This is a genomic window from Cyclobacterium lianum, assembly GCF_900143075.1.
In the GTDB taxonomy this organism is placed as follows: domain Bacteria; phylum Bacteroidota; class Bacteroidia; order Cytophagales; family Cyclobacteriaceae; genus Cyclobacterium; species Cyclobacterium lianum.
Window position 1 is genome coordinate 1 of the sequence record NZ_FRCY01000004.1, and the last position, 57,671, is coordinate 57,671.

Annotated in this window: 37 protein-coding genes and 1 pseudogene (1 of these 38 running past the window's edge); 14 read left to right on the forward strand and 24 right to left on the reverse strand. The window is 44.8% G+C overall.

The window, feature by feature from the left end; translation table 11 throughout:
• Nucleotides 1-1,038, reverse strand: a 1,038-nt coding sequence (gene ltrA / locus BUB19_RS06930) for a group II intron reverse transcriptase/maturase (RefSeq protein WP_073093837.1), incomplete at its 3' end; no start/stop codon positions are given.
• Nucleotides 1,039-1,789: 751 nt separating this feature from the next.
• Between ltrA and BUB19_RS06935 the strand changes: the two genes are divergently transcribed.
• From BUB19_RS06935 to BUB19_RS06945, 3 genes and pseudogenes are all read left to right on the forward strand, one after another.
• Nucleotides 1,790-2,965 (forward strand): DUF4062 domain-containing protein, encoded by a 1,176-nt coding sequence (locus BUB19_RS06935; protein ID WP_073093838.1) that lies wholly within the window; start codon nucleotides 1,790-1,792, stop codon nucleotides 2,963-2,965.
• Nucleotides 2,966-3,572: 607 nt separating this feature from the next.
• A pseudogene (locus tag BUB19_RS06940) lies at nucleotides 3,573-3,797 on the forward strand (type II toxin-antitoxin system HigB family toxin); the annotation flags it as partial.
• Between the two features lie 10 nt (nucleotides 3,798-3,807).
• A complete protein-coding gene (locus BUB19_RS06945) occupies nucleotides 3,808-4,176 on the forward strand; it encodes a helix-turn-helix domain-containing protein (protein ID WP_073093839.1) in 369 nt (122 codons plus the stop codon).
• A 243-nt stretch (nucleotides 4,177-4,419) separates the two neighbouring features.
• Here BUB19_RS06945 and BUB19_RS06950 read toward each other — a convergent pair whose 3' ends face one another.
• The 4 genes from BUB19_RS06950 to mnmA all read right to left on the reverse strand — a co-directional run bounded on the left by BUB19_RS06950 (nucleotide 4,420) and on the right by mnmA (nucleotide 10,958).
• Nucleotides 4,420-6,531: an outer membrane protein assembly factor BamB family protein gene (locus tag BUB19_RS06950; RefSeq protein ID WP_073093840.1), complete on the reverse strand. Its 2,112-nt coding sequence runs from the start codon at nucleotides 6,529-6,531 to the stop codon at nucleotides 4,420-4,422.
• 845 nt (nucleotides 6,532-7,376) lie between these two features.
• Entirely contained in the window at nucleotides 7,377-8,861 is a 1,485-nt protein-coding gene (locus tag BUB19_RS06955) for a M28 family peptidase (protein ID WP_073093841.1), read from the reverse strand.
• Nucleotides 8,862-9,025: 164 nt separating this feature from the next.
• Nucleotides 9,026-9,742: a pseudouridine synthase gene (locus BUB19_RS06960; RefSeq protein ID WP_073093842.1), complete on the reverse strand. Its 717-nt coding sequence runs from the start codon at nucleotides 9,740-9,742 to the stop codon at nucleotides 9,026-9,028.
• A gap of 1 nt (nucleotide 9,743) precedes the next feature.
• Complete coding sequence (mnmA, locus tag BUB19_RS06965; protein ID WP_073093843.1) at nucleotides 9,744-10,958, reverse strand: tRNA 2-thiouridine(34) synthase MnmA; 1,215 nt, start codon at nucleotides 10,956-10,958, stop codon at nucleotides 9,744-9,746.
• 119 nt (nucleotides 10,959-11,077) lie between these two features.
• Between mnmA and gndA the strand changes: the two genes are divergently transcribed.
• Nucleotides 11,078-12,976 carry an NADP-dependent phosphogluconate dehydrogenase gene (gene gndA, locus BUB19_RS06970; RefSeq protein WP_073093844.1) on the forward strand — a complete coding sequence of 633 codons (1,899 nt, stop codon included), beginning with the start codon at nucleotides 11,078-11,080 and terminating at the stop codon, nucleotides 12,974-12,976.
• 167 nt (nucleotides 12,977-13,143) lie between these two features.
• The gene (gene arfB, locus BUB19_RS06975) at nucleotides 13,144-13,563 is read left to right on the forward strand and encodes an alternative ribosome rescue aminoacyl-tRNA hydrolase ArfB (protein ID WP_317041580.1); all 420 of its coding nucleotides are present in this window, start codon (nucleotides 13,144-13,146) and stop codon (nucleotides 13,561-13,563) included.
• Nucleotides 13,564-13,830: 267 nt separating this feature from the next.
• Here arfB and BUB19_RS06980 read toward each other — a convergent pair whose 3' ends face one another.
• Nucleotides 13,831-14,874, reverse strand: coding sequence for a branched-chain amino acid aminotransferase (locus tag BUB19_RS06980; RefSeq protein ID WP_073093845.1), 1,044 nt, complete (start codon nucleotides 14,872-14,874; stop codon nucleotides 13,831-13,833).
• Between the two features lie 15 nt (nucleotides 14,875-14,889).
• Nucleotides 14,890-15,213, reverse strand: a complete 324-nt coding sequence (locus BUB19_RS06985) for a DinB family protein (protein ID WP_073093846.1) — start codon at nucleotides 15,211-15,213, stop codon at nucleotides 14,890-14,892.
• Nucleotides 15,214-15,284: 71 nt separating this feature from the next.
• On the opposite strand from BUB19_RS06985, the gene BUB19_RS06990 reads away from it, so the two are divergent.
• Nucleotides 15,285-16,685 carry an aminotransferase-like domain-containing protein gene (locus BUB19_RS06990; protein ID WP_073093847.1) on the forward strand — a complete coding sequence of 467 codons (1,401 nt, stop codon included), beginning with the start codon at nucleotides 15,285-15,287 and terminating at the stop codon, nucleotides 16,683-16,685.
• 78 nt (nucleotides 16,686-16,763) lie between these two features.
• Here BUB19_RS06990 and BUB19_RS06995 read toward each other — a convergent pair whose 3' ends face one another.
• Both BUB19_RS06995 and BUB19_RS07000 read right to left on the reverse strand, forming a co-directional pair.
• Nucleotides 16,764-19,226: a TonB-dependent receptor gene (locus BUB19_RS06995; RefSeq protein WP_073093848.1), complete on the reverse strand. Its 2,463-nt coding sequence runs from the start codon at nucleotides 19,224-19,226 to the stop codon at nucleotides 16,764-16,766.
• 84 nt (nucleotides 19,227-19,310) lie between these two features.
• The gene (locus tag BUB19_RS07000; RefSeq protein ID WP_073093849.1) at nucleotides 19,311-20,126 is read right to left on the reverse strand and encodes a helix-turn-helix domain-containing protein; all 816 of its coding nucleotides are present in this window, start codon (nucleotides 20,124-20,126) and stop codon (nucleotides 19,311-19,313) included.
• 255 nt (nucleotides 20,127-20,381) lie between these two features.
• Here BUB19_RS07000 and BUB19_RS07005 point away from each other — a divergent pair, with 255 nt between their 5' ends.
• The 4 genes from BUB19_RS07005 to BUB19_RS07020 are packed head-to-tail and all read left to right on the forward strand — an operon-like array spanning nucleotide 20,382 to nucleotide 26,656.
• The gene (locus BUB19_RS07005) at nucleotides 20,382-20,942 is read left to right on the forward strand and encodes a TetR/AcrR family transcriptional regulator (RefSeq protein ID WP_073094202.1); all 561 of its coding nucleotides are present in this window, start codon (nucleotides 20,382-20,384) and stop codon (nucleotides 20,940-20,942) included.
• A 45-nt stretch (nucleotides 20,943-20,987) separates the two neighbouring features.
• Complete coding sequence (locus BUB19_RS07010) at nucleotides 20,988-22,106, forward strand: efflux RND transporter periplasmic adaptor subunit (RefSeq protein ID WP_073093850.1); 1,119 nt, start codon at nucleotides 20,988-20,990, stop codon at nucleotides 22,104-22,106.
• Between the two features lie 6 nt (nucleotides 22,107-22,112).
• Nucleotides 22,113-25,253 carry an efflux RND transporter permease subunit gene (locus BUB19_RS07015; RefSeq protein WP_073093851.1) on the forward strand — a complete coding sequence of 1,047 codons (3,141 nt, stop codon included), beginning with the start codon at nucleotides 22,113-22,115 and terminating at the stop codon, nucleotides 25,251-25,253.
• Nucleotides 25,254-25,258: 5 nt separating this feature from the next.
• Complete coding sequence (locus BUB19_RS07020) at nucleotides 25,259-26,656, forward strand: efflux transporter outer membrane subunit (protein WP_073093852.1); 1,398 nt, start codon at nucleotides 25,259-25,261, stop codon at nucleotides 26,654-26,656.
• A 239-nt stretch (nucleotides 26,657-26,895) separates the two neighbouring features.
• Here BUB19_RS07020 and BUB19_RS07030 read toward each other — a convergent pair whose 3' ends face one another.
• Entirely contained in the window at nucleotides 26,896-29,265 is a 2,370-nt protein-coding gene (locus tag BUB19_RS07030) for a TonB-dependent receptor (protein WP_073093854.1), read from the reverse strand.
• 310 nt (nucleotides 29,266-29,575) lie between these two features.
• Between BUB19_RS07030 and BUB19_RS07035 the strand changes: the two genes are divergently transcribed.
• Together BUB19_RS07035 and BUB19_RS07040 are read left to right on the forward strand one after the other, a co-directional pair.
• Nucleotides 29,576-30,610, forward strand: coding sequence for a sensor histidine kinase (locus BUB19_RS07035; protein ID WP_073094203.1), 1,035 nt, complete (start codon nucleotides 29,576-29,578; stop codon nucleotides 30,608-30,610).
• Nucleotides 30,607-31,296 (forward strand): LytR/AlgR family response regulator transcription factor, encoded by a 690-nt coding sequence (locus tag BUB19_RS07040; protein ID WP_073093855.1) that lies wholly within the window; start codon nucleotides 30,607-30,609, stop codon nucleotides 31,294-31,296. Before BUB19_RS07035 ends, BUB19_RS07040 begins: the two co-directional genes overlap by 4 nt.
• 158 nt (nucleotides 31,297-31,454) lie before the next feature.
• Here the strand turns inward: BUB19_RS07040 and BUB19_RS07045 are convergent, their stop codons facing one another.
• The 5 genes from BUB19_RS07045 to BUB19_RS24645 all read right to left on the reverse strand — a co-directional run bounded on the left by BUB19_RS07045 (nucleotide 31,455) and on the right by BUB19_RS24645 (nucleotide 38,332).
• Entirely contained in the window at nucleotides 31,455-33,533 is a 2,079-nt protein-coding gene (locus BUB19_RS07045) for a cation:proton antiporter (RefSeq protein WP_073093856.1), read from the reverse strand.
• A 163-nt stretch (nucleotides 33,534-33,696) separates the two neighbouring features.
• Complete coding sequence (locus BUB19_RS07050) at nucleotides 33,697-34,740, reverse strand: endonuclease/exonuclease/phosphatase family protein (protein ID WP_073093857.1); 1,044 nt, start codon at nucleotides 34,738-34,740, stop codon at nucleotides 33,697-33,699.
• 213 nt (nucleotides 34,741-34,953) lie between these two features.
• The gene (locus tag BUB19_RS07055; RefSeq protein ID WP_084097080.1) at nucleotides 34,954-35,787 is read right to left on the reverse strand and encodes a 3-keto-disaccharide hydrolase; all 834 of its coding nucleotides are present in this window, start codon (nucleotides 35,785-35,787) and stop codon (nucleotides 34,954-34,956) included.
• 278 nt (nucleotides 35,788-36,065) lie between these two features.
• The gene (locus BUB19_RS24640) at nucleotides 36,066-37,652 is read right to left on the reverse strand and encodes a SulP family inorganic anion transporter (RefSeq protein WP_262485829.1); all 1,587 of its coding nucleotides are present in this window, start codon (nucleotides 37,650-37,652) and stop codon (nucleotides 36,066-36,068) included.
• 29 nt (nucleotides 37,653-37,681) lie between these two features.
• Nucleotides 37,682-38,332 carry a SulP family inorganic anion transporter gene (locus BUB19_RS24645; protein WP_262485830.1) on the reverse strand — a complete coding sequence of 217 codons (651 nt, stop codon included), beginning with the start codon at nucleotides 38,330-38,332 and terminating at the stop codon, nucleotides 37,682-37,684.
• Nucleotides 38,333-38,587: 255 nt separating this feature from the next.
• On the opposite strand from BUB19_RS24645, the gene BUB19_RS07065 reads away from it, so the two are divergent.
• Complete coding sequence (locus BUB19_RS07065; protein WP_245802793.1) at nucleotides 38,588-39,862, forward strand: alpha/beta hydrolase family protein; 1,275 nt, start codon at nucleotides 38,588-38,590, stop codon at nucleotides 39,860-39,862.
• Between the two features lie 99 nt (nucleotides 39,863-39,961).
• Here the strand turns inward: BUB19_RS07065 and BUB19_RS07070 are convergent, their stop codons facing one another.
• From BUB19_RS07070 to BUB19_RS07105, 8 genes are all read right to left on the reverse strand, one after another.
• Nucleotides 39,962-43,441, reverse strand: a complete 3,480-nt coding sequence (locus tag BUB19_RS07070) for a PVC-type heme-binding CxxCH protein (protein WP_084097082.1) — start codon at nucleotides 43,439-43,441, stop codon at nucleotides 39,962-39,964.
• A gap of 140 nt (nucleotides 43,442-43,581) precedes the next feature.
• Entirely contained in the window at nucleotides 43,582-44,760 is a 1,179-nt protein-coding gene (locus BUB19_RS07075) for a GDSL-type esterase/lipase family protein (RefSeq protein WP_073093858.1), read from the reverse strand.
• Between the two features lie 206 nt (nucleotides 44,761-44,966).
• Entirely contained in the window at nucleotides 44,967-48,185 is a 3,219-nt protein-coding gene (locus BUB19_RS07080; protein ID WP_073093859.1) for a type I restriction endonuclease subunit R, read from the reverse strand.
• Between the two features lie 10 nt (nucleotides 48,186-48,195).
• Nucleotides 48,196-49,449 (reverse strand): McrC family protein, encoded by a 1,254-nt coding sequence (locus BUB19_RS07085; RefSeq protein WP_084097084.1) that lies wholly within the window; start codon nucleotides 49,447-49,449, stop codon nucleotides 48,196-48,198.
• A gap of 4 nt (nucleotides 49,450-49,453) precedes the next feature.
• Nucleotides 49,454-52,099 carry an McrB family protein gene (locus tag BUB19_RS07090; RefSeq protein ID WP_073093860.1) on the reverse strand — a complete coding sequence of 882 codons (2,646 nt, stop codon included), beginning with the start codon at nucleotides 52,097-52,099 and terminating at the stop codon, nucleotides 49,454-49,456.
• Between the two features lie 9 nt (nucleotides 52,100-52,108).
• Nucleotides 52,109-52,405 (reverse strand): hypothetical protein, encoded by a 297-nt coding sequence (locus BUB19_RS07095; protein WP_073093861.1) that lies wholly within the window; start codon nucleotides 52,403-52,405, stop codon nucleotides 52,109-52,111.
• Nucleotides 52,406-52,419: 14 nt separating this feature from the next.
• Nucleotides 52,420-53,709: a restriction endonuclease subunit S gene (locus tag BUB19_RS07100; protein WP_073093862.1), complete on the reverse strand. Its 1,290-nt coding sequence runs from the start codon at nucleotides 53,707-53,709 to the stop codon at nucleotides 52,420-52,422.
• Nucleotides 53,706-55,310, reverse strand: a complete 1,605-nt coding sequence (locus BUB19_RS07105; protein WP_073093863.1) for a type I restriction-modification system subunit M — start codon at nucleotides 55,308-55,310, stop codon at nucleotides 53,706-53,708. The genes BUB19_RS07100 and BUB19_RS07105 overlap by 4 nt, the downstream gene beginning before the upstream one ends.
• 628 nt (nucleotides 55,311-55,938) lie before the next feature.
• On the opposite strand from BUB19_RS07105, the gene BUB19_RS07115 reads away from it, so the two are divergent.
• Complete coding sequence (locus tag BUB19_RS07115; protein WP_073093865.1) at nucleotides 55,939-57,096, forward strand: hypothetical protein; 1,158 nt, start codon at nucleotides 55,939-55,941, stop codon at nucleotides 57,094-57,096.
• A gap of 198 nt (nucleotides 57,097-57,294) precedes the next feature.
• Here BUB19_RS07115 and BUB19_RS07120 read toward each other — a convergent pair whose 3' ends face one another.
• Nucleotides 57,295-57,671 carry the 3' end of a SulP family inorganic anion transporter gene (locus BUB19_RS07120; protein WP_073093866.1) on the reverse strand. It continues 1,168 nt past the right edge of the window, so only the last 377 of its 1,545 coding nucleotides appear in the window; its start codon lies beyond the right edge, outside the window — the gene reads right to left on this strand; it ends in the stop codon at nucleotides 57,295-57,297.

A 57,671-nucleotide genomic window follows, 5' to 3' on the forward strand; every position in this document is an offset into this window, starting at 1 on the left:
TCGGTTTCTCAACCACTCGTCAATCTGTTTGAGTTTGGCATGAATACTTGCCAACCGGTAGTTGTTCACCCATCCCATCCAGACTTCTCTGAGTTTGTGAAGCCGTTCCTCGAAACTGTACGGTCTGGTTTTCTTGGTAATCTGTTTGAGCTTTCGCTTGAGTGATTCCCAGCTGCTCTTCTTCACCACCAGCTGGTATTTTCCTTTGTCCCCCTTCTGATATGTCGGTACAAATGCATGTCCCAACAACTCAAAATTGGAAGGTCTTCGGATACCGCTTTTCTCCCTGTTGATGGGCAATCTGAGCTTATCTCTTAAAAAGAGATAAATCTCGTTGCCCACTTTTCTGGCTTCCTTCTTTGACTTGGTGTAGATACTGAAATCATCAGCGTAACGGACGTATTTCAGGTTTCGCCTGTCCAGTTCCTTGTCCAGCAAATCCAGCAGGATATTGCTCAATAGGGGGCTGATCGGAGAGCCCTGAGGAACGCCTTTTCTACGTTTGTGCAGTTTTCCGTCAATCTGGATCGGTGCACGGAGCCATTTCCGGATAAGCCGCAGAGTGGTCGGGCATTTTACCCGTTGGTAGATGAACTGTACCAGAGTGGAATGGTCAACTTCGTCAAAGAATCCTTTGAGGTCAATATCCACTATGTCCTGATAGCCATCGTTGATGTTTTTCAGGGCTTGTGTTACCGCCTTGTGGATGTTCTTTTCGGGGCGGAAGCCATAGCTGTGTTCCTCGAACGTAAGTTCGTATTTGGTCATCAGCACCTGGCTTACCGCCTGTTGTAGCCACCTTTCCACTACCGTGGGAACCCCCACTAACCTTGTTTTCCCGTTGCTCTTGGGGATTTCAACCCCCTTGATAGGTTTCGGTACATACGTATGGTTCAGGATGGACGTGGCAATGCTGTCCCTGTTGTTTTCCAGATAGGAAAACAGTTCGGAAACCTTCATGCCGTCCACCTGGATATTCCGCACTACCTGTCGGTAGGCTTTGTAGAGGTTCTTACGGTTGAGTACTTTTTCTATCATACTTTAAATCTGTTAAGCAACCCTGCAATCCGGCCCCTCGCTAAAATGATCCTAAGGGATCATTTCTTGACGCTCGGTCCTGCTTAAGATGAGGCTACACCGGAAAGGTGCTCCCCATCGAATTTGGACGTAATCCAATGTTCGGTCCCCGTCCGACTGGTCATCCGGGCGGGCTTCGTTACCCAGTGAGACCTCTGTAGCTCTTACAGCTCGTTACCGGTAACTACTATGACCTCGGCTGACTTCTCTTAGGTGTTCCCGACACCCAGAGACCTCCCTCGGTAAGGTGAATATCCTTGTGCCTATTCCTGCCATATCTACCATTTCGATGCTTCCTTCCTTTCGGAAGGTTAGGACTTCGGCGTGATGTGGCACCTCATCCGACCTCATGGCCTCAGTATATGGTTTCTGTTCGTCAGTACAGACACCGCAGTCTGGCTTACTTCACTGCATGCCTCACGGCAAACCAGCCCCGCTTTGGCGGGACAGGCTTTGCCACTTGCTTTGCTTCGGGTAACGACTCCCGCGCATAAGGGATGCCGAGAAATCGGCACAGGCATTTCACCCATTGGAACAGTCAACTTTTTGACCTATATTCACCATTCAAGGCACACACATTGTATAAGCGTAATGCGGGCTGAACGGGTAAAAACGAGCATTTTAGCTCTTAAGAAACTTTGTGGTGGGCAGACAGAAAACGTCTCCGAAATCCCGCACTACGCTTATACTTGACCGTTGCCAAAATTATAAAATGGCAAAATCAATAACGAAATACACAATATTTGTAAGCTCACCATCTGACTTAAATGAGGAAAGAGCTGCAATCGAAGAAGTTGTAAAAGAACTTAACCTTAATTATGGGAATGCAAATAATTGTGTAATTGAATTGCTCAAATGGGAGACTCATTCAGCCCCAGGAATCTCAAAATCTCATACACAAGATATTATCAATATTGACATTGGAGATGACTACGATATATTTTTGGGATTACTATGGAAGAGGTTTGGAACACCTACCAAGAATGCTGATTCAGGAACAGAGGAGGAGTTCAATATGGCTTTAACTCGATTTCAAGAAGGCAATCTACAACCTCAAATACTTTTTTACTTTAAAAACTCTGTTCCGAATTCATTAAGTGACATTGACCCTGAGCAATTCCTAAAGGTAAATCAATTTAAAAATTCAATTCCTAAAGATAAGATGCTCTATTGGGAGTTTGATACAGTTGAAAATCTTCAAAACTTTTTAAGACTGCATATTCCCAAAAGAATTGAATCAATTGCAAATAATTTAAACGTAAAAGTTATTCTTAATGAGCAAGATGAAATAACAGATTTGGAAGAATTAGGTCTTTTTGATTACAGCGATCAATTCGAAGCATTGATAGCTGATTCATCAAATTCATTGGTCAGAATTTCTGAATCAACAGAATGGATAGGAGCATCAATAACTACTAAAGCGGAGGAATTAACCCGAATTTCAAAAATTCCGAATCCAAATAAAAATATTGTAACTAACGTTTTAAAAAGTACTGCGAAATTGATGAATGATTATTCGGATAGACTTAAAGTGGAAACACCTATTTTTTATTCATCTTTTGAGGATGGAATTAAAGCAGGAATAAATTTAATAAATCTATCAGAAGACTTTTCCAATGATGATACAATCCAAGAATTAGAAGACTCAAAGGAATCAATAATTATATTACGAAAAGCAATACCAAATGCTTTGCAAGGACTTAAATCATTTAGAGAAAGCATATCAAAACTGCCAAGGATTCAAAAGGATATAAATTTGGCTAAACGGATATTATTAAGTCAATTAGACGAATTGATTGAAAAACTAAATAAATCACTTGATTTAGTTATAGAATTTTCGAATGAAATAGGAAGTAAAATAGATAAATTAAAACTACGAAATGAATAATAACTTTTGCTAATCGAGTAGTCCGACCTGAGCCAAATGGCTCAGGTTGAGGCTCTCACACCACCGTAGTGCGACAAGAAGTCGCTTTGATAACTGTTTAACGTTCGATGAACGATTAAACCTTGTGTTCCATCACAAGTAGCCTATGGATACGTGTATTTCTGGTAACGGAATTGTGCGATGCTATCCTGATAATATAGCCCATAAAGAGACTTGCTAGTGCTCCGGGACGTTACCCCCGGGCACATCAGATACCGAAAGATCGGCACAGGCTTTTCACCCTTTGAAATAATTTGGTATCTTCGATACCAGATGCCCATCCTGGGCACACACATCACCTTGGATCCAGCGGACGGTTCAATTTGAATAGAAAAAATTTAGTATCTTTAAGAAGTTAGGAGTAGGTGGGAAGAAAACGTTTCCAAAAGCCCGGCGCCCACAAGCCCCGGACGTTACCAACCATATAAAAATCAAAGCAACTCTAAAGGTTCCCAATTTGAGAATTTTCAAATATCTTTGCTTTAGTTAGGAAGTAATGGAAAGAATTTTCGCTAAAGGCACCTTACGGAAGTTTTGAGAAAAGCACCCGGAATCAGAGCAGTATTTAAAAACCTGGTATGATACTGCGATTGGTTCAAAGTGGCTTAGGCCCAATGATGTAAAACAATCCTATGCAAATGCCAGCATCCTAAAAGACAGTAGGATTGTTTTTAACAGAAAAGGAAATTCGTTCAGGCTGGTAACAAAATTCAATTTTGAGAAACAGTGGGTTTTTATCCGGTTTATTGGGACTCATAATGAATATGATAAAATTGATGCAGATACGATTTAATTGAAAAGCCATGGAACTAAGACCAATAAAATCAGAATCAGATTACCATAAAGCACTTGAAAGGCTAGGGGAAATTTTTGATGCTCCTATAGGTACCTTGGAAAGCGATGAAGCCGATATCCTTGGATTGATGGTGGATGATTATGAAAAGAAAAATTATCCGATCGATGCTCCTGATCCTATTGAAGCCATAAAAATAAGGATGGAGGAGTTGCAATTAAAACAAAAAGACCTGGTAAATGAAATTGGGGGAAAAAGCAGAGTCTCTGAAATACTCAACAGGAAAAGGAAATTAACAGTAGAAATGATCAGAAATTTAACCATCAAACTAAATCTTTCACCTGAACTATTGATCACAGATTATAGATTATCCAGGTAATCGTTTTCATAAGGGAGCCTTTTTTATTCCTATATATCATCGCCAATCTATAAAAATGTCATCAGAAAAAATTCAATTGGTTTGATTTTGTTTATTATATCAGCGCATCGTATGGGGGTTAAACTTGCGACCATTCGGGAAGCGAAGCATAGTTAGATTTCGGTTTACGGTGGCACTGAATAATCAGAATTGGACCATGGTAAAAACACCGATATTCACGAAAGAGATTTAATCAAAACTGCATCAATCCGGAAGGCTAAATACAAACACCGCCCCCTCAGGGTGGGGTTTCAGTTTCGAGCCTCCTACAGAGATGGCAAGGTACTGCTTGCCATTCACCGCATATACACTCGGGGTGGCGTGTCCCTCAGCAGGCAACTGGTATTCCCATAGTACTTTTCCATTGTCTTTGTCAAAAGCCCGGATTTTGGCATCAGCAGTGGCTGCAATAAACAGCAGACCACCGGCGGTTACGACCGGCCCCCCGTAATTTTCCGTTCCGGTAACCGGAACGCCGCGTTTGGTCAGCTCCTCGTATTCTCCCAGCGGCACTTTCCATTTGATGGTGCCGGTATTGAGATCGACCGCATTGAGGGTTCCCCAGGGTGGCTTAATGGCGGGATATCCTTCTTCATCGTTCCAGCGTTGGAAACCACGAAAGACGTAGGATGGTGCTTGATTTTTACGCTCGGTTTCATCGCTGACAGCCGGTTCTTCATTGAAGAGAAATCGTACGATGGCATCCAGACGCCCCTGCGCAACCTGATCAAAAGCCGGCATACGTCCGCCTCCTTTCTTCATTAACTGCATTACCGTTTCCTTGCTCCATCGCCCGGAGATGCCTTCAAGAGAAGGAAAGCCACCGTCAGGGTTACCTTTACGATCCGTACCGTGACAGGAGGCGCAATGGATCAGGTATTGTTTTTCTCCGTTGGGCAGGGGGCTGCCATCGGCCTTTTTGGTGGGTACGAGCTGGTAAAACCAGGGGATCTCATTTACATTTACATACAGTATTCCATCGGGATCAGCGGCAGCACCACCCCATTCCATACCCCCATCGTATCCCGGAAACATAATCGTTTGCCCGGTACTCGGGGGAGGGTAAGCGCCATAGTTTCCCGACTGACTGAATACTTCTTTGCTCATTTGCTGTGCCCTGGGAGAAATGGTCGAAAAGTCATCCGCCGTATATTCCTGCCTCATCAATGGCGGCGGGGCTGTTGGAAAAGGTTGGGTGGGCCAGGTTTGGATTTCATCGATTTTAGTGGCTGCCTGTGACCGTTCTTCAATCGGCCAGAGCGGTTCTCCCGTCACCCTGTCATATACGAATAAAAGACCCATTTTTGTGCCTACAGCAACAATATCCAACTCTTTGCCCTCATGTTCTACAGTCAGTAAAGTCGGTGCCTGGGGGATGTCCATATCCCAAAGGTCATGATGCACGAGTTGGTGGTGCCAAAGCCGCTGTCCGGTATTTGCATCGAGCGCAATGAGTGAATTGGCAAATAAATTTTCTCCATACCGATCTCCTCCGTAAAAATCGGGACCGGCAGTCTCGGTGGACACATAGACAATGCCGCGGGCTTCATCTAAAGCCAGACCGGACCAGTCAGATGCGCCTCCTGTTTTTTCCAGATAGTTTGCCGGCCAGGTATCCGATCCAAATTCACCGGGCCTGGGCAAGCTGTGAAAAATCCACTTTCGCTTTCCCGTACGGATGTCAAATGCACGTATTGCACCGGGAACATCTTCCCCTACATTGGCTCCGATGATAAATAGGTCCTTGTATATCTGCCCCGGAGTATTGAGCGTTACATTTGGCCTTCCCGGGATGTCCATTGCCTCACCCAGGTGTATGGAGCCATTTTCGCCGAAAGAAACAATGGGTTCACCGGTTTTGGCATTCAATGCAAAAAGACGGTTTCCTTTCATGGTGAGAATGTGCCCAATATCCCCATCATGCCAGTACATCAGGCCCCGTTGATCCCCATCAGCGAGGGATTCATAAACCGCAGACGGGTCAAATGTCCAGTATTCCTTCCCTGTCGCCCCATCCAATGCAACCACCCGGCTGTGCGGAGTAGCCGTGTACAGCCAACCGTCCACAATCAGGTTATTCGTTTGGTAATTGGCTGAATCACCGGTCTTATAGGTCCAGGTCAGTTCCAGTTGAGACACATTGTCTTTGTTTATCTGGTCCAAAGTGGAGTACTGATTGCTGGTCGGGTGACCCAGGTAGGTTGCCCAATCAGCCCCGGCACCTTCTGGTGTGGTCTGCGTACAGGCAGATCCATATAATGCCAGGAAACAAAGGGTAATAATGCGGTATGTTGAAAAATGGGGGTGGTTTTCCATGGGTTAACGGGTTAGTATTAGGTGCATGAGGTGGTATTAACAATGCAAAATATAAAAAATAATGGTCATACTTGATATAATGCGAATTCGCTTAAAATATTATGGTAGTAGTTTTTAAGGACTGCGTGAATAGCTTTTGTTTGGGGCTTCTGTTAGGCGCCTCAAAAAAAATAATCCACAAGGCGAAATAATTCTATTGAATTAGGCACTTTTCCAGTTATAAAAACCAGACTATAGTGTCAGGGAAGACCTATTTAATGGAAAAAGAATATAAGCCTCTCTCCCTAATTGAATTTCAAATAAGGTCTCGAGATAAACACTCAAGTTATCCGGAGTTGGCAACTATGAATATTTATTCAATTGCCTACTGCTTTAGCTGTAGGCAATATGGGCTCTGTCAGCCTAATTGGCTTTAGCCAAATATTGATGGTTCAAATCCAGATTTAACAATTATCTCCGCGTTCTTCCTGGAATATTTTTCCCCTATTTTGCCCTTCTTGATTTTTCAGGGCAAATCAAATCCAATATATCATTTAAAATTTCGCTTTCCGAATCTATACAAAAGTCTTATACCCTTACATTTAGTCAAATTTGGCTAAAGCCGGTGTACTTGGAATGCTATTTTTGGAATGGGCTAAAGCCGCATTCCTATTGAAGGCGTTTTGATATTGATTTATGGGCTATAATATAGTCAGAAACTTACGCTTTTCGGATCAGGATGCACATAAAGCGGATTATGGGCATCAGGAATTCACCGGGGTGGATCAATATTCCAGACCCAGCCTGGGTTCAAAGGATCTGCACTCAAAAATCAACCGGAGAAAGACGCCATTTTTTTGGTCAAATCAATCCCCATATAAAGTTTTGGAAACAGATTCGTATTTATCCCCCTTTATCCAAAGCGGTTGATTGGGATCATTGGCGATTTTTTCCGCTGAAAGAATAAAGGATTTCCAATACTTGAGGGCATAGTCCAGGTCAAAATTATCTACCTGATCGGTAACCTGATGGTAATGGGCGGCCACATCCTGATCGAAAGCTGTAAAACCCAGGCTGAAGGTAGGAGCGGGGATCCCTTTTTTGGCAAAATTCACATTGTCTGAGCGATCGTAAAGTCCTTGTTCGGGAGCCGGGTCGGAAAGGGCTTTCAGACCAAATGCTTCTGCAGCTTCCGAAATATGATGATCCGCAGAAGATCTTCCCAATCCGATTACTGTTACCAGGCTGGTATCATTGTAGCCTGCATTGTCAATATTGAGATTAAAAATGATAGTTGACAAATCCAAAGGTGGATTGTCGGCAAAATATCCCGATCCCAGCAAACCTTTTTCTTCTGCTGTCCAGGCACAGAGGAGGACAGATCTTTTGGGTGGATGCTCGCCAAAAAAGTGAGCCGCCTGGATCAAAGCAGCCGTTCCCACTGCATTGTCTCTGGCCCCATTATAAATGGAATCTCCTGCTGCATTGGGTGTTCCAATCCCCAAATGGTCATAATGGGCAGATAACATGATAAAGTCCTCCTTTAAGTTTTCGTCTGTTCCCGGGATATAGGCCACCACATTTTTTCCGGTGATCTTTTTGTTGATTTTACCGGCGACCTGAATTTTCATGGTATTGGCGCCTGAATTCATGGCATTGATGATTTCGCTACTCAGGTCCTTCATCCACAAATAGGGAAAAGCCGTGTCCGCCTCCGGGTTGATGTCCAGACCCATTTGTGGTTTATTCAGGTAATTCACCAAAAGACTCCAGGGAGTAGTGGGTACGTTGTACATTTCTATTAGTCCGGCAGCACCTTTGGCCTCGGCCAGTGCCGTTTTTTCTCTGCCAGCCGCAAATAGTTCGGCCGGAGACAGCCTGTCGGGCGCACCCACGCGGACTACTACCCATTTACCGGCCACATCCTTGCCTTCATAATCCTCTTCGAACCCATAGCCGGCCACGACCAGTTCAAATTCACCGGAAATGTCCTGGCCTCCCAGCACCAGGAGTTCATCTCCATGGTTTAAGGTGTCCTGATTCCAATTGATTTCTCCAATTTCCGGTGGGCTGGAGTACATGAATGGAACATGCTGATAATAGGCGTTTAAACCTTCCATAGGCCGGGCGCCGTATTTCTCAAATTGATTGGCAATATAAAGGGCCGCAATATCTATTTCGGACCTGGCAGGATCCCGTCCCATCAATTCATCAGCGGCCAAAAACTTAAAATGAGCCAGGGCCTCATCTTGCTGAATGGTTTCTTCAATCAGCTCTTTCTGGGCCATGGATGGCCGGGCGATCATCCCCATGAGGAATATCAGCCCTATCAATACATGCTTGCTGTTCATTTGTTAACCTATTATGTCTAATGGCAAAGCCTTCACCGGCATGGAGACCTTTCTTTCATTCCAGCCTTTCAGGAAATTTTGTCTCTCAAATCTGGCACCCAGCCTTCGTGTACATTGGGTTTTACCCCATTATTTGTTCCAAATATATTATTAATACAAACGATTCAGTAATTAAAGTTTGTTAATTTCCAGCCCAATTTGGAAGCCATTTCTTCAAAATGTTCTGGTGGTCTGGCAGTTATCTTAATATCTTTTAGCAGGAATGGATGGGAGAATTCCATCTTCCAGGCGTGGAGTAGCATCAGGTGCATGTTAAAATGCCGCTCGAAAAACCGATTTTGTTTGTTGTCGCCATGCGTGCGGTCTCCTATCACATAGTGGCGGATGTGGGCAAAATGCCTCCTGATCTGGTGCATCCTTCCGGTATGGGGATATACTTTTACCAGAGCGTACCTGCTGGTAGCGTATCGGTTTGACGAGGCATAGGGGATTTCTGTTTCTGACAGGCGCCAGTATTCCGTTACTGCCGGCTGCAATTCGTGCACCAGATCTTTTGCCAGGGGATGATCAATCAAGCCATGGGCTTCCGGCAAATATCCCCGCACGATACTCAGGTAATACTTTTTGATACCCGTACCGGCAAACTGCGGTTGGAGCGCGGAAGCGGCCAGTTGGTTTTTAGCGAAAAGCAGGATACCCGAAGTAGGCCGGTCTATCCGGTGAAGGGGGTAGACCTTGTAGCCAACTTGTTTCCTTAGGATTTGTACCGCAAATTTTGCCGCCGGATCTCTTTCCAAGGGCGTCTTGTGGACCAGAACGCCTACCGGCTTGTGTACCGCCAGGTAATGATCATCTTCGTAAAGTACCGGGAGCTCATCCATATCAGGAGATGGTTCCTGATCCTATGGCCTCATCGCCGGCATACCAGGCTACAAACTGGCCGGCTGCAATTCCCCTTTGTGGCTTGTCAAAGATTACGTACAGCCCTTCTTCCCGTTGAATGAGGCTGGCATCTGTAAGCGGCTGGCGATACCTTATTCTGGCCTGATACCGGGCAGTTTCTCCTACCTTGAGCTTTTTATCGGGCCTTATCCAGTGGATCTCATCTGTTTTGACGAAAAGTCCATATCGGATCAATCCCGGATGATCCTCCCCCAGTCCGGTGTATATGATGTTTTTGCGGGTATCTGTGGCGATCACAAACAAAGGTTTACCCGTGCCGCCCACATTCAGCCCTTTGCGCTGTCCTACTGTAAAGTAATGGGCGCCATTGTGTTCACCGACCATTTCACCATCCTCTTCGGCATAAGTGATCGGCAGACAGGATTCTATTAATGTTTCCTGATCAAATTCTTCTACGGAAATACCTGCAGGAATACCTTTGTTTTCGTATTTGGGAGAGGACACCGGTATGGCAATTATTTTTCCTTTGGCAGGCTTCAATTGCTGCTGTAAAAATTCAGGCAACCGTACTTTGCCGATAAAACAGAGTCCCTGGCTATCTTTTTTATCGGCGGTCACCAGATCCAGCTCCCTTGCAATTTCCCTCACTTCGGCTTTTTGAAGGTGACCGATCGGGAAAAGGGCCCTGGACAATTGGTCCTGGTTCAATTGACACAAAAAGTAGCTTTGATCTTTATTGCAGTCGGCACCTGCCACCAAGCGGTAGATAGACTTGCCCCTGGTTTCCAAAATTTCTTTCTGACAGTAATGTCCTGTGGCAACAAAATCTGCTTTAAGTTTCATCGCCGCTTTCAGGAAAATATCAAACTTTATTTCCCTGTTGCAAAGGATATCCGGATTGGGAGTTCTGCCTTGCTTGTATTCCGCAAACATGTAGTCCACGATCCTCACCCTGTACTCCTCGCTAAGGTCTATGGCCTGGAAGGGGATACCAAGCTTCTGGGCCACCAGCATGGCGTCGGTGCTGTCCTCTACCCAGGGGCATTCGTTGGATATGGTTACCGTCTCATCGTGCCAGTTTTTCATAAAAAGGCCGATAACCTCATATCCCTTTTCTTTTAGCAGATAGGCTGCTACGGAACTGTCCACGCCACCGGAAAGCCCCACCACTACTCTCTTTTTTGCCTGAAGCATAAATTAAATTGTCCCTGATCAAATCAAGTTGTATAACAGTTTACCTGACAGATAAGGTTCAGTTTTTCAAATTTAGTATTAATCCGCATTGATCCGGTTGATTTTTACTAATTTCGTACATGATTGTTATCGTTTACGGGGTTACTGGTTGCGGAAAATCTACAGTTGGCGCATTGCTGGGCAGGAGCCTCGGCCTGCCATTTTATGATGGTGACCATTTTCATCCTCAGACCAATAAGGACAAAATGAATGCAGGGATACCGTTGACCGATGAGGACCGCATTCCCTGGCTTGTAAACCTATCCCGGCATATTGCAGACTGGGACAAGTCAGGCGGGGCGGTGCTGGCATGCTCTGCGCTGAACGAGAAATACAGAAAACTCCTGATGGTCAGTCCCAATATCCATTGGGTGTTGCTTGAGGGGAGTAAATCGTTGATCCAATCCAGGCTGCGCAAAAGGGTGGGCCATTTTATGAATCCTGCCTTGCTGGACTCTCAACTGGCAACCTTACAGAAACCAGATTATGGCTGGAAGATTGCTATAGCTAAGGACCCGGAAAAAATCGTTACTGAAATTGTTAAAAAGATAAGAACCTTGGAAAATTTGTCTGCATTTGGAATAATGGGAATGGGAGTAATGGGCAAAAGCCTGGCACTTAATCTTGCTGATACCCAAACTAAAATCTCCATATTTAACCGCCACGTTGAAGGCACGGAGGAAAAAATTGCTGAAAAAATACTGGTAGACAACCCCGGCTACACCGATATTAAGGCTTATGATGATTTGCAATCCTTTGTATCCTCATTGGCCACACCCCGAAAAATCATGCTGATGATCCCGGCCGGGCCTGCCGTAGACGAACAAATCGAATTACTTGTACCCCTTCTGGACGCTGGGGATGTGATAGTAGACGGAGGCAATTCATTTTTTAAAGATACCAATAGAAGAGCCAGGCTACTCGAAGAAAAGGGCATATTGTTTTTGGGAGCGGGGGTTTCGGGGGGAGAGGAAGGCGCCAGAAGAGGCCCTTCTATAATGCCGGGAGGAAGTAGGGAAGGGTATGAACTGGTGGCTCCCTATCTGGAAAAAATGGCTGCAAAGGATTATCGTGGAAAACCCTGTCTTAGCTATATTGGCCCTGAAGGGGCCGGACATTTCGTGAAGATGGTACACAACAGCATCGAATATGCAGAAATGCAGGCCATCGCTGAGGTTTATTTTCTGATGCGTTATTATCTGGAATTGCCAGCCGATAGGATTGCGGCTATTTTCGAAAACTGGATGGGTGCGAATCTGTCGAATTATCTGCTGGAAATCACGATCGACATACTGAAAAAGAAAGAGGACGGATCATTGCTGCTGGACAAAATACTTGACCAGGCTGCACAGAAGGGTACGGGCGGCTGGTCAGTCAATATCGCATTGGAATATGGCGTGCCTTACAGTGGATTGGCAGAGGCGGTAATGGCTAGAAATATTTCTTCGAAAAAAGCAGTGCGAATGATAGCTTCCGGCATGTATGGGTCCGCCCAATTGACCGGAATAGAAGAGGCAGAACCCTTTTTAGATAAGTTGCAGGCAGCCTATCAGGCCACCAGAATTATCAACCACGATGCCGGATTTTCCCTGATGCTGGAAGTCTCTGAAAAAAACAATTGGAACCTGAATTTTTCAGAAATCGCCAGAATATGGACCAACGGTTGTATCATCAGGTCAGTGCTGATGGAGGAACTGGTGGATATCTTTAAGGAAAGCAACCGCCTGATATTGCACCACGAAGCCGTAGATGCGCTAAAAGGATATCAAAATGACCTCTCCTATGTGGTGGGGCAGGCACTTCAACATGGTTTTCCGGTGCCGGTTTTGTCCAGCTCAATCAATTATTTTCTGGGATGCATCACCGGTCATTCTGCTGCAAACCTGATCCAAGCCCAGCGGGATTACTTTGGAGCCCACAGGTACCAGCGGTCAGACAAAGATCCGGGAGTTTCATTTCATACCAGATGGAAGGAGTAGCCCTGTTAGCGGGGTATAACTGTTTTTTTCCAGGTGGATAGTGGTGAATTCATGGTTTTTGCCGGATACCAAATGTGGATTTTTTCAGTTCTGGGTTGACTATGGGAACTACCGCCGGCTTAAATCAATTTACCATGCGATAGGCAATGAACTCAGATCCCTGATTAATGATGTCAATATTTCAAAAAATTAAGGAGGAATTTTTAAACCAGGAATTGTCTTTTCAGGCCAGCAAAAGCAGTGGGCCGGGCGGCCAACATGTCAACAAGGTGAATTCTAAAATTCAGCTCAAATTCAACGTAGTCCGGTCCAGCATACTGGAGGAAGACGAAAAGGCCGTTTTATTAAAAAAATGGGCCAATAGGCTGGATAGCGAGGGAAATATCACCATCCAGGCGCAGGAAAAAAGATCTCAACTTCAAAACAAATCCATTGCTATTCAGAAATTTTATGAGTCGCTGTCCGCTGCCTTCCGGAAAAGGAAAATGCGCAAAACCACGCAACCCAAAAAGAGTGCCGTTGAAAAAAGGCTTAAAGCAAAACGAATAAATGCTGAAAAAAAGCAATCGCGCAGCAAGAACTGGTGAATGAGTCAAAGAAATTAAACCAGGTCTGAATAATCTGAACAAAGGTCAATTCCGATCTTTTCTACATCCCTGATTGAGTAGGCAATTTCCCCGCTATCTTCGAAGCAAACCTTATCTGGTATAGAGTGAAGTGTACGACCAATCCAGTAAAAACCGTAGCCCCAAAGTCATTCCGACACTATCGGATCTACCGGATAGCCCCCTGGTGCATACCTTGCGAAGAGCTGGAATAGCATCACAGGCTAAGACTTTCTTCCAGTGCCCAGACTAGCCGTCCAGCAATTGATTCCAACCATAATTGTCTGCCTTGAGTCCTTTTCTGACATCAGTCAGCATATCCTTCAGCCGATACATTTCTGCGTCGGACTTCAGGTAAGTAGCAAATGATTTACCACGATAATTTATGCTCTCTATAGGGGATATTACGGCAGCGGTACCGGCCCCAAAAGCTTCAACCCTTTCTCCTTGTTCGATTCGTGCTGTGATCTCTTCAATGGCTACCGGTCTTTCTTCTACTAAGAAACCTGCTTCGCCCGCTAGTTTCAGTAAGGAGTCCCGGGTGATGCCGTCCAATATACTATCACTAAGGGCAGGCGTAACCAATCTTTTTCCCTCCAGGATAAAAAGGATATTCATGGTACCCGATTCCTCAATATATTTTTTCTCCCGGGCATCCAGCCAGATGATCTGGTCGAAACCTTCTTTTTTTGCATTGATCTGGGGAAGAAGCGAGGCACCGTAATTTCCTCCGTTTTTGGCTGCACCGGCACCACCAGGGGCAGAACGGATGTATTCCGTTTCTACTTTCACATGTAGCGGTTTATTGTAATAGGCACGCATGGGAGAGAGCACGACCATAAAAAGATATTCTTTAGACGCATCAACGCCCAGCTTTTTTTCCGTGGCAATGACAAATGGACGAATATACAGGGAGTAGTCCGGATCATCGATGACCCAGTCTGCTTCCATTTTTATCAGCTCTGCAATTCCGTCCATAAAGAGACTGCGGGAGAGCGGAGGCATCGCCATCCGTTCGAGCGAGCGGTTCATTCGCTTCCAATGACTTTCCATCCGGAAAATATTGATGTTGCCATCTTTCATCCGAAAAGCCTTAAGGCCCTCAAATACGGTCTGTCCGTAGTGGAAGCACATGGCCAGAGGGGACAAGGAAATGGATTGCACCGGAGCAATTTTGTAATCCGACCATTCACCCTGCTGGTAAGAAGCCAGCAGCATTCGATCAGTAGATTGAATCCCAAATGTGAAATTATCAAAATCAAAATCGGGTTTTCGGGTTTCGGTGTGATTCATGGTATTTAAAATATATTAAAGATTGTTTTTTGCCTGATTGATATGAGCCAAATGGTGCCTTTCGTGCCATTCGTACATTAGCGCACTGGCCTTTAGTCCAATGCTTTTTTGCTGTTCCGGATAAAAGAAGCTTCGATCCCATTGGGAATCGGTCATCTGCCGCATTAGAAAAACCCACCTCTCCTGGACGGCTGATACTATTTGAACGGACATATCGATATCAGGTTTGTAATCTGCCAGATCCGCCCATAAATTTTCCTTATAAGGTTTGATACCCGGGTTTTCCTCTGTGAGTGCCAATTTGAAGCGTATTATTGATGTTTTTCTAAGGAACAACAAATAAACAAAAGAATAATGGTTGGTTACAGATACAATTTATTTAATTTTGAAGGGTACAGTTGAAGTAAAAAATGACCTTATACCAAGAGCTTGCGGCGAACTTTGAAAGGCTGATCCAAAACGGAAGCCTGAGGGTAGGGGACAGGATGCCCTCAATCCGTACGGTAAGCAAGGAGTACGGAGTAAGCAAGAATACTGTAATACAGGCCTATTTGGTTTTAGAAAGCCGGTCTTGCATTGTGCCCCGGCCACAAGCAGGCTTTTTTGTTTGTGGCAAGGCAAACCAGCGTTTACCGGTGCCGGATGCGAGTATGCCTCAAAACCATCCGCCCGATCCGGCGGATGACGGGTTGATCGGAAAGGTGTTCAGGAATTTTGTCAATAAAGAAATTACCCAGCTTTCTCTCAGTGTGCCAGACGAAAGCTTTTTTCCTGTAGCAAGACTCAACAAGTGCCTGCACAAAGCGGCACAAACACTTAGCTTTGGGGGAACCGGCTATGACGATATACAGGGCAACGTCCGTTTGCGAAAAAATATAGCCAAATGGTCCTTTACCTGGTCGGGAAACTTAGCCACCAGAGACCTGGTCACTACTTCCGGTGCCATGCATGCCATATCTCTTGCCTTTATGGCGCTGACAAAACCAGGTACGAGGATTGGTGTAGAAAGCCCTGTCTATTTTGGTATCCTCCAACTGGCCAAAAATATGGGACTGCAGGTGGTGGAGCTTCCAACCCACCCGGTATTCGGGGTCAGCCCGGACGACATAAAAGCTGCCATTGGGAAAATTGACATTTGCCTGCTGGTAAGTAATTTCAACAATCCCCTGGGAAGCTGTATGCCTGAAGAAAATAAGCGTGAGGTGGTGCGGCTACTTGCCCGTAATGGTATCCCCCTGATTGAGGACGATTTATATGGGGATGTATACTTTGGTGCCAACCGTCCCAGGCCTTGTAAGGCGTTTGATGAGGAAGGGATGGTGCTGTGGTGTGGATCTGTCTCGAAAACCCTCGCTCCCGGCTACAGGGTGGGATGGATGGCACCTGGAAAATACATGAAGGATATTCTGAAATTAAAGCTCTTTCATTCGGTTTCCGGAACCGCGCTTACCCAGGAGGCCATTGGACTGTTTCTGGAGAATGACCGGTACGAGCGGCATTTGCGTTCCCTGAGGAAAAACCTTCACGAAAATTCCCTCCATTTTATACGTACCATTGCAGACCACTTTCCGGAACAGACCAAGGTGAGCCGCCCACAGGGTGGATTTGTGCTTTGGGTGGAGCTGGCCAAAAATGTGGATACGGGAAAACTTTTCGATCCGGTATTGTCTCGCGGAATCAGCTTTGCTCCAGGCAGGATGTTTACGCTTCAAAACCAATTCCACCATTGCCTCCGCCTCAATTACGGACTGCCCTGGACGGAAAGGCTCGAAAAACGACTGATCGAATTGGGACAACTTTTAAAGAATTGAATGGCTATGTGCGCTTCATTTGCTTTTCTTTAAATCTATACAAACAAATCTATACAAACATTTGAAGCTTTCAGGCACCTAGAATTCCTGCTCCCCAAATTCACTTTTGATAAAGCGGGATTTATTGCGGGTAGGATTGAGGGTGTAACTGAGGTTCAGGAGCACCATGTCTACTTCGAGCACATAATTCGTAGTGGTGTAAAATTCATCCTCCCGCCAGGTACTGATCCGTTGTTCATTGGTATCCAGCAGGCCCATGTCCATATTCAGCCACTGCAGGCTGGCACTAAGCCTGTCGTCCATAAACGTCTTTTTCAATACCAGGTTGGGAGATAAGAAATCCGAATCTTCTCCTTGTGCAGTAATGCGCCTGGAAAGGTAGTTGACCGACCATTGGGCACTAAAGGTAGGGGAGAAATCAAAACTTGTATTGGCATTGATGGAATACACCCAGGCCGCATTGTTGATGGGTCTGTTATCAAAACTGCCCTGAATCCTGTACCTGTATAGGTTTCCACCGGCAAATACCTTCCATTTGCTGCTGGGATTAAGCTCCAATCCCAATTCCATACCAATGGATCTTCCATTGCCCACATTGGAATAAATGCGGTTCAAAATGGTGTCATTGTAAACCGTATTGACCCTGTTGACAAGGTTTTTCACATGGCGGTAATACGCAGTGGCATAGAGGCTGTTTTCTCCAAAGTCCCGCACCAAACCGGTCTCTACCAGGTCAATAAATTCCGGAAGCAAGGTAGGGTCTCCCTGTTCCAGAGTTTCGGAATGCTCCCTTTCAGGAAATGGGTTCATTTTAAAGGTAGTGGTACGTTCTACCCGTCGGCTGTAGGCTCCCTTCACCCTTGTTTCCTCGTCAAGTGAATACTGAAAACTTGCTGTGGGGTAGGGTAGGAAAAAATCATACCTGTAGGTGGTATCTACTGTATTGGCCTCATCCTGTAACAATAATTCCCTGTCCATGTATTCCATCCGCAAACCTATGGAATAATCCCAATTGTCTTTTTGTCCGGACAATTGACCATAACCAGAATGAATAATCCGGGTCAGTTCGACATTGGAAGAAAATTCCGGAACCAGTTCAAATACTCCGGTTTCGTTGTTTTTTCTTTCGTAAACAAAATCTCCCTGATGATCCAGGTTACGGAACTGATATCCGGCTTCCAGTATTCCCCACTTAGTAGGCTTTGATAGGTAGTCTACTTGCCATCGGATGCCGTGTAAGGGATTGTCGTTGGTGTTGTATTCGTCCTGATAAACAAAATCTGTATTGGGAAATCCCAGGTTTCTGTTGGTGGTAGGGCCGCCGAGCATGGTATATTCGTAGAGGAAGGAACTGGATATGCGGGATTTGTCAGCAAAGGTATGGGCATAATCGAAGCTTCCCAATGCAAAGTCACTGGTTCTGATGCGCAGGTTCTCATTGTAATACTGCATGGTGTACAGTCGCTCGCCGCCTATACTCGCATGATTGTCGTAGTAGACTATATCTGCTGTTCTATCCTTGCTTCTGATGCCCCCGTAAAATCCGACACTGAATTCGTTGCTGGCATCTGGCGTATAAGCTAGCGTAAACCGTCCGGAATAAGCTTCTTCATCGAATCCCCGTTCTCCATCAGAAGGAAACCGGGTGGTAGTATCTCCCCGGATGGTGTACACGTCGCCTTCCCTTCTGCCGTTGATATCATTGCTTAGGTAACTGGCGCCGATGGAAAGGTCCCAATCGCCTTTCCGGTGATTTAGGGTAAAATCAGCTCCATATCGTTGTGGTTTTTCCTTGTTATCGTAATCCTGTATGCTGGGTGCCCCGATTCTGGTATTAAACTGTATAAAAGTACCATCAGTGGCTCCTTTTTCCGTTGTGATGTTGATGATGCCGGCTTTTCCTTCAGGATCGTATTTTGCAGAGGGGGCAGTTACCACTTCTATATTCTTGATGGCATTGGCGGGCAATTGGCCCAGGATTACCGAAGGGTCTGATTGCAAAGGTTTTCCATTGATCATGATCACAAAGCCCGTGGATCCCCTGACCGACAACTCTCCCTCTGCATTGATGCTTACCGAGGGAAGGTTCCTGATGAGGTCGATGGCATTTCCACCCTGGCCAGACATGAATTCTCCGGATTCGAATACCTGCCGGTCTATCTGATGCATGGTGGTAAACCTTGATCCCGAAACTTCGACCATTTCCAGCAGTTGCTCGTTGGGTGTCAATTCAACCATTCCCAGATCCAGCGACTGCCCTCTGGTAAATGTCAGGTCCTCTTTGGTAAAGGAGTTATACCCCATAAACTGAATAACCAGGTAGTACCGACCAGGTTTGATATCACTTAGTTCAAATCTTCCATCAGGTTCACTTACAGCTCCAGATACCAGGCTGGAATCTGACGAGGAGTAAAGGCCCACACTTCCATATTCAATTGTGGTGTTTTCATTTGCATCCACAAGTGTTCCATGAATAGAATTTTGTGCAAAAATGGGGTAACAGAGGATAAGTTGGAAAAAGCAGATTAATAGAATTTTCATCAAGACTGTATTTGGTTTGCAAAGTAAGTCTTGAATCCTTGTATTTTGATGGTATATTTTTGACAATAATGGTAAATTCTTACTTTAAAGTTTTGCTCTGTATTCTGTTGGGGTCAGCGTGGTTTGAGATTTAAAAAATTTGATAAAATTGGAGGCATCGGAAAAATTCAACTGGTAGGCCACCTCAGCTACCGGAATTCCCGTATGGCTGAGCAAATTTTTGGATTCGATGAGTAGTCTTTCACGGATTAAATCTATGGCATTGCCGCCCGTTGCGGTACGGCAGATCTGGTTTAATTTACGGATACTGACATGCATGGCTTCTGCGTAATTTTCCGCGGTTTTCATGTGCAGGTAATTTTCCTGTACCAATTTCTTAAACCGGACAAATTCATCCAATACATTGGGATGAATAGAATGCTCTGGTAGTGGAATATGCAGGGTTTTTAAAATGAGGGTGTTCAAATGCGCTGCCAATAGGTCTGAAGCGACTTCATTTTTGTAATCGGTATAAAAAATCTCTAACAAATGGAATAGGGATGAATTTTCCTCGGGTAGTTGGAAAGTCTCTTTTAAAATGTAAAGGCTGGACAATGCCTTGGGATATGCAGTCAGGACTTCTTCTTTGAAAAGGACAACATATCCCTCCGGGATTCTTGAAAAATCCCAGCAATGTACCTGGCCCAGACTCAGGTAGTACCCCATCGGCGGTTGTACTTCATGAACCAGGTCTCCAACAGTATGCTGTCCGGAACCTTTGGAGAGGTAGATCAGTTCGTGGTATCCTTCGTGCCGGTGTGGTTTGGTGGGTTTGATCACCGGTTTCATTTTGGAAACCTTAAGGATCAGACCCTGTTCTATTTTATTTTTGGTGTGGATACTGTCAGGTGCTGCAGTCATTTATCAAAAGCATCAAGAGGTAATGGTTGTCTAAAAACAAACCAGAGGTGCAAGTTAGCAGCTTGTTGGTAAATTTTCAGGCACAATTGTATAAATGGTAAATTAAGACAGCAAGGCGCCATTTAAACGGTTAGCTGCGCTGTAAATATTATATATTTTTTTAACCACAGGCATTTATTAAAAACTTGGTTTACTAATAACAATTTCCTACTTTTGCACCCGAATGAACGTTCGATCGATTATATGCAGGAACCTATGGGATTAACAGATAAAAAAAGGGCCATATTCGAAGCCATGCTGGATCTGGTCGCTTCCTATGGTTTTCACGGTGCTTCCATGAGCTCGTTATCCAGAGAAGCAGGTGTGGCAGCCGGGACCATCTACCATTATTTTGCCAGCAAAGACCTGCTGATGAATGAGCTCTATACGTATTGTAAAGGGCAGGTAGAAGATTGGGTCCAGGCTGAATTGGATGAAGGTCAGCCCTATAAAGAAAGGTTTTATAAAAGATGGCTTAGCTTGTATGCTTTTTATACAGCTCATCCCAAGGTATTGGTGTTTTTTGAACAATACATCAATTCACCCTACAACCAGGAAAGAAGTCCTCACCATTTTAGAGGAGGTTTTTTTCATTTTCTTAAAGAGGGGATGGACGATGGCCATTTGAAAAAAGCAAAGCCGGAACTTTATGTGTCCTTGTATATGGGCAGCGTGATCCTGGCAGCTAAAATCAGGATTTTTGGATCCATTGAAATTGACGTTGAAGACAGGAACCTGCTCATTTCCAAACTTTGGACTGCACTTACCCGGGCCTGACCCATTACCCGCCCCAATTTAAAATTTAGTAAACATCCTATCATCATGAAAAATCCTATGATTGTATACCTTTTTGCGGTATTGGTGCTTTACCAGTCCTGTTCCGAGGGAAAGAGTGAAAATTCCGGTAAAACACCGCTTCCGTCCTTCCCGGTCTTTGAAGTACCCGTAAAATCGGTCACAGGTTACGAAAGCTACCCGGTCAGCATAGAGGGCATGGTGAGTAGTGCGGTAAGGGCTAAAGTATCAGGATACATCACCGAAGTATTGGTGGACGAGGGACAGGCGGTGAAGAAGGGTCAGCCGCTTTTTAAACTGGAAACTCAGTCCCTGGATGAGGATGCCGACGCTGCGAAGGCCAATGTGCAGGCGGCAAAAGTAGAAGTGGAAAAACTCAAACCTCTGGTAGAAAAAGGCATCATTGGGGGAGTTCAGCTTGAAACAGCCAGGGCCCGGCTGGCTCAGGCTGAGGCTGCCTATAAGAGCATTGCGGCCAGTATCAATTATGCCACGATAAAGAGTCCGGTGGAAGGATATGTAGGTGGCGTACCGTTTCGTCAGGGTGCATTGGTAAGCCCCTCGGATCCCCAACCGCTGACCACAGTTTCGCAGGTAGAAAATATGTTTGCTTTCTTTTCTATGAATGAAAAGGATTACCTGAATATGCTTCAGCGTACTCAGGGCCAATCGCTGGATGAAAAGCTAAACCATATGCCGCAGGTGGAACTTGAGTTGGTAAACGGGCAGATATATGCGCATAAAGGCGAAATCAAAACAGTAACCGGACAGGTAAACCCGTCTACGGGTACCGTTAATTTTCGGGCTACATTTCCCAATCCAGACAGACTGCTGGCCCATGGCAACAGTGGGATGATCCGGATACCGAAAGTGTATGAAGGATATCCGTTAATCACGGAAATATCAGCCACTGAGCAGCAGGGAAAAGCCTATGTGTACCGTGTTGGAGCGGATTCGCTCGTAAGCAGGGTGCCGGTAAAAGTGCAGGCAAGGGTAGATCAGTTGGTGGTAGTAGAAGAAGGTGTGCGTGAAGGGGACCAGATTGTGTATGAAGGCGCCGGAAAACTTCGTGATCAATCGAAAATCAGGCCTCAGATGGTGGATTTTGATAGTATTGCGCAAAAACTGAAAATCGCATTCAAGTAGATCGTTATGGTAAAGCAGTTTATTGATAAACCAGTCCTATCTACCGTGGTATCCATTTTGATCGTGATATTGGGTGTGCTGGGGCTATTTGCACTGCCGGTGAGTCAATATCCGGATATCGCCCCGCCTACGGTGAGTATCCGGACAAACTTTCCGGGAGCCAATGCAGAAACAGTGCTGGAAAGTGTCATCATCCCTATAGAGGAGCAGGTCAACGGCGTTGAGGATATGGATTATATCACCTCTACCGCCAGCAACGATGGTACTGCCAATATCCAGGTGTTTTTTAATCAGGGAGTGGATCCCGATATTGCAGCCGTGAATGTGCAAAACCGGGTAGCCAGAGCCAATCCCTTATTGCCCAGGGAGGTAGTTCAGGCCGGTGTCATCACCCAAAAGCAACAAACCAGTTCCCTGATGTTTTTTACCCTGGTCTCGGACAACCCGGAGTATGATGCCACTTTTATTCAGAATTACCTGAATATCAATGTTATTCCTGCACTCAAAAGAATTGAGGGAGTAGGCGATGTGACCGTTTTTGGGGCGAAGAATTATGCCATGCGTATCTGGCTGCAGCCGGAGAAACTGGCGGCCTATGACCTGATTCCGGCAGATGTAACTGCCGCCATCAATGAGCAAAGCCTCGAGGCTGCGGCGGGGTCGCTGGGACAAAACAATGCGGAATCCTTTGAATATGTCATCAAATACAGTGGACGATACAAAAACGAAACGCAATATGAAGACATCGTCATCAAGGCATTGGGAAACGGTCAGTTTCTTCGTTTGAGGGATGTGGCAAAAATTGAAATGGATGCAGAAGCCTATTCTGTCATGTCCTTTACCAATGGAAAACCGGGGGTAAGCATGGCAGTGTACCAGACTCCGGGCTCCAATGCCAGAGAAATCATCAACAACGTGAAGGCGTCTCTTAGCGAAATGGAAACCCGTTTTCCTTCCGGCCTATCCCTGTTTATCAATTTTGATACCAATGACTTTCTAAATGCCTCAATCGCCAAAGTGGTGGTCACCTTGATTGAGGCATTTTTGCTGGTTTTTCTGGTGGTATTTATTTTCCTCCAGGATTTTCGGTCCACCCTCATCCCAGCTATTTCTGTACCGGTATCTATTATAGGTACCTTCTTTTTTCTTAATCTATTTGGGTATTCTATCAATCTGCTAACCCTGTTTGCCCTGGTATTGGCGATAGGGATTGTTGTTGATGATGCGATTGTAGTCGTAGAGGCAGTGCATGCCAAAATGGAGGAAGGTGCCAGAAATGCCCGGCAGGCAACCCATAAGGCCATGGACGAGATCACGGGAGCAATAATCTCCATTACCCTGGTGATGGGTGCGGTTTTTATTCCGGTTACCTTTATCAGCGGACCTACCGGCGTATTTTACGAACAGTTTGGAGTGACGCTGATCGTGGCCATAGGAATCTCGGCCATTAATGCACTTACGCTGAGTCCCGCACTTTGTGCGATTTTCCTCAAGCCTCATCACCAGAATGAAGATAAGAAGGCGGGTTTTCTCAAACGGTTTTTCAACGGCTTTAACCTGGCATTTGAGCGTACTACCGCCAGGTATGTCCTTTCACTAAAATTCCTTTTCAGACACAAGTGGATTACCGGACTGATTGTCGTCGGTGCGATTGGAGCTACTGTGTGGGCGGCGCAAAATACACCCACAGGCTTTGTTCCGGATGAGGACCGGGGAATGATCTTTGCCAACATAGAGCTGCCGGAAGGTGCCTCTCTGGACCGGACCGTAGCGACTACGGATGAACTTATGAGTGGACTGGATCAGATATCAGGGGTAATGGGTGGTTCTATGGTCAATGGCTTTAGCCTGATCTCAGGAGCGGGAAGTAATTTTGGCCTGGGAATAATCAAGCTTGATCCCTGGGAGGAAAGGGAGGCAGACTCCCTGTCTTCGCAAGCCATTATAGCAAAAATGTTTGGTGTAGCCGCAAACATTCCAGGGGCAGAGATCCTGTTTTTTTCTCCGCCAAGTATTCCTGGTTTTGGCGTTTCTTCAGGGTTTGAGCTCAAATTTCTGGACCAGACCGGAGGAAGCTTTGAGGATTTGGACGAGCAGGCCCGGGCTTATATGAGCAGCTTAATGGAAAGGCCGGAAATCCAGTTTGCCCAAAGTGCATTCAGCACGAGCTACCCACAATACGAACTGACATTGAATATTCCAAAGATTAAAGAAGCAGGGATCAATGTCAGTCAGGTTATGGGCACATTGCAGGGGTATATTGGAAGCCAATACGCCGCTGATTTTTCCAGATTTGGCAAACAATACCGGGTATACATACAGGCCTTGCCGGAGGATAGGGCAGAGGAAAATGACCTGAACGCGCTGTTTGTGCGCAATGCCGAAGGGGAAATGGCGCCCATTACGGAGTTTATCGAGCTAAACAGAACCTACGGACCTCAGGCAGTTACCCGGTTTAACCTCTTTAACTCTGTTTCGATCAATGGTTCGGCAGCTCCCGGATACTCCTCCGGCGATGCCATCAAGGCCGTACGGGAGGTAAATGCAAGGGCTTTGCCAAACAATTATCTGGTGGATTATTCCGGACTGACCCGGGAAGAAATCGATGCCGGAAACCAGACCCTTTTGATCATAATGCTTAGTGTTCTTTTTGTTTACTTTATCCTGGCCGCGCAATACGAAAGTTATCTGATCCCATTTTCAGTTTTGTTTTCACTACCCATAGGGGTGATGGGTGCCTACCTTACCACCTATTTTGCTGGTCTGGAGGCCAATATCTATTTCCAGATTGCACTTGTAATGCTCCTGGGACTATTGGCAAAAAACGCCATTCTAATCGTGGAGTTTGCGATGCAGCGCAGAGCGGCAGGATATACCATCAAAGAGGCTGCCTTTGAAGGTGCAAGGGTAAGGTTGAGACCTATTCTGATGACTTCTTTTGCCTTTATCATCGGGCTTTTGCCTCTGGTTTTTGCCGGTGGCATTGGTGCTGCGGGAAACCGCTCTATAGGAACCGGAGCCGTTGGCGGCCTTCTCATCGGAACACTCATCGGCGTTTTTGTAATTCCCCTGCTTTATATTTTATTTCAATGGCTTCAGGAAAAAGTCTCCTCCAAAAAGGGCATTGAAGATACGGTAAATGCTTGATATTTATGTACAACAAAAATATTTACTATCTTCCTTTTCTATTGCTGATGTTGCCTTCTTGTTTCGTGGCAAAAGATTACCAACAGCCTGAGGAAATCGTCGATGAAGCCTATTTCAGGACAGATCAATTGGCAGCGGACAGCCTGAGTATGGCTGAGTATTCCTGGCGGGATATTTTTACCGATCCCCAATTGGTCAGCCATATTGAGACCGGCCTGGAAAATAATATTGATGTGAGAATCGCCCTGCAGCAGATTCTGGCTGCTCAGGCCTATTTTAAGCAGGGCAAACTGGGGCAGCTACCTTCGGTCACCGGGAATGCTCAGGTAACCCATCAGGAATTGTCCCGTAATTCGCAGTTCGGTTCCTTCTTTAATGGTGGCATCACCCAGTACGAGGTTTCTGCCGGTCTTTCCTGGGAGGCAGATATCTGGGGGAAAATTCGCAGCCAGAAACGGGCCTTTGAAGCCAGATACCTGCAATCTGTAGCTGCACATCAGGCGGTCAAAACCCGTTTGATCAACGATATTGCGGTTTTGTATTTTAGGCTTCAGGCACTTGATGAACAGCTTCAGGTGACCAATTCTACCATATCTAACCGCGAACAGGCCCTGGAAACGACAAAAGCGCTAAAGGTATCAGGCGCTGTGACCGAAGTGGGTGTGAAGCAGACCGAAGCTCAACTCCACACAGCCCGGGCTTTGAGCGTAGATATTACCAGAGACATTAAGCTTAGCGAAAATACACTTTCCTTGCTTTTAGGTCTTGATCCGGGGGATATTGACCGAAGCAAATGGACAGAACAGGGCTTCCAGGGGGAACGCATTTCTACCGGCTATCCGATACAATTATTACGCAACAGGCCTGATGTCCTGGCAGCAGAATGGAACCTGGTAAATGCGTTCGAATTGAGCAATGTGGCCAGAAGTAATCTTTACCCTTCTTTCAGCCTCTCAGCCACAGGAGGCCTGCAAAGTCTGGAATTGGACCAATTGTTTAGCTTGAATTCGGTGTTTGCGAATATAATTGCAGGTTTGAGCCAACCCATTTTTAACGGGCGTGCCTTGAAAACCCAATATGAGGTCGCCCTCAGCCAGGAAGAGCAGGCCTATCTGAATTTCCGACAAACCTTGTTAAATGCCGAAAAGGAGGTTTCGGATGCCATGTATTCCTATGAGGCATCCCGGAAAAAACAGGAGATCATCCAACAGGAGCTGGATGCCTATGTCCTGGCGATTGAATTTTCGGAGGAGCTCCTGGACAATGGTATCGGGAATTACCTGGAAGTGATCACTGCCCGAGAAAACGCATTAAATTCCGAAATTGGATTGATCAATGCCAAAAATGCACGTATGGAAGCCCTGGCAAATTTGTACAGGGCTTTGGGCGGAGGTTGGTTGTAAGCAAGGACCGGTGGCAGGATAATTTTTCCCCGCGCTCATTTGGAAAAGATTTCATCAGAAATCCGGAGAAAAGATTTTTTGCGATGTCGCTCCGCGACCCTTCATTGATACCTGATCCCTTTTTGAGCGTTTGTATAAAAGAAGGCATTGCGCGGCAAAAAATAATAAAAATCCGCTCCAGTGTGAAACGGATTTTTATCATTCCCCGGATGTAGAAGACGCAAGCCTATATTTTCCCTTTAGAATCTCTTCTGGCCGCTAAATTCCATTGCTTCCCCTTTGCCAAACCCGTAGCTGAGGCCCAGGGTGATGAAGCGGCCCCGCAACCTGTAATCATACTGAGAGAAATTATTTTGCACGGTTTCATTTTCAAAAATGCGGGAGGCAAATGCGTCCCGGACACTCAGATTCAAAATGGTCTTTCCCTTCATGATCTTCTTTCTTATGCCAATATCTGCAAGCGCATACCCGCTGATATTCCTTTGAAAGGTCTGGTAGGCAGATTGGTAATTGCCAATCAGTTCCAAAGTAAAATCAGCCGGCAGATTAAATTTGGAAGTAAGCCGTGCAGACCATTGGTCTGCAGTAAAATCAAATGGGCTGGCTTCGAAGGTACCTTCACGATTGAAATAGTTGTAATTGAAATCGGCGCTTAAAGACAGCCAGTCATTGGGCGTAATTTTACCGTTTAGCTCCAGTCCTGTGGCTTTATTGGTGCCAATATTCATGGGTTTTGTAATTCCTACATTGTCTTCAAAAATGGTGACATTTTCTACCGTCTGCGTGATGTAGCGGTGGTAGACCGAACTGCTCAATGAAATCAACTCCAGATCCAGAATTCCGGTAATTTCATAACTGTCGGTCAGCTCAGGAAGAAGTTCCGGGTTTCCGGTACGAATGCTGAAATTGTTTCGGATATTATAAAATGGATTCAGATCAAACAGCCTGGGTCTGGAAATTCTCCTGGAATAGCCACCCTGTATAGAGAAGTTGTTTGCCAGCTTGTATGAACTGTGCAGCGTAGGAAACAGGTTGGTGAAGTTTTGATTGTTTTCCACATCGCTCTGTTCCAGCAAGGTATTCAGGTCGGTATTCTCGACACGTAAGCCCAATTTGAGACCAAATTTCTCTCCTTCGTAGGCTCCTGTACTGTAGATACCCAGTACTTTTTGGGTATAAAGAAAGGTATTTGTCCTTTCGGGGATTTCCACCCAGATTCCATCGTCCAGTGTAGAAATAGAAAAATCGTTATTCACATCGGTGATCAGGTATTGTCCCCCTGACTCAAAGGTAATCTGTTCCGTAATTGGCTGCGTATAATCTGCTTTAAACGTGTATTCTGCCTGCCCAAAATCAGTATCGGTTTTTTGGCGGTCCTGCAGCGCTGTCTCTCCAAATTCAGCAATGTTGTTGAATGTGGACATCTGATCCTTGGCAAAAGAGCTTCCCAATGCACTGATCAGCAGGTAGTGATCGTCATTGTCAGAGAAGTCACTCTTGTATTGCAGTTCGTACTGCCACTTCGGGTTGGTGGCTTCAGTGGACTCATCTCTCACCCATCCTGCTATTGGTCCGGAAAATCTGTTTTCAGATATAAAATTTCCCGTTGAAAACTCAGTTTCCAATTCGTATGCAAAATTACCCGTCAGGGAAAGCACATTTCTGTCATTGATATGGTAATCAGTGCCCAGGATCAAATTGAAAAACGTTTCGTTTTTCTCTCCATCGCCTGTATTGCGTACATAGGATTGATCGCTCAGGTTGCTGTTGATGGTTTCAAAGGTCTCGGGAAAGGTACGGTGCCCTATCCCAAGTTGACTAAAAAGGTTAAATTTTTCAGTACGCTTATTCAGGCTGAATCCCAGGCTGTGGTTATTCGGAACACCTGTATTCAGGGTAACAGAACCGTTTACCCCCTTTTTCTCCTCTTTCTTGATGACTATATTGATAATGCCGGAAGTTCCTTCGGCATCGTATTTGGCAGAAGGATTGGTGATCACTTCGACCCGGTCTATCATATCCGCGGTAATCGTCCCCAATGCGTTGCCACCGTCGGCTGCCAATACCGAAGGTTTGCCATTGATTAGTATCTGCACTCCTCCAATACCGCGAAGCTGGATCTGACCTTCAATATTTACCGTAACTGAAGGGACATTGTTCAATACTTCCAGCGCGCTGGCCCCTGTACTGCTAAGGTCCTGACCTACATTAAAGACCCGCTTGTCCAATTTGAATTCTGTGGTCGATCGTTCTCCCCGGATGACTACCTCATCCATCAATTCACTGTCTTCGGGTAAAGGTATGGTACCCAGATTTACCTTTCTGCCGTCCCTTTCGAAATCGGATATGGTTTGCGTAATAAAACCGATAAAACTGATCTCAATGAAGAAATTATCTCTCTGGGTAGTCAGCAGGATTGCTCCTGATGCGTCCGTGGTGGTGCCTGCGATCATTTCTTTGCTTTCACCATCGAGCAATTTAACCGTGGCAAACTCTATGGGAGCACCGCTATTTGCATCCACCACTTTTCCTGTAATTTCAATGTTTTGTGCCTGCAGATATCCCAGACCCAATACCAGATTCAAAATGAAGGTTAACGTATTTTTCATATGTTTATTAATAATTTTAATATTTGTACGACATGTCACAGGTCCCGGGATATGGGCCATCTCCCTCATGTAAGCAGGCGGCCCCGCTCAAAATCTCCACAATTCTGTTGACCTGGCATTTGGCTCACTTTTTTGCATTTTCCGATGATACAAAACTGAGTAGAAAAAAATCTGAAAAAAAATACTTTCGGCAAACGACGTAAATTCTCAGACGAACGGCAATGGGGGTTGATCTGGTCGCTTAACCGGGTTTTCCTGCTGTTTGTCGAATTGGCTGGGCAAGGATCCGATTTAAATGTATTTTTACCCTATGGATCAGCAATTAATTGAGCAACATAAGGGCAAGGGAGAATTTATTTTTCAGGTTATTCTTCATACACTGGTATTTAGTTTTTATACTATTGACAGGCATCATCCGGATGTGATGTATACCTTTGAGACCTATCATTTTGTTTTCTTTATCAATTACGCCTGGGCGAATTTGCTGATAAGTTATGTGTGTCTACCCCACTTGTTTTACGCTAAAAAGTACGCCCTTTTTACTATGATGACAATCCTGGTGGTAGCCATGGTTATCCTGATAGAAGAGATGGTTCTCGAGCGATGGTTTTTCCCCGACTCCAGGGGTACCAATTTCCCCGGAGTTATATTTAGTCTGGGTCAGGTACTGCCGATTCTGGCTATTTTGTCCGGATTTAAATTTGCCTGGGATGCCTTGCTCAAACAGCGGCAATTGGACGAGTTAACCGCCATGGTAAAAGAAAGCGAGTTGGCATTTTTAAAATCCCAAATTAACCCACACTTTTTATTCAACAACCTGAACAATCTTTATGCTTATGCCGTAGAGGGCTCCCGGAAAACACCGGAGATAATACTGGAATTAAGCGGCGTTCTTCGGTACATGCTTTATGAATGCAAGGAAGCTTCTGTACCTCTGGCAAAGGAAATTGACCATCTTAGAAATTTCACTCAATTGTATACCCTGCAAATCGAAGACCGGGGGGAAGTGTTTTTTCACGCCGATATTGATGGAAATGATTTTCGGATTGCTCCACTCATTCTGAATGTGTTTGTTGAGAATGCTTTTAAACATAGCCAGTCGGGACAGGCGGACAAAATACAAATTGCCATACACCTGGGATTGAAGGAAAATGGCTGGCTACATTTTACCTGCGGCAATAATTACATTCCTGAAAATAACAACTCAGGCAGAGATAAAGGCATTGGTTTGGAAAATGTCTGCAAAAGGCTAGATTTGCTCTATCCAGGCAGTCATGAGTTACATATCGACCAAACGGACGACAAATATCAGGTATCGCTATCCATACAGCTCAGAAAGAAATGAAATGTATCATTGTAGAAGATCAGCCGCCTGCACAGCGCATTTTAAAAAAATACCTTGAAGACCTTGGTACCTGTACCCTGGCAGGTACCTTTAGCGATCCCATCAAGGCAATGGCTTTTCTGCAGCAGGAAAACGTAGATCTACTTTTTCTGGACATCAATCTTCCCAAAATTTCCGGAATTGAATTGTTAAAATCCCTCCCGTTCAAGCCTAAGGTTATTCTGACAACTGCCCATCCGGAATATGCGTTGGAAAGTTATGAACTGGATGTAGTCGATTACCTGCTGAAACCTTTTTCCTTTCAACGTTTTGTCAAAGCAATCGGAAAAATACCGACGCGACAAGATGCTCCTGAGTCCAGTCCATATGATTCCGGAAAGGAGTGTTTCATCAAGGTTGGCTATGACCACGTACGGATTGCTTTTACGGATATTCATTTTATAATGTCAGACGGCGATTACTCAGAAATATCCCTGGCAGAAAAAAAATACATCTCTTCCGAACCACTTAAAAATTGGTTGGGAATACTGGATGAACGGATTTTCATCCGGGTGCACAAATCGTTTATTGTGAATGTTACAGAGATCAGCAAGATCAGTGGCAACCAGATATTCATGCTGAATGGAAAGATGGTTCCCCTTGGCCGGGCTTACAAAGATACCTTTATGGATCGTTTTGTGCGTTGATTTTTTGACGTTGATACCACTATATATTGACCAGCAGTTTTAAGTCCAAATGTTCATCACTGCCTTCAGGAATATTCCTGGGTTTGATGAAGAAATGGGCCATCGAATGTTATGGCTGGATGGCAGCCAGGGTTTCAATTTTCCGGCGTACCTTCAGTCTAGTTGACCGAAATTCCATCAAATTTCTCCGTTTCGGTGCCGGTCAGCGATTTCCCCGGATAAATGATTAACATATTGTTTTCAGGGACCAGACTTTCCATTTTTTCCGGAATATTTTCCATCAGGGGAATGTACGAGGCAGTTCCTCTTCTTGCTGCCACCAACACGACCAACTCATCTGAATCCATATGTTGAAATTGTTGTTTAAAATGTTCCCAATCGCTCACTGGCTGATTGGTAAGTAGGGCATCCAAGGCGCTGGATCGAACCAGTAACTGCAAGGCTTTACACGTTGACCCCGTGCAATAAAAATGGATCACTGCACTCAGCTCTGTGGCAAGCCTGCCTAATTTAGCAAACCAGTCGGTAAAGCCTACTTCCTTTTCTGCCCATGCGGGTACAAAAACAGAAATGCGGTGGTGCAACATCAGCGGGCTCTCCAGGTGACAGATAAAAATAGTTCTGTCGGTATTGGCGACTATAGCATCCATTTTCTGTCCGAAAAGCCTTTGTATCAAACCGGACTTTCTGGGCCATCCCAAGACGATCGTGTCCGCCATAATCTCCCTCGATACCCTGGATATACCACTGGCCGGGTTTAGGTCCAGCGTGGTGATGATATTGACCGCTGTATCAAAGGCGGCAGCCTGGCTGACAAATTCTTCCAGCTTCTTTCGTGCTTTGATAAGATTAATTTCTGCTTCTTCGTTGTTTTCAACCACCGAAAGAATCGATATCGGTTCAATCGATTTTTTGTCTTTGATGAAGATGGTAAACTCCAGCAGTTTTTCAATATTTTCAATATTGGCAAATGGCAACAATATGGTTTCTGGCCTTTCGGGCTGATTTTCGGACAAAACAGAATTGGCATTCTCTTTTGCAATTACCAATTGCTTTGCTGCCCGCTCAGTGGCGAGAGAAGACACCAGACAGGTGATTAAGATTAGAACGACCGTTCCATTAAGTATATTTTCATCCAGGATCCCTGCCCGGTATCCAACCAAAATTACTGCCAGTGTAGCAGCTGTATGTCCGGCGCTTAAACCGAAGATGAGTTGCCGCTCTATAGCCGTATAGTTCAAAATCTGCTGCGTAAACCAGGCAGATAGCCACTTTCCGAAAAGCGCTACTCCGGAAAGTGTTCCGGCGATGAGCAGGGCCATCGGACCACTGAAGATGACTGTAATATCCACCAACATGCCCACGCTGATCAGAAAAAAGGGAATAAAAAGGGAGTTACCAATAAATTCTATCCGGTTCATCAGAGCAGAGGAGTGTGGGATCAGTTTGTTGAGGCCCAGCCCGGCCAGGAAGGCACCGATAATGGGTTCTAATCCCGCCAACTCAGCAAGAAATGCAGCCAGGAATACCATTGACAATACGAGGATATAGTGGGAGTGTTTTTCGCTTTCCAATTTTCTGAAAAACCATCTTGCAAATTTTGGTATCAGTACAAGAACAATGCTTGAAAAAATGACAATTGAAATACCCAATTTGAGCCAAAATCCGGCACCCAGACCAGCTTCGCTTTTTCCGATTACCACAGCGAGGATGATCAGGACTGCGGTGTCTGTCAGGATGGTACCGCCAACAGTTACCGCTACCGCTCGGTTTTTGGCTATTCCCAATGCACTCACGATAGGGTAGGCCACTAATGTGTGGGTGGAAAACATACTTGCAGTCAAAAAACTGGCGTTAGGATCGTATCCGAGTACGTAGTAGCACACCGGAAAACCAATACCGAGAGGAAGGAGGAACGTAAACAGGCCAAAAAGGAGACTACTGTTTCTGTGTGATTTAAACTCATTGAGATCCAATTCCAAACCGGCTACAAACATGATGTATAGCAGCCCAATAGTTGAAAGCAGCTCAATAGCCGAACTCTTTTCCAAAAAATTCAAGCCATAAGGTCCAACCAGTACCCCTGCAAGGATTAACCCAATAATTCCGGGGACGTTAAATTTGCGCAGAATTACCGGGGCAAGAAGAATTATAAGCAGGATAAGGGAAAAAACAAGTATAGGATTTGCCAGCGGCAATTCGAACTCATGTGCAAGTTGATTCCGGAAACTTTCCATTTGACGACAGCGTATGTGCCGTTAAAATATAGAAATATCAAGAAATATTTTACATGTATGCAGTTTATATTAAAAAATAAATTGCTGATTTTATTACGCAACTCTCATCTGGATCGACCGGCATGAAATCGTGAGCAATACTTGATCGTAGTTGATCCGGCGGCTATTTACCTTTTTCTATCTTTTCCTCCACCTCTGCATTTTTTTCGGCATCCGTGTTGTCAACTTCTTCGGGATCGGAGGAGTCGGGCTCGAATGTCAGTTCTATCCAGACCGGAAAGTGGTCTGAGCCGATCTCCCTGAGTTTTTGGAAAGATACCAGGCCAAAGTCATTCGAATAAAATACATGGTCTAATGGATACCGCATCAGCGGTATGAAGGCATTGTAGGTATTGTAAAACCCGCGGCCTTCACGCGGATCTACCAGTTGACTGTATTCCCGGAAAAGGTTGGACGTTTGCGACCATCCGACATCATTCAGATCACCCGCAACAATCACCGGTTTGGGATCCTTTTTGATTTTCTTTCCGATTAGCAACAACTCGGTATCCCGTTCGTAAGTATCCGATCCAGGCTTTGGGGGTTCGGGGTGGACGCCGTAAAAATCAAATTGGCCTCCGGAAGGCAATTCGATTTGTGTATAAAATGAGGGGATGGTATTTTTTACCAGGTAGTTGATTTGCGGATTTATTAATGGAAATTTCGATAGCAGGATCATACCATAGGTATTGGGCAAAGGCTTTTTTAGGGAATAAGGGTACCTCTCATCCAATTCGATCAGCGATTTCGTCCATATCAGGTCAGGCTCTGTTAACAAGACCAAATCCGGATCTTTCCGCCTGATCAATTCCAGCAGGCGGTCTCGCTCGGTATTAGCCATCCGCACGTTACTCATCAAAAGGGTAAATGCATCATTCACATCCTTGCTATTGGCATCTTTTGCGCTTACAGGCGATAGGGGTGTGAAGGGCGTGATCATGATGAGCTGATACACAAGTGCAACTATCAGCAGTACAAGAAAGGAAACCCGGTTTTTAGGTTTGTCTTTTAAAAAAAACAGGGCCAGTAAAAGCGCTATCAGGCCAAAAACGGAAATTTGGACCCGCGGAAAATCAAAGATCCTGATCCACCAGGTGCCCGTATCGATGATTGGCAAAGCCGTGATAACAATGGCAACCAGGCCCAGGATATATATAAAATACTTCATCTGTTGGTAATTGTGCTGGCAAACTGATTTTTTTCAATTGAAACCCTGACGATCCCTGACGATCATCATTTCCCTGATTTTGATGGCCAAAAGAGGATCATAGGAATCTTCCACGGAGGTCAGATCCGGGCCGTCATTACACCATAGTCGCAATTACCTTACCATTTTTGTGAATAGCTGGCGGCAGCTATACGAAAGTCGAAAGCGGATCCTTCACCGCAAAGGTTTGATAAAGATATTTTTGAATTCCACGCCCTGTCCTTCAGCCTGTAAGCCAATATATCCTTCATTTAGCAATTTTCCGTCTACTTTGATAGCAGGGTCGAATCCGTTGGCTACACCGCCGCCTATTTGGGGTTGGGTATATTCCAGAACCGTTTCACCATTTACCTTGTGAACTACCAGTGAATCTCCGTAGACGATCAATTCGGCATGTACCCATTCGTTCCAGGAAAAAGTAGGGGAGGTGGAATTGATACAATGCCTGGGATCCATCTCTCCCTCAAAATATACCTCTGTGCCCGGAGAGCACATGTTGCCCGTGGGCCGGGGATTGCCGTCTCCTGCATCGGCCAGCATCTGGTATTCGACGGAAATGGGCCAATCCTGCTCTTTCAATATGGTTTCCGGCGCCTGGGAATGAAACATGACGCCGCTATTTCTGTAGGTATATCCGGGAGCGTCTTCCATCCATTGATCGGTAAAGCGGTAGTCGAATTTGAGGTGAAAAGAGGAAAAGGATTTTTCATAAAAAAGATGCCCATAGCGCTGATCGAAAGTTTGGTATTCGTCATAATTGACCTGTATCAGGCCGTCCACTACCCTAAAGGTGTTGGCATAATTTTCACCCGTTTCATGATGGTGAAATTTAGCTATCCAGCCCGTTAAGTCTTTCCCGTTAAACAAGCTTTGCCACTCGGATTCCTGCGACGCTTTAGGTAGTAGTATTGAGGTGAAGGAATAAAAAACGGCTGGCAGTGCAAGGCAGCACAAAACCAGGAAAGCTCTGGTGTAAATGCGTTGGTTTGGTGGGTTTTTGAATTTCATGATCGGTTTATTTGAGTTTTAATGACCTGAAGTTGTCGAATCTGTTTTACCGGAATATTGCGGCCTGGCGGGCAGCTTGCTTTCTCCGGACCGGATTCCGCCCGGCAACGATTACTTCATCTGTTTATAATTGTCTTAAAGAGGCCCCATAGCTAGTTCGGATCCTAAATCGGAAGAATCTCTGCCTACCGGCAGAATAATCATCGTATTGTGTGACGGATACGTCATGCCTGCCTTTCCGGTATGCAGGCTCGGTTTCAACCGGAGAGCGGAGCCAATCAATTTTCGGCCGGATTTTTGGTTTTCGGCCTGATCGTCGAGTCCAAAATGCTGATGGCTCCGTTTTTCCGATCCAGCAGGGCCGTCGCTATGCCGACCTGTCCATCCTGTACCTTTTTTAGTAAATTGGGGTGTTCGTTTAGCATCAGATCTTTTGAGTAATTCAGATTAAATTTCGTGATTTTGTCAGTCCATGCATTCAGGTTGTCTTCCCGTATATCTGGTATGGCCAACAGCCCCGCTGCCATTGCAGGTCTGAGCAAATAGTGAATATCTGCACCTGAATTTTCCATTTGGCAGGCCAGGGCATTTCTGATAATCCTGTTTTTACTGTGCCCCAGCAAGAGTATCAATTTTGCCCCCTGAAAGCCGCATGCCAATGCAATCGTATGTACCAAATGCGGGTCAAGCAGGTTACCGGCAGCCTTAACAGGTATCAAATCTCCTATTCCAGTATTTAAAAGCATGTTGAGGGGCTCACGCATATCGATGCAATTGACTACCACGGCCATAGGGGCATCTCTGATAAAGTCCATGAGCTCCTTGTTTCTCAAGCGACGTGAAACCAGATTTCCATCGACATACTTCTGGTTTCCCTCCATCAGTGCCTCCAGAATTTCCTGCGGAGCGGAGGGCTTTGAGGCGACCATGTCGGGACCCGCCGCTGCGATGTTAATTTCGCTATTGGGCTTGTAGTTTTCCTTCAGTCCAATGATGCTCACCTCAATCTCGTTTTCCCGGGCAAAGGTATTTTGATAATCGTCCAGTATACCCAGCACATCCCTGTCTATAAAGGATGAGAAAGTAGCATCGATGACTACCCTGGACTGCTTCGGCATGTTCCAGAGCTTCCGCTTTATCGCAGGCTTATTCAGAAAGGATACTTCATTGGAAAGCTCCAGCCGTATGGATTTCCGCTTGCCGGATTTGTGGATTTCCTCATAGAAAAAGGGATTGTAATAATTGCCCCGCAATAGGAAAAAAATGCTGACTGTGGTTCCTATCAATACTCCCAGAAGTACGTCGGTATACAATATGGCACCAGTAGTGACCACGAAGGGAAGAAATTGTGACCATCCCTTGCCAAACATGCTCCTGAAAATGCTTACCGAAGCAAGTTTGTAACCTACTACCAATAAAATAGCGGCCAGTGAGGCGAGGGGAATCAGGTTGATGACATTGCTGAGAAAAAACACACTTGCCACCAGCAATACCCCATGTATGATTGTAGACAGCTTTGTTTCTGCACCCGCAGCTATGTTGACCGAGCTCCTGACGATGACAGAAGTAATGGGAATACCGCCCAGTAATCCTGCCAGGGTATTGCCAATCCCCTGAGCGACCAATTCCTGGTTGGGAGGACTTCTTCTCTTGTGGGGGTCAAGGTTGTCCGCTGCTTCTATTGCCAGTAAGGAAGCAATAGAGGCAATTACCGCAATGGTGAAGGCATAGGTCCAGACCTGAAAGTGAAAGAAATAATTGAAATCAGGAAAGGTAATGACAGATGACCATCCTTCTACCCTGGGAATATTTACCAATTGATCCGCTTTGAGTTGCAGGGAAGGAAGGGTAAATTGAAAAATCATATTTACAAGTACCCCCAATATGACTACCACTAGAAATGGTGGTACCAGCTTATTTTCTTCAAAAAGGTCTTGTCCCAGAAAATCAGGATGGCCAGGGAAAGTACCGAAAGCAATATAGCTCCCGGACTAAAGGACCCGAGTAAAATATCAATATCAGGAGGATTCAACGACAAATAGGAGTAATAATCCACTTCTCCAACACCCTTTTTGACACCAAGCGCATAGGGGATCTGGGAGGTAATGAGAATCAGTCCGATAGCGGCCAGCAAACCCTTTATGATATTGGTTGGCATGTAGTCTGCTATCAGACCGGCCCGCAAGATACCCAGTCCGAATTGCAGGATTCCACCTAAAAATAAAGCCAATAGAAAAATTTCAAAATGCTCCAGTTTGTCGATCGCTATGAGTACTACAGCCGAAAGGCTGGCTGCCGGCCCGCTGACACTCACATCTGATTTGCTGACTGGACCTATGACGATGCCCCCGATGATCCCGGAAATCAGCCCTGAAATCAATGGAGCACCACTGGCAAGAGCAATGCCCAGGCATAAGGGCAGGGCAACGAGAAATACAACGATTCCGGCAGGTATATCTTTGGCCGGACTGCTGAAGATAGAGCGGCTGATGGTTTTAATTTGTGCTTTCCCGAAAAGGTCCTGAATTGGCTGATTTTTGCTCAAGACAATTTTTTTTTGTTGTCGTTGTTTTCCTGACAAACATAATCTTTATTTTCTTAATTTGCGTCACGGTATTCCATTTAGCTGACTTGTGGGCCCAGGTGGATTCTTCCCAGTGTGCCGCTCGCTAAACCGGCCGATTTTACAATTCGCTGATCGCGCATCTCTGCAACTGCCTGTAAGACCGTAACTAATGTATAATTCTATCTTCAATCAAATCCCATATTAGCTTTGCTATCCGTAAAAATACCTGCCTTTTTGTTACTCCTTTTCCTGGCCCTATTCTATTCAGGCGGTTTTTCTGAAGCGTATTGCCAAAATGAAACCTTCCGTTTCGGAGATCCACTGCCCGATGCTCCGGAACTTGCCCATCCGGGTAGTTTTCAGGTGGGGATGCAAACGCTTGACCTTGTCCACAAAAAGCAACCCGATATTCAAAATTTTGAGGAAGGCCGTAAGCCAGAATACGACCGGAAACTGAGCCTCGCGATATGGTATCCGGCCCTGCAGGAAGCAGGTGGTCAGCCGGTTCAATACACAGACTATTTTGGCTCCCCGAATGATGAGAAACGTCCTTTAACTCCCTTCAATTTTCCGGGGAGGGCTGTGGCCGATGCTGATCCGCTGCATGAGGAGGGGCCCTTCCCTTTGGTTATTGTCTCACATGGTTACCTGGGTTCCAGGTATCTGATGACCTATCTCACAGAAAATCTGGCATCAAAAGGCTATGTGGTAGTGGCCATTCACCATACCGAATCCACCCATGAAAATCCTGGAAAATTTGCCAGTACCTTGTACCACCGGGCCCTGGATCAACTCTTTGTGCTGGAAGAAATGGACAGGCTGGGCAACAGAGATACCGGTAGTTTTTTGTCAGGTATGGTAGACGCTGAGCATACCGCTTTGGTCGGTTATTCTATGGGAGGATATGGGGTTTTGAATGCCGCTGGTGCCGGGTATGCCCCTGGTTTTGTCAGCGCCTTTGCCCAAATGACCAGTGGGAGCCAAAAACTGGCTGAGCGGAGTATGAGCGATACTTCCTATCAGAGCACTGTTGATCCCAGAGTTAAGGCCATAGTCGCCATTGCGCCCTGGGGAATGGCCCGGGGAGCCTGGGACGCCCCCGGTCTGCAAAACCTGAAAATACCCACCTTATTCATTGCGGGGGATCAGGATGATATTTCTGGTTATGAAAATGGGGTGAAAGCCATTTTTGATGGGGCTATCAATACAGAAAGGTACATGCTTACTTATCTGAATGCCAGACATAATGTCGCACCTAATCCTCCATTGTCTCCGGATCTTAACAAGGACGATTACATGCATTATGCAGAGCCTGTCTGGGATGAGCGCAAGATCAATAACATCAACCAACACTTCCTTACGGCTTTTCTGAACCTCCACCTAAAAGGTATGGCAGAACAATCCAGATTTCTGGACTTACCGCAAAATTCCCTGGATGAAACCTGGGAGGGATTCCTTCCCAGAACTTCCATCGGTTTGGAATGGAGGCAGGAAAAACCCGGAATATAGGATTGGAATCATCGTATTTCAGCACCAGGCAATTGGGTATTCCAATTCATTGCTGTATCTAATCTGTTTAGGGAAGCTAAAGTAGATTTTGAATCCAACTTATAACCTGCTTTGCGCACTTCCCTGATCGGTCACCTTAAGCCGTAGTGCTGAAGGATTGAATGCTGCTAAATCAATGCTTACCTGAATGAGGTGCTTTCCTTTGGAAAGCTGCAATAGCGCTGTATTGGCCTGAATGCTGGCCATTTGATCAGCAGACCAAACCGATAAGCCTTTTGTTTCATTGAATTCCAATGCTACCTTTCCTTCACTTAATAGTTCCAATTCAAACTGAAGCACCGCCATTTCCTTGCCGGATCTATTTTTAAGTACAGGCAATTCTGCAACCGGCAGGCTTCCGGATACCATACTATATAACTGAATACTTTTCCCTTCCGATAATTGTCCGGAATCATCCAAGTCTGTATCGATTGCAGAAAATGCTTCCCAGCGCCTCACATAATTTGCGGTAGGTACCCTGAAATTTCCTGAGGTACCTAGCTTCGATAAATATCCTACGAGATCGATAAACTCCTGCCTTTCCAAACCCGCAGTTAATCTGGGAGGCATAAGAGAACCTGAAACATTTTCTCTTGCAGCCACCTGACTTTTGGGAATAGTAATTTCATTTCCAGCCATATCGCGCATGATCAGTTCGTTTGCCCCGTCACTGACCAGGTAGCCCATCATCAGGCTGCCATCAGCCTTGGTTACTTTCTGAAGCTCGTAGCCTTCCTTTACGGAGGCGGCAGGATCGATAAGTGACTCAATGATATTGTCTATGGGAAGGCTGGTACCCAGAGCACTCAGATCGGGGCCAAGCTTACCGCCTGCGCCTCCCAGCGCATGACAATTTTGACACATCAATGATTGCTTCCGGTATATACTTTCCCCCATGACGGGGTTTGCCTTGGTTTTTACCTCTTGCGCCAGCACATAAACCTGCTGCTGCGTCAATTGCTGGGGCATGCGCTCAGGAGGCAATACGCCGCCTGATGCTTCGAGCGCGTTGCGCAGATTCTGAGAAAGCGTATTGTTGCGGCGGTGCCAGGGTAGGTACTGCTGCATGGCTTTCCTTCCGGTCTTGGCTATGTCTTCAGGGATCTTTTCCTCCATAAGCGCCTGATACAATACCTGAGTCCCGGTCTCGGAACTTAAAAATCCACCAAAAAGGCTCGAAATCTCAGTTTCCGGCAAATCGCTGGTTTTCCAAAGGTCAGTTGTAATCGAAATCGCTGCTTCCGGCCTGCTTTTTGCCAATTGTGACAGGGCAATTACCTGCCGCGATCTGTCCGCGTTATCCTTGCTCAATTCTACCAAAATCGATTTTGCCCGTTCACTGTCCATTGCTGCCAGTGCCCGGATCGCAGCTATCCTGAGGTCTCCGCTGTCCTCCAGTGCATACCGCACCATGGGATCCAGTTGGGTTTCAAGATTCCATAGTCCTGCCAGGTTTAGTGCACTTTTGACGACGGCTGGATTACTATCCCGATACAGCTGGCCGATCCGGTCCATACTGTTGATGGGCTGGATTCCTGCCTGCATTTTTATCTGAATCAATGCGTCGAGGAGAACAGTCCGGTATTCTGGGTCCGCCAATGCTTTTTGATACAATTGATCAGCAATATGCGCATCAGCATTTGCTGCCATCGCGTCCACTGCTTTGGGAACATAGCTTTCCGGGATTTTGTCCGTCATTAAAAAATCTAACAGTATTCCGGTGCTTTTTCGCTCGTTGAGTGCCATTAGTGCAAACACGGTCTTTTCGTCATTACCCAGATAGCTCTGGTCTGCCAATACCTCCGGTAGCCAGAGATCTTTCAGCTTTCTGATTGCCTGCCATAAGGCAAAGTCAAGAAACTCGTTCATCGGCTGATCCAGTGCCTGCAAGACAAGGGCTGCTGACCCGGGTGCCGGATGATTTCCAAGAGCTACAATCGATTCCAATCGCACAAATGGATCTGCATCTCTCACGGCTTTTTTCAGAAGCATGTGGCCATCAGGAAGCAGTCCATACCAATTGCTCAATACCCTGACTGCTGCCGCCCTGGCGCCTGCATGTGTTGCCGCTAACAATTCCTCTAACAACTGCGGATTGACTTCACCTATTGCCTGATAGGTCCACAGGGCTTCGAGCAGGTGTTGTTCGTAATCGGGATCTTCTTTTTCAAGATCCTGAACAAATGTTTCCAAAGCCGCCACTACAGAATTTTTATTCTTTTCTTTCAGTAGTAACCGGGCTTGAATCCGGGTATGATTGTCAGGGGCCTTCAATGCAGACAGCAATTGGCTGATATCCCTACCGGTCAGTTTTTGAATTTTACTGAGCGGCCGGTCTGTCTGCGTAAGTCTCCATATCCTGCCATGCTGCTGGTCCCTTCTGGGATCGTGGAAGTCTACCTCACCGTGTTGGATGATGGGATTGTACCAATCTGCAATGTAAATAGCCCCATCAGGGCCCACCAGAATATCTACCGGACGGAAACCAATATGATCCGTCCACAGGAGGTCATCGGCCTGGGCAGAAACCATACCGTTGGCAGTTTCCTGAACCACAAAGCGGTTGACACGGTTGGCCCTGAAGTCATTGGTAATCAGGCTTCCCTGCCAGCTTTCGGGGAGGTGATTACCAGATACGATATCCAAGCCACTATGTTTGGGTTGACCAGGGTTTAAACCTCTTAAAACACGTTCAGCACCAGGAGCGGTCACAAAGGTTGCTCCCGGGAAGGCATAATTGATGCCTTCGGTGCCGGCACCGTCTGTTAAAAATGCCTTGCCCCACTTGTCAAATTGCAGGCCCCATGGATTGATCAGACCCCTGGCAAAAACTTCCAGCTTTTTAGTTTGAGGGTCATATTGCCATACTCCGCCTCCTTCGAGCCGGCGAATGCCCCAGGGAGTTTCTACGTGGCTGTAGATATAGATGGATTGATTGAAATACATCAAACCGTCCGGACCCCAGCGGAATGTATGGATCAGGTGGTGGGTGTCTCCGGTTCCAAATCCGGTAAGAATTTTTTCTTCAACATCTGCCTTTCCATCTTCGTTGGTATCTTTTAAATGTAAAATTTCAGTAGAATTGGCAACATATACCCCTCCATCTCCGGGGAGTATTCCGGTAGGAGTGATCAGGCCCTCAGCAAAAACCGTGGATTTATCCGATTTACCATCCCCATTGGTATCTTCCAATACCATAATTTTGTCATTAGCCGTTTCTCCCGGACGGAGGTGAGGGTAGGCGGTACTGCTGACCACCCATAATCTGCCTTCAGCATCCCAGTTCATCTGTATGGGTTTGACCACTTCTGGATCGGATGCAAAAAGATTGACTTCAAACCCCTCTGCCACCTGAAACATGTCCTTTTGAATTTGGGGATCGGGTGATGGAATGTCCCGCAAGGCATTCTGGGCCAGTGTCCTGGTGCTGCTGACTTGCAACAAGAGGATAAGAACACCTAAAGGGAGAAGATTTTTTCCTCCTATACAAATGTTCGACAAATGTGTGAAAATAGAAACTACCAGGCGGTTACTTTTCATATTGGATAAGCTTCAATTCGTATGTAATTTTCCTTTTTTCTTCGTTGGGCCATTGCTTCAAATTATGGGAGTCATTTCCCGTACTGCTCCGGAGAATGAATACCATTTCGATCGTATCTATCTCCTTCGAAGGCTGAGGCTTATGGCAGCGGTAGCAGGGTAAAACGTTGCTCTCCGGGGTCTTTGCCGCGGTTAATTTTACCATCCAGCCAGAATATCAGCGCGTCGAGAGATTGCAATCCCGCTTTGTGCCTGCCTTGTTCGTAGGAGCGGAAACCCAATATATAAGTTCTGTTTTGTGGCCGGTATTGCTGAAAATAAATCTGATCTTTCTCACGGATCAGATCCAGCAATTGTTTGCCAGTCTGTGAAAAGTCCAGGTTAAGCCCTTCTTCCCAGGTACTTTGATCGGCAACCGCCAGCAGCTTTCCATCAAGAAATAGTTGATAATAGCCTTTTTTCAAACCCTGAATACTGATTTTCGGGCCTTTGAAATGTTCCGGAAAGGTAAGTTCCGGCAGGCGGTTTCCATTTATAGTAAATTCCAGCCTTCCTGACTTAAAATCGCCATCCAATACCTTAGTTTCATTATCGCTTGTTAATGATTTTTGTCGGATATTGATAAGGATATCGGTGGACTGAGGTTTCAAGCCCATTTTTTCTCCCAGTGTGCGGGCCAACATCAGGTAGCCTTTTTGGTTCAGGTGGATACCATTTGGCTCCCACAAATCTGCTTGTTTTGCAATTTCAAAGCGCTCAAAAATATCCAGATATAATAGCCCTCTTTCTCCTGCGATTCGGGCCATGCGCTGGTTGTAGGACCTGAGATCCTTGGCATACCCATCGGCTGATTTTGCTTCATTATGCAGGAATTGGGGAATGGAAGACACCAAGACAGCTTTGGTATTTATTGCTTCCAGGGAATCCAGCAAACGAGTTAATCCCTTTTCAAAATCGCCTAGTTTTTCCGGACCACTTTGTGCTTCTATGGATCCGTAAGCGAGAATTGCCCAATCGGCCTGGCTTGATTTGATCTGATTTATCAATAAGTCAAAAGCTGAGGGAGGGTTGGTATAATAACTCCTGGCATCACCAAAGACCGTATCTCCGGACCAGCCCAGGTTCCTGAAGGAGAGGTGCTTTTCCGGATGACGGCTGGTAATAAGGTACTCCAAAAACCCATAATGTTGCTCGTTCTCCATCAGCGCATTACCCAGATAAATAATCCGGTCCCCATCTTTGGGTTCGAAAGTTGGTTGGGAAAATCCGGAGGAATGGTGAAATATGAGCAGGAACAGAAAAATTGAGATTCGGTACATGGGTTTATATAAGGTCTTGGTCTGAAGCCATTGAATATGGCGCACAATATAAAAAGGAAGCTTCGTTTTTAATTGTAAATTATCAATATTTCCACTACTGGCAGGTTTTTCGGACCAATGGACAGCACATGAAAAACTTAAGTAAATTCATTTACTGCGTTTAGAATGATGATTCACCGGTACAATTCAAGCTGAGTCAAATTTTGTTAAGCTCTCCTCTGATAAACACTCTTCCCTCCACCGAAATAATTGGTATAAATATGCTGGTAGACGCTGACAGTTTTCAGGCTGACCTCTTCATCGGAATAAACTTCTTGTGGTAGCCAAAGCAGATTGTCATAGATCATCCCCTTCACCTGGGCGGTGATCTGCCTACTTTCCCGCCAACGATCGATTTTTAGTTTTTCCGCTTTCAATTTGTCGAGTGTTTGTTGGGCGATTTTTTTGACGGCTTTCTTTTCTGTTGGTCCGAGTTCTTTTCCTTCCCGGAGGAGGTCGAAAACGGCCAATGTTTCCTGGTCTTCCAGGTTTTCCCGTACAGCTCTTTGCTCTTCTTCTGAAAGCGAAGCCAAAAAGTCCGAAAGCTTGTTAAAGGCTCTCACCGTATTTTCCATTGATTTACCATTATTGTATTCGCCAATGATCTCTTTGTAACGTTCGTAAAACTCCAGCCGCAATGGATTCTCCTTTAACATTTGCTCCAGCTTTCTTTCTATCGCCTGCTGCAGGTCATAGGCAATGGTGTTCTTCCGAGGGGCTTTTTGAAATGCTGCTTTCAGCTTGTCGAAATCCAACTTACTTAGATCTACATATACTTCTTCTCTGGGATCGGCAACCTGATCCTCCAATAAAACACTTCCACTCACCACTTCCTGCAGTTGCATCATAATTTCAATGACATCGGCGCTTTTTGTCTTTTGGTTTAAAAGACCATAAATGGCTGCTATTGCGTTGTATTTTTTAACATAGGGTTTGACCTGCTCTTCCGGATAAAGGGCTTTAAATTTTCGAAAGACATTCCTGGCCATCATCTCAAAGGTGGTCCGGGTAGTCTCATTCAGGTTTACACAATCTCCTGCTTCTCTGATCTTTCCCAGTTTTTGCATGGGTTGGGCATTGATCAGGTCCGAAAGCTGAAAATTGAGGGAGCGAAGATAATCTTCCACTTTCCTGATGGCTTCTTTTAATTCTATTTCCAGACTTGCTAATTCCTCTACGGGTTTGCCGGAACCATGACCGCCTATTCCACCTGTACCGCTTCCTTTACCTCCTTCTCCATACACAGAATAGGCCTTTTCCAGCTGCTCATAGACGTTGCCATAATCCACAATCAAGCCATTTTCCTTCATGTCATCATAGACCCGGTTGGCCCTGGCGATGGTTTGCATCAGCGTATGCCCTTTGATGGGTTTGTCCAGATAGACGGTAGAAACACACTGGGCATCAAATCCGGTAATCCACATGGCACAGACGATGGCTAATCGAAAGGGGTTTTCGGGGTCTTTGAATTCTTTTTCCAGATTTCTCTCTACCATTTTCCGTCTGTGGAATTCGATGTCCAGGTCCATTTTGCGGAATTTATCCACTTCATTTTGCTCGCTGCTGACGACCACGCATACCTCCGTGGATTGTACCTTTTCATACTTTCTATGGAGTTCTTGCGCTTCCTGAGGGTCATTGGAGGACTCGATTTGCGCTTGTAGTTCAGCCAGGTATTCCGGCCAGTATTTCATCACCAGCTGGTGCATCCTAACAGCCGTAGGTTTGTCCAGGGCCACAAACATCGCTTTACCCTGATAGCCTCTCTCGTTGAAGTGCCAGACCAGATCTTTGGCAATGGCGTCCAATCTGGGCTCAGCAGTCAGGATCGGGTAGTTTTTCTGGAACAGGTAAGTGAGCTTTCTTTTCTGATCATCCTCAAGGCGCTCGTCTTCCAGGATTTCAGCCATCTGCTCATCCAGCTTGGGATTTTCGATATTCAATTTTTCTCCACGGTTGATGTATTTCAGTGGGAGCGTGGCTTCATCGTCTATGGCCCGTTTGAAGTCATACACGGAGACATATTCACCAAAAATATTTTTCGTCAACTCTTCCTCATCCTTGATGATGGGCGTCCCGGTAAATCCGAGAAAGGAGGCATTGGGTAGGCCATGGAAACGCATGTTTCGGGCATAGGTGCCACCTTGTGTTCGGTGCGCTTCGTCCGAAATCACGATGATATTCTTCCTTTCGGTGATCAATGGATAGGCGCTCTCTTTCTCCGGGTCGATCGAAAACTTATGGATCAGACTGAATACATACTTGTGGTTTTGCGCCAGGAGCTCTCTCAAATGTTCCCGGCCAGTCATACCTGATTTGTTTCCGGCAACAATGGACTTATCATGGACTACCCCAACCCCTGAGAAAGTATCGTACAATTGATTCTCCAATTCCTGCCTGTCTACGGCAATCAGAAAGGTGTAGGAGCCTCCCAGCTTTCTATGGATCTTCTCGCAAAGAAATACCATGGAGTAGGATTTGCCACTGCCCTGGGTATGCCAAAACACACCCAATTTACCATTCAGTTGCTCGATGTTGTGTACATTGGCTATGACTTTGTTCACCCCAATGTACTGGTGGTTTTTGGCCATGAGCTTCATTACATCCCCTCTTGATTCATCAAAAAGCAAGAAGTTTTCAAAGATGTCCATGAGGCGATGAGGACCGCAGGTTCCTCGAAGCATGCTGTCCAGGCTAACCAGCCCTTCTTCGTTTTCTTCGATCCTTTTCCAGTCCAGGAAGTACTTATACGGGCTTGTGAGGGTGCCTACCTTGGCATCGGTGCCATTACTGAGAATGATAAAGGCGTTGCAGTCAAAAACGTGCGGTATGGTATCCTTGTAGTCCTTCAGGTTATCATTGTAGGCGTTTTGCAGGTCATGCAGGTGGGCTTTGAGCTCCATAAATACCAATGGGATCCCATTGACAAAGCAGATGACATCCGGTCGTCTCAGGTACAGCTCTCCAAGTACCTCAAACTGACGTACCGCCAGGAACTGATTGGATGAGTAATCGGTAAAATCGAAAACCTTGAGTTTCTTTTTGATTAATTCTCCCTTGTCATTGGTATAGCTGACAGGGACGCCATTTTTCAGCAGTTCATATTTTTCTTTGTTTACCTTTCCGGCTGACTGGTCAGCTACTTTCTGGGCGATTTGCTCGATGGCTTGTTCGTAGGCCAGAGGAGGTAAGCTCGGGTTCAATTTAATCAAGGCCTGCTTGAGGTATCGGGTCAGGATTACTTCTGACTTGTTATCTCTGCCCAAAAGCCCCTCTTCGCCGAATTTCTCCTTCTTCCAGGCAGTGACTACCTGCCAACCCAGCTCTTCCAGCACCTGTTGGGTGGCTTCTTCGATCAATCCGTCTTCTGAGTATTCGTAGCTCATTTGAAAAAAATTAATTTGCCCATAAATGAATCATTTTACCAATATTCGACTGCCAATCTTTTACTGTAGTTTCGAATTGGCTAAATAAAAGCCCGCAGTCCATCCTCGATTCTGATACTTTAGGGTCTATCTGAACAAATGAACCATGGATATGTGGATGGCCACCAGGATACAAAAGGGCGACCTTCCTTGCACTAAAATAATGATGATACGCATACATCTGCCGTAAATCATCCATTGAAGGTTCGTTGGAAATCAGCTTCCACTTGGTATCGATGACGTATTTTTCTTTTCCTTTTTCAATCGTGATGTCCGGCCTAATGCTTCGCTTGCTTCCGCCCTTAGGCTGCCAAAAAGATTTGCTTTCCTGACCCCTTGTGATGAGGTTATGATCTTTTTTCAGGCTGGCTAAAACGAATTGCTCCCACAAGGCATTCATATCAAACATCAATGCAAGCACATCATTGCGTCCGCTACTCAAATCAGGATGGAAGTGGAGGAGGATAAGCCGTGCAATTTCAATGGCTTTATGATAATCTTGCGTTTTCCTGTTCAGGACTAACTTATCAAAATCCACCTGGGTTACCTTTCGATCCGGCATTTCGGGAAAGCTTAATGTCAAGGCGTTGATTCGCCCGGTAAGTGCCGAATTGGTGTTGATTCGCTTGAGCAAAAGCAGGGTGCGATATAGAATGATATGGAGTATATGCGCTACATCGTAGGTGCTGTGCCGGGTGTAAAATCGTTCTTTATGGATAGCGTTTTTACTGATATGCTGACTAAAACGGATGCTGCCTTTCAGTGCAGTCAAATTACCTTCTGTTTGCCGGTACTTTTTTACCAGCCCTCTATGGAGAAGGGCCTCTACTTCAGAAACAAATATTTCGAAGTATAAATCCAGTACGGTGTTGTTTTTAATTTTAAGCTGAGAACTGCTTGGAGCCTTTACTTCAAAGCCATGGACAGCCCGAAGCATATCTACCAGAATGGTATTCCACCTGGTTTTTTCATCGGTGGTATCTTGCTGGTATTTATCTGCTTTAGGAAGCACACTGATCAAGAGTTTACCTACCTGCAGGGCTCCCACATATTCATTAAAGCGAATTCCATTTCGAATCAGCGAAAAATAGGGAGAGCCTTTATCAAAGAATTTGATCAGACTGTCGAGCTTATCCTTTTCGAACACAACCCCATCTTCAAATTTCTGATTCAGAAAAATGGATTGGTGTTCAAAAACCTGAATATGTTCCCTATTGTCCGCCAATTTCTTATTCAGTTGGTAGATTCATGAGCTGTTTGATAGCCTTTTCAAAGGTCATGCTTGGCTGCTTATAGTGGTGTCCAGGCCGACCTTCTCTATAGTCGATAATTTGATAGATGTCTCTTTCACCGTCAACCTCTGAATTAAAGCCTGATGCAAACTCGGTTTGCTTAAAATCATCTTGTTTTAGGACGAAGCCGTTTCCAAGCACAGCACCGATTTTAGCATAATCCCCATAGAAGTATTCCTGCAATAGCGGTAGGAGGTTTTGGTAAAAAGATTGGATCAGCTTGGCTTCAGGCTCTTCATCTTTCCCAAGAAGAAAAAACGAATGTCCGATCAAATGATCTCTATCCAATAGTTTTTCGATTCTCCGATTGATGGTTTTTAGTATGTCTGATCCTTTCACTCCGGCATATTCGTAGTTAAGTTCGTCCAGTTCATAAATGGGCGGCATCTCAGTAAAGCTAAATCGACGCCGTAGGGCGGTATCCAAAGCCTCCACACTTCGATCTGCCGTATTCATGGTGCCGATGATGTAGAGATTGGCAGGAACTCCAAATTTTTCTTTGCTATATGGGAGGGTCACTTTCAGTTCCTCGTCTTTGCCTAATCGCTTATCCTTTTCAATTAAGGTAATCAGCTCCCCGAAAATCTGGGATACATTGCCCCGGTTAATCTCATCAATGATTAGGACATAATTCTGCTTCTTAGTTAAAAGCTTCTTATTAGTAGTTAAGTAGTTATAGAAGGACTTATAAACTGCAAAATAGGTGGTTGCTCTCCCCCCTCCGACAAAAGATCTTATTTCTTGCCTGGCATTTAACGAGCTTCCATCAATCTGGTTATTAAATAATTTTTGGATTATGTTTTTGGACACAAAAAAGACCTTCTTACCTTCTGGAGCTTCCGAGTCGTAAGACTTCTTAAATCGAACACCCAGTCTTTCTTCCTTAGATTCGGATGGTTCCAGTTTTAACTCACTTGTTACAGAAGTAAATTCAACTTCTCTTTGACTTATCAGATACTTGTAAAATTCTCCCCACAATTCATCAAATGAATCCTGGCTAGCCAAATCGATTTTTGCTCTTTCTGCTAATTGTTTAAAAATTCCAGGTTTAATTACATACTCTATTTCAGTTCCGTTTTCTTCATCTATATCCCCATCATCCAAGTTTGGTTTGATCCCTTCAATGAAGTCTTCATAACTCATACTCTGATGGAAAGTGGTAAAAACAATTTGCCCTGTTTGTAAGCATTTGTCAAACTCTTTTTTGAGTTCTGATCTAGTTAATCCATCAATCTTTACTCCGACGATTCGAAGTGCTTCATTGATCGTATTGTAAGTCTTTCCAGTACCAGGAGGACCGAAAAGTATTTGGTTTGAGGGATGTGAAAAGTAGATTTCATTATTTCTGGTGTTTGTAGCATTTTTTTCGTTTTCACCACGTAGTCTTTCGGTTACATTATTGAAAAAAGTTTCATCTTTAAGCTTTTTGATTGTGTCCATATTAACTGAGTTTACAGTATTTTGAGCTAATCCTTTTACTTGAATACCCTCTTTTTTTAAATCCATCCATTTGTGTATGGAGAGTCTTTGGCCCCACTCACCTTCAAATCCGTTGTTAGCCATTAAATTTTCGAAATAGCATTCAGCATCGGAGTAAATGATAAAATCCTCTTTTTTATTTGTTGTATTTTTATTTATCTGATCATTCAAATTTAATTCTGTTGCATTAGGGTAGGTTTTCGTACGGTTAAAAGTACCGTGTGCATAGAACTTATTACTGTTATATAGCAAGACCTTGTCTCCTTCCTTTATTTTGCTGGCTGATTTTAATTGTTTTGTGACACTATTGGTTTTTTGAGACCCGTATTGGAATTGCATGATGAAGACATTGTTTTGGATATCGTAAGAAATTTTATCCAAATCAAAACCGTTTACTACCCAATAATTTGTTTTTTTTGATTTATGTCCGTAATCAGTCATAAATGCATCATAAAACTCGATTAAGGAAATGTCTAATTCTGCATTTTTATGGATATTTTCTTTGACCTTTGATAAGGTTTTATCTTTGTTTTTTCTTCCACTTCCTATAAAGCTAAAATTGTTCCTAAAGATCTCCTTTAACTTTTCATCTACGTTTTTGATTGGATGAAGTACTAGCTTTCCATCAATAATTTGGAGCTGGATATCATATGAATCAGGTGTTGGTGTATTATTAGGACCAAGTGTTACAATCTTTCGGAAGTTCTCAGTATCGGAATAGGTATCTAAAGAACATAATCGTTTTTCGGTTAGGTCCTTTTCACATGTAATTTGAAAGAATGCTTTGGAAGACTTTGCGGTTGACCTAGTTGATTTTACAATTAAATCAATATTTAGTTCGAAGAACTTGAATGCTTTTAGCTCATTAACTGAAATATTAAGATTGTTAAAGATTATTTCAAAGTCTAACCTTTCCGCACCCTCTTCGGTTTTTATCCATTCTCGTGCTTTCCATAATTGAATTTTTCCTCCACCCACTATGAAAGAGAAATCACCAATTTCTATTCCGTTAAACCAGTCGGAATCACGGTTTGCTGAATAATATCCGTTCTCAATTTGATCGACATCTATTTTGTCTGAAATTTTTCCAAAAAAAACTCTCATCGCCTAAGTTCAATCAAAATCCATGTCATCTAGGTCGAATTCCCGGTTTGATTCCGGGAACATCATATCTAATGTACTATCCTTAATAGAATCAGGGTTTTCGTATTCTTCACTTAGTCTATTAAAAGTTAATTTAAGTGATTTGTCATAGTTCATCATTAAACTGTCAAGTTCATGGAATTCTTCTTTCAATAAAAAGTACTCCTCTTGCATTTCCTCGGACATCTCATAGTCAATATCGTCTTCCAGTTTTTCCTCATATATTTTGAGGCGTTCAGCTAGTTTTTGAACTCTTTCTTTATCCATAATTAAAATAAATTTTATTTTTTTGAATTATATCTCACCTCCGCCTCCGCCGCCATCAGCATTTCCTCCTGATCCTCTTGCTCAAAAGCCGAAAGGTCCAAAGCATCGACATCAATCATCCCAGTCATCAAGCGAGGGAGAAGGATATCCCGGGCTTCGTTGAGAAGTTGGTTTTGATTTGATATGTTGATTTTAGCCAGTAAGAGGTCTTCGAATAATTGAAAATATTTTTCATTTGAGGGTAAAATAATTTCAATTGTGTCAAGATGTTTCTTGCCTAAATGAGCCACAGTTGCACCATCAATAGAGTTCTGAAGAATTCTAATTGGTGTTCTGATTGATTCAGTGACAAAAGCTAAATGTTTCCGGTTCAGGGGTTGAATATTACAAACTCGCTGAACTAAATAAGCTAGTTTATCATACCAATTGTTGATATAAAATTCACCATCCATTCCAACTAACAAATCACCCTTATTTACAATGTATTTATTATCAACAATTTCTGAGGTAAAGTCACTACTTGAAGAGGATGGGATATTTCTTATTCTCACTATTTTCTTACCTCTACCTTCACTATTAAAGTCTTCAGACTTGAAGGAGTAGCCCATTTGAAATTTTACAATATCCTTTAGAAATACTTTCTCCCACCCCTCCGGCAACCCCGTCTCCTTATTGATAGGCGTACTTTCATGCCCGGGGAATTTCATGCGGACAATCCACTCCTCATAGGTGAGTTGGGCTTTTTCTTCCAGGAGTTGGATACGCCTAAGGTTCTTTTCGATCAGGTCATCATAGGCCGAAAGGATAGCGGCTATTTTGCGTTGGGATTCAATGCCTGGAAAATTAAATTCAAAACTCTTAATCCCACTAATTGGTATCCTCATCTGATTTGCAGCACCCTTGCCTCTTTGTTGAATAAAATGCTGAAAAACTTGTGATTTGCAGAGGTATCCTAAGTATCTCTGATCTATCAAATTAGGATTTTTGGTTTTAAGGCAAACAGCATTTTGATTTAAAAGCAGACCTTTTCCGCTTTTTGGAATAGTTATAACTCTACCTGCTGCTGAATTTACTACAGATGGGTGAGAACCAACAGTGGCTATCACAATGTCATGTAGATCAAGTTTATTTCTTGTATATTTTGGATAGCTTTCTACTTGTAAATAGCTAAGATCTTCAAACGAAATAGAATTCTTATCAAAGTTGGACACTTTTAATACAGGAAATCCGGTTGAGGAGTATTCATCTGCTGTCCAGCTCCCACCGTTAATGAAATCACAATGATCCTCAAGCTTCAATTTCATATCTCAATAGATTGAATTTTAGCCATCAAATCATTCGCTTCGCTATTCAATGAAGCCAGTTCCGCATGAATTTCCTTCATTCGACCTTTAAAGTCAAAGTCCATATCCAGCTCTATACTTACTCCCACATAGCGGCCAGGCGTCAGGCTGTAATCCTGCGCAATCACTTCTTCCAGATCCACCACCTTGCAGAGGCCTTCTACGTCCTGGTATTGGCCATCGGGGAAGTGTTCCTTGAACCACCCTTCGACTTCGCTCCCGGTGACATGCTCCATTCCGTGATCTGCCGGGTCACCTCTAAATAAATTCATGATAGCCGTGAGCCCAAACATATGCTCCTCGGAAAAATCGTTGATGGTAGTCGTTACCTTGCGGTACACCTTCCGGGCATCGATCATCAGGATTTTGTTTTTGTTTTCCGGCTTCTTGCCCTTGTTGTAAAACCAGAGATGGCAAGGCAGGCTTCGGGTGTAAAAGAAGTTGTTACCCACCGAAACGATGCACTCCACATGCCCGGTCTCTATCAGCTTTTGGCGGATCAGTTTTTCTGCATTGCCAGCATCTGTAGCGGAAGAGGCCATGACAAAGCCTGCTCTTCCCGTTTCGTTCAGGTAGGAATAGAAATACTGCGCCCAGAGGTAGTTTCCGTTCCCGATCGTGCCCTTTCCGGTGAGTGGAGCGCCGAAAGGCAGGCGATCGTCTTCGGTCAGGAATTTGTTTTTGGCATCCACCCGGTCCACATTGAAGGGCGGATTGGCCATCACAAAATCACACTTTCCAGTAAGTTGGAAGGGGTTGGTATAGAAGCTGTTGCTCTCCAGGATCTTTCCTTCGATTCCATGAATGGCCAGGTTCATCTTTGCCAGCTTGGCATTGTTGCTTTTCAGTTCGGTGCCATAGACCGTAATGGCTTCATTGACGCTTCTGTTCGGGTCATGGTCTTTGATAAAATGGGCCGTCTGCACAAACATGCCCCCCGAACCACAAGCGGGATCGTGGATAATGCCCTGATTGGGCTGGATAAAGTGGATGATCAGGTTTACCAAAGAAGGAGGGGTAAAGAATTCTCCGCCTTCCTGGGCACCGGCCCCTTGCATGGAGAACTTCATCAGGAAGAACTCATAGATGCGACCGAATACATCACCTTTGGCATTGCGCACCGCATCCGCATTAAACACCCGCACCAGGTCCCGCAGCAGCTTTGCATCAAACTCCTGATAGCTTTTCGGAAGGATACCGGCCAGATCCGGGTATTCCGCTTCGATCAGCTTCATGGCATTGTTGATGGCTTCCGCAATATCTTCGCTTTCAGGAAGTGCCACCAGGTACTCGTATTTGGCTTTTTCAGGCAGCAGGATGGCTCCTGCTGCGGCATAATCATCTTTGGTGGCAGCTCGCTTTTCTCCGGTTCTGGGATTGATGGGCAGGTTCTTCTCCACCTGGATCTTGGCATCTTCATAGCGGTTCTGAGCAAAGCGTAAAAGCACCAATCCCAATAGAGGGTCTTTGTATTCGGCTGCGGTGAGTTTGGAGTTGCCCCGGAGTTCATCGGCAGCGTCCCAGAGTTCTTTCTCCAGATTCTTGATATCTGCTTGGGTCATGTTTTTGGAAACAATGAAAAATAATTAATGCAAAAATTAGTTTTATTATTCGAATTTACCAAGAAAAATAGGATAGGAGGAAAGTATTCTTGCAAATTTTAAAATAGCGAAAAGCGGCTTATTCAAAAAAGATGATTCAGATTGCTTCGCAGGGCTACCGATAAGGTGTTAATTCTCTTTTTTATAAAGGGAATTAACGAAAAAATTAATACAAATCAAATGTTTACTTTCATATACGCAAAGTGCGCAGGCCCGACAAAAAACCGAGCCTGTCCCGATTTTTTCGGGAGGGTGCGGGAGGTATGTGGGGGGAAGGATTTTTTTGTCTTGATTTTTTGGTACTTTTTGATCAAAGCCTGTCCCGAGTAGCGCAGCGAATCGGGGCCAAAAGTACAATAGAAACAAGCTTAAATACCATAAATAACCTATAGCTCACCATTATCCTTTAAATAGTGAAAAGTTCATATTCCCATATAATGCAAAAAACCTGTCGTCATCCCGATTTATTTGTTTTTAAAAAGTTTGATCTACCGACGACGGGTTTGTTGAAAAGACGAGAACCTTTGAAACCAAATGGGAGAAAAAGTTGACATCTTCATTTTAAATAATTAGTTTTAAATAAAAACAGATGAATTATCGCTCCCTGCTTTTCCTGGCTATCCTTTTTTCAGGTCTCATCTCATGTAGCACTTCCCGGGAAGAACACCATGAGCAGACCGAATTGGAGTTTGTTCTCGTAGATTCCCTGGTTTTTGATGAATTACAGACCCTTCGTATTCTGGACTATCATGCTGGCAAGGAACTTTATCTGATGGTAACTCAGGGGTTGGAAGGCAGGTATTTTCTGATCGATAGCAAAGGGGAGGTCCGGGCCGAAGAAGTATTGAGCGAAGGGCCCAATGCCTTCGGTATGGTGCTTCACCGGGCCGGCTTTGTCGGTGATGAGCTCATGTTTATCAGCGATCAGGAAATTTTTATATATGATTTAGACCTGCAACAGCTCCGAAAATTTCCTTTTGAACAAGAAACCATGGTGAGAATGATTCATGCTCCCCTGGACAATTTCAATTCCTTCAGCCTGGACAATGTTCCTCACGGAATAGCCAACCTCAGTGACCGCCTTTTAGATAAATATCCCGTCGATTATTTCGATACCCTGAATTATTTTCATTTGGTCAATCCGGCAGACGGGGCTGTGGTGAAAGGGGGGAAGATAGACGATAGCAGCATTTTCAAACGGGGTTATTTTTATCCCAGAAAGGATAAACCCGTATTTTTTTCTGATAGGCATTCGGAAGTACTGTCCCTAATCCTTCCCGCCGATTCTATCCTTTTTCAGTTTGACACCAACCTGAATTTGGCCAATAAGGTCCGTTTAGAACGGCAGCAACCAGACCAGCTTGTCCGCATGCCCATGGCAGAAGCCGGCAAAGTGGCATTTAATGCCTATGGAAAGGATATTTTGCTGGGTGGCAGTTTTACGCATATTGCCGGGCAGGGCGATTCATTTATTGTGGAATACAAAACGGGTGTTGATCCGGAAAATAACCATGCGGGTCTCAGCAGAGAAGAGATGGAGGCAGTAAGGGCGAGTAGGAAAACCTATTATTACCCCATAAAATCCGGCAAACGAATCGGGAAACCGATACAATGGCAAAAGCCGGGAAGCCTTAAATTGGGTTTGGGCAATGACCGTTACCTGCACTATGCGGACCAGGCCGAAATACATGAGTCAGAAAAGGAATACCAGTGTTATTATATTTATGAGTTGAAAGAAATACAGTAACAGCGAAGGCATCAATCCATGGCCGCGAAAAATGGTTAAAGATTCAATTCAAACTGCTCAACTACCTTCGATTTTACGCTATTCATTTAAGCTATTAAAGCTAGGAAATTGCACCACTATTTGGAATATTTTTTTATACCATATTTTCAGTTTATTTATTGATATCCTAAGCAGAAAAATGAGGATATATGCTTAAAATCAATTAATTACTGGATCCTTGAAGTTGATTTTTTCCACAGTAATATCCTTCATTTTCGCATTTACCTCAAAGTTTTTGATGATTTCTATTACATCATAAGAAATAGAAACCGATTTTGAGCAGTCAATAACTACCTTAGATCCGGGAGGTATTTTGTCCAGATCCCTGATTACACTTGCTTTATTAAAAAAAGAAACTTCTTCTGCCAGAATCAAATGGTAAACTTTGGTCCCTTGTTCATCAGAGACGACTTCTTTCATATGGTGAGAATTTCGGTAGCTATGATACAGTGTAAAGAAACCACCGACGACCATACCAGCAGCAATACCTTGCAACAAGTCTGTAAGCAAAATGGCCAATACCGTTACTATAAAAG

Bases quoted from the DNA above. Each gene is read 5' to 3' on its own strand.
- BUB19_RS06935 (WP_073093838.1), top strand. From the start codon at position 1,790: ATGGCAAAATCAATAACGAAATACACAATATTTGTAAGCTCACCATCT.
- BUB19_RS06945 (WP_073093839.1), top strand. From the start codon at position 3,808: ATGGAACTAAGACCAATAAAATCAGAATCAGATTACCATAAAGCACTT.
- BUB19_RS06950 (WP_073093840.1), bottom strand. From the start codon at position 6,531: ATGGAAAACCACCCCCATTTTTCAACATACCGCATTATTACCCTTTGT.
- BUB19_RS06955 (WP_073093841.1), bottom strand. From the start codon at position 8,861: ATGAACAGCAAGCATGTATTGATAGGGCTGATATTCCTCATGGGGATG.
- BUB19_RS06960 (WP_073093842.1), bottom strand. From the start codon at position 9,742: ATGGATGAGCTCCCGGTACTTTACGAAGATGATCATTACCTGGCGGTA.
- mnmA (WP_073093843.1), bottom strand. From the start codon at position 10,958: ATGCTTCAGGCAAAAAAGAGAGTAGTGGTGGGGCTTTCCGGTGGCGTG.
- gndA (WP_073093844.1), top strand. From the start codon at position 11,078: ATGATTGTTATCGTTTACGGGGTTACTGGTTGCGGAAAATCTACAGTT.
- arfB (WP_317041580.1), top strand. From the start codon at position 13,144: ATGATGTCAATATTTCAAAAAATTAAGGAGGAATTTTTAAACCAGGAA.
- BUB19_RS06980 (WP_073093845.1), bottom strand. From the start codon at position 14,874: ATGAATCACACCGAAACCCGAAAACCCGATTTTGATTTTGATAATTTC.
- BUB19_RS06990 (WP_073093847.1), top strand. From the start codon at position 15,285: ATGACCTTATACCAAGAGCTTGCGGCGAACTTTGAAAGGCTGATCCAA.
- BUB19_RS06995 (WP_073093848.1), bottom strand. From the start codon at position 19,226: ATGAAAATTCTATTAATCTGCTTTTTCCAACTTATCCTCTGTTACCCC.
- BUB19_RS07000 (WP_073093849.1), bottom strand. From the start codon at position 20,126: ATGACTGCAGCACCTGACAGTATCCACACCAAAAATAAAATAGAACAG.
- BUB19_RS07005 (WP_073094202.1), top strand. From the start codon at position 20,382: ATGGGATTAACAGATAAAAAAAGGGCCATATTCGAAGCCATGCTGGAT.
- BUB19_RS07010 (WP_073093850.1), top strand. From the start codon at position 20,988: ATGAAAAATCCTATGATTGTATACCTTTTTGCGGTATTGGTGCTTTAC.
- BUB19_RS07015 (WP_073093851.1), top strand. From the start codon at position 22,113: ATGGTAAAGCAGTTTATTGATAAACCAGTCCTATCTACCGTGGTATCC.
- BUB19_RS07020 (WP_073093852.1), top strand. From the start codon at position 25,259: ATGTACAACAAAAATATTTACTATCTTCCTTTTCTATTGCTGATGTTG.
- BUB19_RS07030 (WP_073093854.1), bottom strand. From the start codon at position 29,265: ATGAAAAATACGTTAACCTTCATTTTGAATCTGGTATTGGGTCTGGGA.
- BUB19_RS07035 (WP_073094203.1), top strand. From the start codon at position 29,576: ATGGATCAGCAATTAATTGAGCAACATAAGGGCAAGGGAGAATTTATT.
- BUB19_RS07040 (WP_073093855.1), top strand. From the start codon at position 30,607: ATGAAATGTATCATTGTAGAAGATCAGCCGCCTGCACAGCGCATTTTA.
- BUB19_RS07045 (WP_073093856.1), bottom strand. From the start codon at position 33,533: ATGGAAAGTTTCCGGAATCAACTTGCACATGAGTTCGAATTGCCGCTG.
- BUB19_RS07050 (WP_073093857.1), bottom strand. From the start codon at position 34,740: ATGAAGTATTTTATATATATCCTGGGCCTGGTTGCCATTGTTATCACG.
- BUB19_RS07055 (WP_084097080.1), bottom strand. From the start codon at position 35,787: ATGAAATTCAAAAACCCACCAAACCAACGCATTTACACCAGAGCTTTC.
- BUB19_RS24640 (WP_262485829.1), bottom strand. From the start codon at position 37,652: ATGATTTTTCAATTTACCCTTCCTTCCCTGCAACTCAAAGCGGATCAA.
- BUB19_RS07070 (WP_084097082.1), bottom strand. From the start codon at position 43,441: ATGAAAAGTAACCGCCTGGTAGTTTCTATTTTCACACATTTGTCGAAC.
- BUB19_RS07075 (WP_073093858.1), bottom strand. From the start codon at position 44,760: ATGTACCGAATCTCAATTTTTCTGTTCCTGCTCATATTTCACCATTCC.
- BUB19_RS07080 (WP_073093859.1), bottom strand. From the start codon at position 48,185: ATGAGCTACGAATACTCAGAAGACGGATTGATCGAAGAAGCCACCCAA.
- BUB19_RS07090 (WP_073093860.1), bottom strand. From the start codon at position 52,099: ATGAGAGTTTTTTTTGGAAAAATTTCAGACAAAATAGATGTCGATCAA.
- BUB19_RS07095 (WP_073093861.1), bottom strand. From the start codon at position 52,405: ATGGATAAAGAAAGAGTTCAAAAACTAGCTGAACGCCTCAAAATATAT.
- BUB19_RS07100 (WP_073093862.1), bottom strand. From the start codon at position 53,709: ATGAAATTGAAGCTTGAGGATCATTGTGATTTCATTAACGGTGGGAGC.
- BUB19_RS07105 (WP_073093863.1), bottom strand. From the start codon at position 55,310: ATGACCCAAGCAGATATCAAGAATCTGGAGAAAGAACTCTGGGACGCT.
- BUB19_RS07115 (WP_073093865.1), top strand. From the start codon at position 55,939: ATGAATTATCGCTCCCTGCTTTTCCTGGCTATCCTTTTTTCAGGTCTC.